The sequence below is a fragment of the Longimicrobium sp. genome, assembly GCF_036399255.1.
GTDB lineage: Bacteria > Gemmatimonadota > Gemmatimonadetes > Longimicrobiales > Longimicrobiaceae > Longimicrobium.
Genome location: NZ_DASWNM010000145.1, coordinates 1 through 57,671, shown reverse-complemented (window position 1 = coordinate 57,671; position 57,671 = coordinate 1). Strand labels below are relative to the sequence as shown.

Below are 57,671 nucleotides of genomic sequence, written 5' to 3'. Positions count from 1 at the left end.
CACGCGCAGCACGGGCGACCGCTACCAGCTGGTGCCCAGCCGCGCGGGCCAGACGTGGCTGGCCCTGGCCGAGGGAGAGCGGCTGAAGGGCGTGCTGCAGGCCCTGCGCGACTCGCCGCAGCGCGTGCCGGGCTCGTGGTACACGGAACCGGGCGTGGTCGACTTCTTCGGCGCGCACCTGGGCTTCTCGCTGACCAACCGCAAGCTGGACCTGCGCAGCGCGCTCACGGCCGCGTTCCTTTCCATCCCCGCCGGGGAGATGGTGCCGCTGGACACCTTCCTCCAGCACCACGCGCAGCGGGGGAACCCGTTCCTGGCCGGGTCGCAGCGCCTGAGCGGCGTGGGGGGGTGGAGCGGCGTGCCCCACACGCGCGAGGGGTGGGAGCGGACGTGGGCCGGGCTGCTGGTGGGCTTTCTTCTGCTGCGGCTGGTGCCGCTGGGCGGGGCGCGGCTGGGGCGGACGGGCGAGGTCAGGCTGGGGTTCGGGCTCACGGACGCCGGGCGCTTTCTGCTGGGCGCGGCGGACGACTTCAGCTACGCGCCGCCGCCGGAGGGCGAGGTGGTGGTGCAGCCGGACTTCGAGGTGGTGTTCCTGGCGCCCGCGCCGCGGGTGGAGGCGGAGCTGGGGCGGTTCGCGGAGCGCACGGGCGCCGGCGTGGGCGCGCTCTTCCGCGTCACGCGCGCGTCCGTGCTGCGCGCGGCCGAGCAGGGGCTGACGGCGGACGGGGTGCTGGGGACGCTGGAGGGCGTGTCGCGCAGCGGGGTGCCGGCCAACGTGGCGCGGCAGGTGCGCGACTGGATGAAGACGGTGCGGCGCGTGCGCATCCGCACCGCCATGCTGATGGACTGCCCCGACGCGGAAACCGCCGCGCGTGCCCTGGCGCTGGGCGGCGCACGGGCGGCCAGGGTCACGCCCACGCTGCTCCGCCTGGAGATGACGGGCAAGGACCGCACGGCGTTCGTAAAGAAGCTGCGCGAGCGGGGGATTTTCGTGGCGGAGTAGAGGGGACAGGGAATAGGGAATAGGGAATAGGGGAATAGGGAACAGGGAATAGGGAATAGGGAATAGGGAATAGGGAATAGCGGGCAACGGCGGGCCGATGCCGGTACTGCTGGCCCGAGTTCCGTGAGCAAGGGACTGCGCAGCAGGTGGGGAACTCGCACGCGGTCAACGGAGTTTTCTCGTGCCGTTTCCCCTGCTCCCAAGGTCCGAAACGCTGATCCGTGGTGAGCGGAGGCATGGCGCTCCTGTCGACGAGGCACGAGCCGGCGTGGTGCATCGGGAACGGCGGAGAGATGGAATGCGGCAGGGGGCCATGAGAATTTTTTTAGGGAGGATGCAGATCGGCCGATGATCCCGGAGGCGCAGGGGAACAGGCCGTTCGCACCACCTGATGCGCGATCTTGAGAACCCTCCGCCACGTCCACGGTCGAGGTGAACGGCCTGGGCCGCAAAACGTCCGTGCTCGCCTTGCCGCAACGGGGATGGTCCGGTAGCATGCGCAGTCGCCGCCGAACGCCCCCTGCACGCTGGATGAGTCTCATGCGCCTGCGATCCGTCTTCCTGTCGATCGTCTTCGCCGTCCTCGCGGGATGCGCGGCGCCCGCGGCCGGACCCGCGCCCGCCGCGGCGCGGGCGCTGGGGGCGGACGCGGACCCGCCGGCGCTGGAGGCGATCACCGAGGCGGAGCTGCGGCGCGACCTGTTCGCGCTGGCGTCGGACGCCATGCGCGGGCGCGAGGCGGGCGAGCTGGACGAGATGCGCGCGTCGGCGTGGGTGGCGGAGCGGGCGCGCGAGGCCGGCCTGCTCCCCGCGGGCGACGACGGGACGTACTTCCAGTTCTTTCCCGTGCGGCGCGTGCGGACGGCGGCCCACAGCACCGTCAGCCTCGGCGGCGCGCCGCTGGCGCTGGGGCGCGACGTGGTGGTCGCGGCGCCGGCGGACGCGCGCGTGGACCTGCCGGTGGTCTTCGTGGGCCAGGGGCGCGAGGCGGACGTCGCCGACGTGGACCTGCGCGGCAAGGCGGTGGCCGCGATCCTCGGCCCGCCGAACACCGTCCCGGTTTCCTGGATCAGCCTGTTCGGGCGCCGCTACACGCAGGCGGCCGTCCGCGACCGCGCCGCCTTCCTGGTGCAGCGCGGCGCCGCGGCCGTCATCCTGGTCTCCGACTCCGTGGCGGAGACGCAGTTCGAGGTCACGGGGAGCGCCATGCTGCGCGGCCGCTACACCCTGAACGACGGCACGGAGCAGCGCCCCGCCGGCCAGCCGCCCGTCTTCTGGGTGCGCCGGTCCATGCTGGACGCGGTGCGCGCGCCGGGGCAGCGGCTGGTGGCGACCGTCGCCAGCGAGAGCTTCGTCTATCCCTCGGCCAACGTGGTGGCGGTGGCGCCCGGCGCGGACCCGGCGCTGCGCGGCGAGCACGTGCTGTTCAGCGGGCACCAGGACCACGACGGCACGCGCGTGCCCGTCGGCGGCGACAGCATCTGGAACGGCGCGGACGACAACGCCACCGTCAGCGTGGCGATGCTGGCCATCGCGCGGGCGTTCCGCGAGCAGCCGGGGCGGCGCGCGGCGCTGTTCGTGTGGCACGGCGCGGAAGAGCGCGGGCTGCTGGGCTCGCGCTGGTACGTGCGGCATCCCACCGTGCCGCGCGAATCCATCGTGGCGGTGCTCAACGGCGACATGATCGGCCGCAACCACCCGGACAGCGCGGCGCTGCTGGGCTCGCGCCCGCCGCACCGAAGCTCGTCGGACCTGGTGGCGATGGCGGAGCGGGCGAACGCGGAGGTGTCGCGCTTCATCCTCGACAGCTCGTGGGACGATCCGCAGCATCCCGAGGGGTGGTTCTTTCGCAGCGACCACCTGCCCTACGCGTGCGCCAACATCCCGTCGCTCTTCTTTACCACGCTGCTGCACGACGACTACCACACGCCCGAGGACGAGGCGGACCGCATCGACACCGCCAAGCTGACCCGCGCCACGCGCTGGATGTACGCCACCGGCTGGCTTGCCGCCCAGGCCGACGCCCGCCCCCGCCTGGAGCCCGGCTTTCGCCTGGAGCGCCCGTGCACCCCGTAGCCACATCGTGCCGGAGGAGGAATCCGTCTTCCTGAGTCCAGGGGCGCTCCTAGCACTCTGCCCGGCGAAAGCAGAGTTGTCATTCCGAGGCCCGGCCACGCTGAAGCCGGACGATCACGCCGCAGGTTGCAGGGCCGAGGAATCTACCGTCCGCTCGCGCGAGGCCGGACGCGGCAGCCCGCGCCACCGCCGCGGCGGCGAAACCGCCGGACAGGGCCGGTCCGGGGTGTCGCGACAGGCCACGAGGAAACGGAAAGTAGATTCCTCGGTCGCGCGCAACCGGTTGTGCGGCTTCTGGCTGCACGTGGTGCGCTTCCTCGGAATGACAGATCGGGGCGCTGCGGTCAGTGGTTTCTATTCGCCCGAGGCGCCGTTCCGTATCCTGCCTGCGATGAGCTTGGCGCGGACCGAAGGATCTCGCCATAGCCGGGGGCGGCTCCAGCGCACCAGGACCTGCTCCGCAGCAGCGGAGAGCAGGTCCTTCGGTCGCGCGCAACCGGTTGTGCGGCTTCTAGCTGCACGTGGTGCGCTCCCTCAGAGGGTGTTGCCAAACCTCCCAGCGTGATTGACTTCCTGAGAGAGGCGCCGCCCCGCAACTCGCTTGTACGCTTCACCTTCGCGCCGACCGAAGGACCTCGCCAGCAGAACGACGGGGCGGGTCCCGTGCCCTGATCTGGCCCCCGCGCCACCGAGACGAGGTCCTTCGGTCGCGCGCAATCTGTTGTGCGGCTTCTGGCTGCACGTGGTGCGCTCCCTCAGGAAGTCATTGCGGTGAGGGTGTAGAAGACCCTCTCGATGCGAGGAGCAGCAGCATCCGTTTGCACGTCAGCAGGTACAAGGCACGGGATGTGATGGAAACCGTGCGCGCCTGACCGTCATCCCGTTCCCCACCCATCCAGCCGAGCCGCCCGTGACCGACCGCCAAACGACCATCGTCTGCCTGACCAGCTTCTTCAAGGGCGAAGAGTTCATCCGCGAGTGCAGGCGGCAGGGGTGCCGCGTGCTGCTGATCACCGTCGACAAGCTGCGCGACGCCGACTGGCCGCGCGACGCCGTCGACGAGATGCTGTACATGCCGGACCTGTTCAAGCGCGAAGACGTCATCCACGGCATCAGCTGGCTGGCGCGCACCGAGCACATCGACCGCATCGTGCCGCTGGACGAGTTCGACCTGGAGATGGCGTCGGCGCTGCGCGAGCACCTGCGCATCCCGGGGATGGGCGAAACCACGGTGCGCCACTACCGCGACAAGCTGGCGATGCGGATGCAGGCACGCGAAGCCGGCATCCTGGTCCCCGACTTCGTCCCCGTGCTGCACCACGAGCCCATCACGCACTTCCTGCGGACGGTGCCCGCGCCGTGGGTGCTCAAGCCGCGCTTCTCGGCGTCGGCCATCGGCATCCACAAGCTCAGCGATCCCGAGCAGGTGTGGCGCACCATCGAGGAGCTGGGCGACAAGCGCTCGTTCCACCTGCTGGAGCGCTTCGTCCCGGGCCGCGTGTACCACGTGGACTCGCTGGCGTGGAACCGCGAGATCGTGTTCACCGAGGCCAACGGCTACGTGAGCCCGCCCTTCGAGGTGTACCACGGCGGCGGCATGTTCTGCACGCGCACCCTGCCCCGCGACGGAGAAGAGGCGCAGGCGCTGCGGGCGCTGGACGCGCAGGTGCTGCAGGCCATGGGGATGGTGCGCGGCGCCATGCACACCGAGTTCATCCGCGCCGACGAGGACGGCCGCTTCTACTTCCTCGAGACGGCGGCGCGGGTGGGCGGCGCCAGCATCGTGGACATGGTGGAGGCGGCGACGGGCGTCAACCTGTGGCGCGAGTGGGCGCGGCTGGAGGTGGCGGACGCCCGCGGCCAGCAGTACGCCCCGCCGCAGCGCCGGGACGACTACGCCGGGCTGCTGGTGTCGCTGGCGCGGCAGGAGTGGCCCGACACGTCTGCGTACAACGATCCCGAGCTGGTGTGGCGGATGACGAAGAAGCAGCACGTGGGGATGATCGTCGCCAGCCCCAGCCACGAGCGCGTGGCGGAGCTGCTGCCGCAGTACCTGCGGCGCGTCCGCGACGACTTCTACGCCTCCATGCCCGCCGCGACCTCCGCGACGGACTAAAAAGGACGGGTTTCACACAGAGTCAGCAGAGTCAACGGAGTTGTTTCCGTTGGCTCCGCTGGCTTCTGTGCATCTACTCCCATCAAGCGCGACGTGACTTCCTGAGGGAGCGCCCGCGGGGAGCCGGCCGATTGCACCGATGCCTGCGCGCGACCGAAGGATCTCGCCGGCAGAACCGGGAGGCCGGCTTCATCGCACCAGGACCAGCCACGCGGCGGAAACGAGATCCTTCGGTCGCGCGCAATTGACACTTGTTGTGTGGCCTCCGGTTACACGTGGCGCGCTCCCCCAGGAAGTCAGGGCGGCGCGGTCTCAAGACGTCATCTCGATTGTCAGGATGGAAGATGGTCCTTCCACCCCGCCAACCTTCCATGAATCCCCGCCATCCAATCCCGCGTAACGCCTGCGTCCCTCCTCTCCAGCCGTACACGAGCCCCATGCGAATCCATGTCGCCTTTTCTCTGGCCGCCCTGATGATGTCCGCCGTCCCCGCGCCCGCGCAGGACACCACGCTCGCCGCGCGCATCCGGCGGGTGGAGAGCGGGCTGGCCACACCCGTCGTCGTGGCCGGGCGGCCGGACCTGAACGGCGTCATCACCGACCGCATGCGGGCGCACAACACGCCGGCCGTGAGCATCGCCGTCATCAACGGCGGGCGCATCGAGTGGGCGCGGGCGTACGGAACGCTGCAGGCGGGTGGATCGGTGCCGGCGGACACGGCGACGCTGTTCCAGGCCGCCTCCATCAGCAAGCCCGTCGCGACGCTGGGAATGCTGCGGCTGATGGAGCGCGGCCAGCTTTCGCTGGACGAGGACGTGAACGGCTACCTGCGCGCGTGGCGGGTGCCGGAGAACGCGTTCACCGCGCGCGAAAAGGTGACGCTGCGGCGCATCACAAGCCACAGCGCGGGGCTCACCGTCAGCGGCTTTCCCGGCTACGCGGCGGACTCGGCCATGCCCACCACGGTGCAGATCCTGGATGGACAGCGGCCGGCCAACACGGCGCCCGTGCGGGTGGACACGCTTCCCGGCTCGCGGCTTCGCTACTCCGGCGGCGGAATGACGGTGATGCAGCAGCTGCTGGTGGACCTTACTGGCCGCCCGTTCCCCCTGTTCATGCGCGAGACGGTGCTGCTGCCGCTGGGGATGGTGCACAGCAGCTATGAGCAGGACGTGACGGCGGACCGCGCGGCGCGCATCGCCCGCGCGCACGGAGGCGACGGGTCGCCGACGCCGGGCGGATGGCACCGGTACCCGGAGATGGCCGCGGCGGGGCTGTGGACCACGCCCTTGGACCTGGCGCGGTTCGCGCTGGCCGTGCAGAGCGCCTTTGGGGGCGTGGAAGGCGGGGTGGTCTCCCCCGCCCTGGCGCGGCAGATCCTCACCCAGCAGAGTGGCGGCGCGGACGGCGGGTTCGGCCTGGGGATGGAGGTGCACCCGGTCGGCGCCGGCCTCGGATTCGGGCACAGCGGCAGCAACGAGGGCTACCGCGCGCGGATGGTCGCGTTTACCGCGAAGGGCCAGGGCGCGGTGGTGATGACCAACTCCGACGCCGGCGGCGAGCTCATCATGGAGATCCTGCGCGCCCTGGCGGTGGAGTACGGCTGGCCGGAATTCCGCCCCGTCGAGAAGACCGCCGTCGCCCTGGACCGCGACGCGCCGGCGTACGCGCCCGGCCGCTACCAGGGCACGTTCCAGGGCGAAACCATCCGGTACACCATCGAGGCGGCGGACGGAGCCCTGCGCCTGGCCAATCCCAACTGGCCGGCCCCGCGGATCCTTTATCCCGCCTCCACCACCGAAGCGCGGTTCTTCGTCCGCGAGTCGGAGCGCGAGTACACCGTCGAGCGCGACGCATCGGGCCGCGCCGTGCGCATCCGCGTCTCCGGCGGCGGCGGCGCCGAGTTCGTCGCCGAGCGCATCCCGGACTGACAGAGGCCACGTACCGGGCGGAGTCCGCAAGAAAACTACGTTGGGAGTACAGAGGAACAGAGTCAGACAGAGGAAGCGAGCTGAACTATCAGCTTGGTTCCTCTGTCTGACTCTGTTCCTCTGTACGATCATTCTTTTTCAGGACGAGAGCGCGCGGACCAGGCGGTAGAGGAACTCCTGCCCCTCGTAGTACGCCTGGATGATGATGCGCTCGTCCGGGGCGTGGGCGCGCACGTCGTCCACGTCCAGGAAAATGCCGCAGACGCCGTACATGGGGATCCCCGCCTGGCGAAAGTACAGGCTGTCCGTGGCGCCGATCCCCATCACCGGGACCACGGGCACGCCGGGCCACATCTGCTCCGTGATCCCCTCCACCGCGCCCATCACCTCCGGCGTCAGCGGCGAGGGCGGGCTGGGCTTGGCGGCGATCTCCTGCCGCACCTCCACCCGGTCGTCCGCGACCAGCTCGCGCATCAGCCGCTCCATCTCCTCCGGCGTCTCGCCCGGCAGCAGGCGGCAGTTGACGATGGCGCGCGCCGACTGCGGGATGGTGTTGTTGCTCTGCCCCGCGTCCAGCCGCGTGGCCGCCCAGGTGTTGCGCGTCATCCCGTGGTACTGCGGCACGGCGGTCAGCCGCGCGATGGCGTCCGCGTCCGCCGTCCCCGCCAGCAGCGCGCGCATGTCGTCGCCCAGTGGCCCGGTGTCGATGCGCGACATCCGCTCGAAGAACGCGCGCGCCACCTCGCCCAGCTGCACGGGGAACGCGTGCGCCGCGATCCGGCCCAGCGCCGCGGCCAGGTGGTAGATGGAGTTGTCGCCCGTGGGGAGGCTGCTGTGGCCGGCGGCGCCGCGGGCGACCAGCTCCAGGTCCAGGTACACCTTTTCGCTGGCCTGCAGGTTGTTGCTGATGCGCCACCCGCCCTTCATCCGCCCGAACCCGCCCTCGTTGATCCCCATCGCCGCGTCCACCAGGTCGCGGCGCTCGTGCGTAAGCCAGCGGGCGCCGTTGTGCTCGCCGCCCTCCTCGTCCGCCGTGAGCGCCAGGATCAGGTCGCGGTCGGGCTCCACGCCCTCGCGCCGCATGCGGATGAGGTTGGCGGTCCAGATGGACGCCATGGCCTTCTGGTCCGTGGTGCCGCGGCCGTAGAAGAAGCCGTCGCGCTCCACGAAGGCGAACGGGTCCGTGGCCCACTCCGAGGGATCGGCATCCACCACGTCCAGGTGGGCCAGCATCAGCAGCGGCCCGCGCGCGCCGGTGCCGCGCATCCGCGCCACCAGGTTCATCTTGCGAGGGTGCGGGCCAGCCAGCGTCACGTCCTCGTCCGCGAACCCCGCCTCCAGCAGCCGCCGCTGTACGGCGCGCGCGGCCAAGGTGACGTCGCCGGAGCGGTCGGTGGTGTCGATCTCGATGAGCTCGCGAAAGATGTCGCGCGCAAGCTGCCGGTATTCCTCCGGCGAGGTGGGGGCGGCGGGTTCGATCAGGTTGGGCATCGATTGCGGGCTCCGGGACGGCGCGCGGCGGACGGCCGCGCGCGAAGGTGCTGAACCTACGCCCCGCGGGCGTTTCGTCCAGACGGCGGGGGCGCTAGCTTGGGCTCCCACGGCGCCGGTGATACAGGGACCGCGATGGATCCACGGGGTTCGCGCTGCGCCGGCCGGACGCCCCCTCCGGGCTCGCATTACTCGCCCACCTCCCCCAAAACTGCTGGGGGAGGTTGGGTTTGGGGCTGGCGGCGGTGCGGGGGCACAATGGCGAATCAATTCGCTGCAACAACCACACGAAGGCCGCCTGCGCGGGCTGGCGGCTCCGCGGTACGGGCACGTATCTGCCACGTGGCGGGCTGGAGGTTGCAACCAATGTATTGTGGCGGTGTCGGCTGGCTTATGCCTGGAATCTGCGGCAACACCCAACCTCCCCCAGCATTGGGGGAGGTGCGAGCCTAAGCGAGCGGAGGGGGCGCCTGCGGAACGGCACTCCGCCAGCCGGAACGCAATCGAATTCTCCCCTTTCTCCCGCTCCGCGGGGGAGAGGGGCCGGGGGAGAGGGGCCCCGTCGGACGCCAGCTCAATGCTTGTCGTCGAGCCACAACCCCGTCCCTACCCAACCTCCCCCAGCATTGGGGGAGGTGCGAGCCTAAGCGAGCGGAGGGGGCGCCCGCGCCGCGGCATCCGAAGCGGATCGAACGCTCCTCCCTCTCCACCACCACTCCCGATCCTCCGCCCATGACCGAGAACGAGAACCTCCGCGCGCACCTGGGGCGCCTGCTGGACTGGCAGGACGCGCACGCCAGCTTCGACGCCGCGGTAGAAGGCATGCCCGCTGCGATGCAGGGCGTCCGCCCCGCGGGGCTCCCCTACTCCGCCTGGGAGCTGCTGGAGCACCTGCGGTTCACCCAGTGGGACATCCTGGAGTTCTGCCGCAACCCGGCGTACGCCGAGCCCAGCTGGCCCGCCGACTACTGGCCGTCGTCCTCCACCCCGCCGCGCGCGGAGTCGTGGGACGAGAGCGCCGCCACCTTCCGCGCCGACCGCGAGGCGCTCAAGCAGCTGGCGGCGGACGACACGCTGGACCTGTTCGCCCAGATCCCGCACGGCACCGGGCAGACGTACCTGCGCGAGCTGCTGCTGGTGGCCGACCACAACGCCTACCACGTGGGCCAGCTGGTGGCCGTCCGCAAGCTGCTGGGCGTGTGGAAGTGACGGCGCCCGACGTCGAGCGCCTGCGCGCGTGGAGCTACCGCCGCCAGCGTCTGGCCGAGCCCGCGGACGACGCGATGGACGCGCTGCGCGGGGTGGTGGCCGTCTACAGCAGCCATCCCTCCGCGCCCCTGTCGCTGCTCTGCCGCACCCGCTCGTTCGGCGCAAAGTGGCTGTCGGAGGCGGAGGAGGCGCGGCGGGTGGTGCGGCTGTCCGGGCCGCGCGGCTCCATCCACCTGATGCCGGTGGATACGGCGCCGCGCATCTTTGCCGCGGTGCGGCTGCCGCTGGAGAAGTTCGCGGGGAACCTGGCGTACGCCAAGATCGAGCTGGGCGAGTACGAGTGGCTCAAGCGCCGCATGCCCGAGCTGCTGCGCGAGCCCATGACACCCGCGGAGGCGCAGGAGGCGTTCGGGATGCGCGCCAACCTGATGACGGCGCTGCGGGTGATGGCGTACGAGGGACTGGTGCTGCGCCTGGGCGGCAGCCTGCGGACGGACGTGCTGCGCTACGTTTCGACTGAAGCGTGGCTGGGGCATCCGCTGGAGGAGCCGCACCCGGAGGCGTCGCTGCGGTGGCTGGCGGCGGAGTACCTGCGCGCGTTTGGCCCGGCGCGGGTAAAGGACGTGGCGTGGTGGATGGGAAGCAGCCAGAAGCGCGCGGCCGAGGCGCTGCACGACGCGGAGGTGGTGGACGTGGGCGGCGGATACCTGCTGCCGGCGGATGATGAGGCGGCGTTCGCGTCCGTCCCGCCGATCGACGCGGACGCCGTGGCCGTGCTCCCCAAGTGGGACGCGTACACCATGGGCTACGCGCCGGACGGCCGCCAGCGCTTCGTGGCGGACGAGCACCTGCCGCTCGCCTACAGCAAGGCCGGCACGGGCGGCGCCGGCGCCACGTCGGGCGATGGGAATCCGCTGATCCTGCAGGGCGGGCGCGCCGTGGCGGCCTGGTCGCACAAGTTCACGGGGGACAAGATGACGGTCACCGTGACCCCGTTCGAGCCGCGCGCCCTCGATTCCCTTCCCCTCGACCCCCTCTTCGACGACGTCGGCCGCCTGCTCGGCGCAAAGTCGATCGATGTGACCAATCAGGATCCGTAAAAGATGATCGGCACTCGGAGGGAGCAGAGGACACAGAGACAATCTCCCCTCTGTGTCCTCTGCGGCCTCTGCGTGAGAACCATCTTTTTGCCGGGACTCGAAAGGCTCGCGCGCGGCCCCCCGCTCGACAGGCCGCACCGTTGCCGGGAAAGATTCTTCAGTCGGCGCTACGGTTGGGCGCGAGAAGAAGGCGTGGCGCGGCGCCTCCTTCAGAATGACACGGGGTCCGGCTGCATCCGCGGATGCCGAGTCCAGTCCGGGAGTTCGTGCGCAGGCCACGGATTTGCCCGGTGTGGTGTGACACGGTGGTCTGCTTGCATCCCCGGATGCCGCGCCCAGCCTGGGAGTTCGTGCGCAGGCAACGGATTTGCCCGGTGTGGTGTGGGGGGTTAGACTCCCCTCGACAGAACCGAACATCCACCGAATCCGGGCTGATGGAACGCAGACGTATATCCGTGGCACCGCCCACCGTACCGGGCTTTCGCGCGGTGCCCTTTACCGGCGTCATCTACGTGATGGCCGAGGCGTCGCGGCTGGGGTACGCGTACGGCCATCCGGACTGGTGCAACCTGGGCCAGGGAATGCCCGAGACGGGCGCCCTTCCCGGCGCGCCGCCGCGCGTGCTCGAGGCGCCCATCACTCCGGCGGACCAGGAGTACGCGCCCGTCGCCGGCATCCCGGAACTGCGCGCCGCCGTCGCCGCGCTGTACAACCACCTGTACCGGCAGGGCAAGGCGTCGCAGTACACCGCCGACAACGTGTGCATCTGCGGCGGCGGACGGCTGGGGCTCACCCGCACGGTGGCCGCGCTGGGCGAGATCAACCTGGGCCACTTCCTCCCCGACTACACCGCCTACGAGGAGCTGCTCAACATCTTTCGCGCCTTTACCGCCATCCCCATCCTGCTCGAGGGGAACGACGGCTACCGCTTCGACATGGGGCGGCTGGAGCGCGAGATCACGGGCCGCGGGCTGAGCGCGCTGCTGCTCTCCAATCCATCCAATCCCACCGGGCGCACCATCCGCGGGCTGGAGCTGGCGTCGTGGGTAGAGGCGGCGCGGCGGCTGGACTGCACGCTGCTGCTGGACGAGTTCTACTCGCACTACGCCTGGTGCGCCACGCCCGACGAGGAGGGGCTGGTGAGCGCCGCCCGCTACGTGGAGGACGTGGACATGGACCCCGTGCTCATCATGGACGGGCTCACCAAGAACTGGCGCTACCCCGGCTGGCGCACCACCTGGGTGGTGGGGCCTCGCTCGGTGATCGACGCGGTCACCAGCGCGGGGTCGTTCCTGGACGGCGGCGGCAGCCGGCCGCTGCAGCGCGCCGCCATCCCCCTGCTGGACCCGGCGCACGTCCGCGCCGAGACGGCGGCCATCCGCGCCACCTTCCTGCGCAAGCGGCGCATCATCACCGACGGGCTGCGCGCCACGGGAATGCGGCTGGACGTGGAGCCCGAGGGCACCTTCTACCTGTGGGCGGACCTGTCGGGGCTGCCGGCGCCGCTCAACGACGGGATGGAGTTCTTTCAGGCCGCGCTGGAAGAAAAGGTAATCTGCGTGCCGGGCGAGTTCTTCGACATCAACCCCGGCAAGCGCCGCAGCGGCCGCAGCTCGCGCTTTCGCACCTACGCGCGCTTCTCGTTCGGGCCCGAGGAGGCGTCGGTGGCGGAGGGGGTGCGGCGCATCGCCGAGATGGTTGAGCGGGCACGCTGAAGCATCGTTTTATCAACATCTTGCACGGTTTTACCTCACCTGGATTCGGGAGACACGATGGCGGTTCTGGATGGACTGATCGCCTGCGCCGGGACGTGGCAGGGCACCAGCACGCTGCAGGACCCCACCTCGGGGATGGCCGAAGAGTCGCCGTCCACCGCCACGGTGACTCCGGTGCTGGACGGGCGCTTCGTGCGCGTGGACTACACGTGGAGCTACGGCGACAAGCCGCAGGAGGGCTCGCTGCTGATCGGATACCAGCCCAAGGCCGAGACGGCCACGGGGCACTGGATCGACACCTTTCACAACAGCGACAAGGTGATGGCGTGCGCCGGGACGGTGGCGGAGGACGGCCCGCTCTCCGTCCGCGGCTCCTACCCGGCGCCTCCCGGACCGGACTGGGGCTGGCGCATCGACGTGCTTCCCGAGGGCGACACGCTGCGCATCGTGCACTACAACATCTGGCCCGAGGGCAAGGAAGAGCTGGCCGTGGACTCCCGCTACACGCGGGCGTAGGCGACGGGGGCCATCGCGCCTCCCTCCGCGATTGACTTCCTGAGGGAGGCGCCGCCCGCAACCTGCTGATACGCCGTAGTTTGGCGCCGACCGAAGGACCTCGCCAGCAGAACGACGGGGCTGGTCCCGTGCCCTGATCGGGCCCCTGCGCCACCGAGACGAGGTCCTTCGGTCGCGCGCAGGCGGCGGTGTGACTTCCAGTTACACGTGGTGCGCTCCCTCAGGAAGTCAGGCTCTGGTGTGACTTCCTGGACATGGCGGCACTCGCTGAAGCAGTCGCGGTCTCTCTCGCATTCAGCCTGTAGCGACTCTCAGAGCGTGGAACCGGACGCGGGGCGCGCAGGTACCAGCGCCCCGCATCCACCGGCGCCCGTCAACCCCACCCCGCGAAAGCGTGCATGCGCAACCGCTTCCCTGCCCCGGCCTGGATCGATCGCGCGCTCCTCGTTCTGATGGCGATGGCGCTCGCGGCGCCGCTGCACGGGCAGCCCGCGCGGTGGACGGCGGTCAGCGTGGGCGACGACCACGCCTGCGCGCTGGATGCGGCGGGCCGCGCCTGGTGCTGGGGCTACAACCACTCCGGCCACCTGGGCGCCCGCACGCCGGAGCACTGCGGCATCGTGAGCGAGAGCGGACATCGCGCCTGCTATCCCACCGCCAGCGAAACGGTACCGCTCCCCGCCGGCGGAGAGATGCGCTTCGCCCGCCTGGCCGCGGGGCGCTACGTCACCTGCGGCCTGGACGCCCAGGGCGCGGCGTTCTGCTGGGGCCAGCCGCTGGGGCCGCCCTCCGCGTACACGAACCGCTGCCTGGATGGCGCCTGCAGCTTTGCGCCGGTGCCGCTGGAGGCAGGAAGCCGGTTCGCCGCGCTGGACATGGGCGCGCGGTGCGCCGTGCGGCGCGAGGGCACGGCTCTCTGCTGGGGACACGACTTCCGCACGTCGGGCCGCGCGGTGAAGCCCTGGCCTGGGCAGGCGCTCGTGGAGGTGGACGGCGACCCCGAGACGTCCTCGTACTGCGCGGTCGCGGTGGACGGCCGCGCGTTCTGCCAGGGCCGGCCGGAGTTTGGCTTTCTGGGCACCGGCAGCCGCGACTCGGCGTCGCAGGGGACGGCGGTGGACCATCCCGCGCGGTTCACGCAGGTGGCGGTGCTGGGTTGGTGGGCGTGCGGGGTGGACGTGGAGGGCGCGGCGCACTGCTGGGGCGCCGCCGGCTATGACGACGCCACGCGGGACAAGCCCACGCGCGACGGCTTCGAGCGGTGCGAGCGGTGGGGCACGCAGACGTGGTGCAACACGCGCCCGGCACCGGTGGCGGGCGACCTGCGGTTCCGGTCCGTCACCGCCATGCGGCGGGGCAGCATGCCGGGGTTTGTCGAGATGGTGGGCCTCACCGCGGACGGCCGGGCGTACCTGTGGGACGGGGCCCGCGCGCCGCGGCCGTGGAACCCGGACCGCCGCTGGGCATCGGTGGCCGCGGGCGACTGGGGCCAGTGCGGTGTCACCACTGGCGGCGAGCTGTTCTGCTGGGGACGCGACCCGCACGAAGTGGTGCAGGGCCGCATTCGCCACCCGGACGCACGCTGAAGGCGGCTTGGGCTGGACGGGGTCCCTGCGGAGGTGCCAGTATAGGGGTGCAGACCGGCAAGAACCCCTGGACGTGAGGATGACGATGAAGTGTCCCGTGTGCCTGCAGCCCGACCTGGTGATGTCGGAGCGGCAGGGTATCGAGATCGACTACTGCCCCCAGTGCCGCGGCGTGTGGCTGGACCGGGGTGAGCTGGACAAGATCATCGAGCGCTCCGCCGCCGCGCCTCCCGCCGCGCCCGCGCCGCCGCAGCCGCAGCCCGGCTACAATCAGCAACCCGGCTACGCGCAGCCGCCCGCGTACGGCGGAGACCGTGGGCATCACAAGAAGTACGACGACGACTACCACGGCGGCTACAAGAAGAAGCGAAAGGGCTTTCTGGGGGACATCTTCGACTTCGACTGACCAATCGCCTCGCATGGAGTCCGCGGAGTCGACGGAGGGCCTGTCCTCCGCTGACTCCGTTGACTCTGTGTGAATTCCCCCCCTGCTGCGCAGACCCTTGCTTACGGAACTTGGGCCAGCAGTAGCGGCATCCGGCCCGCCCTTGCCAGCTATTCCCTGTTCCCTGTTCCCTATTCCCTGTCAGGCCTTCTTTTCAGGATCCAGACGCGTGTCCATCACCTTCCAGACGCGGACCGTCAACGGCGTCCCGCTCCTGCTCGCCATTCCCGGCGATGTGGATCCGCCCCTGCCGGCGGTGCTGTGGTTCCACGGCTTTGGCGTGGACAAGGAGACGCACCGCAAGGAGCTGGACCAGCTGGCGCGGGCCGGCTTCCTGGCCGTGGGGGTTGATGCGGCCGGCCACGGCGCCCGCCGCCTTGCCGACCTGGACGAACGCCAGGCCGCGCCGCACGCGCAGGCCCTGCGCACGATGATCGAGCTGGCGTCGCGGACGGCGGACGAGGTCCCCGGCGTGGTGCGGGCGCTGGTGGACGAAGGACTGGCGGACGGCGGGCGGGTGGGCGTCGTGGGCATATCCATGGGCGGATACGTGGTCTACCGCGCCGTGCTGGTGCACCCCGCCCCGCGCGCCGCCGTGGCGATCCTGGGCTCGCCGGAGTGGCCGGAGGGCGACAGCCCGCACCGGCACCTGGACGGATTCCGCCACACCGCGCTCCTCTCCATCACAGCGGAGCGGGATGAGAACGTGCCCCCCGCCGCCGCGCGCGAGCTGCACCGCCGGCTGGCGGAGACGGCGCCGGGCTCGATCCATCGCTACGTGGAGCTTTCCGGCGCCGTGCACCTGATGGGCGAGGAGCACTGGAACCAGGCGATGGAAGAAACCGTACGGTGGCTGGACCTTCACCTTCGCTGACCATGCCCAGGAAGCACCCGCGCGGCTCGCGAGCCCCCGGACGCAGGAACAACCAATTCCATCCGCCTCCCGGCGCACCCGTGGCGGACGCCCAGGAGGGCGGCTCCGGGCTCGAGGACGCCGCTACGGGCAAGGCGGCGCGCCGGCCCATCATCAGCGAAGCACTCCAGACGTATCTCTTCCTTCTCTTCGCCGGCGCGGTGATGCTCTGCCTGGGCGTGTGGGCGAGCTGGTGGACGCTCCTCTCGCTGCGCCGCGGCTGGTTCGAGGAGGGCGAGGGCGTCATCATCTACGCGAGCCAGGAGCCGGTCTGGTTCTACACCGCGACCGTCCTGCTTGCCGGGATGTCGCTGGGCAGCGCCTGGCTGGGCGCGCAGATGATGTGGTACGCGCGCGACGAAAGCCGCCTCACCGCCCGCTGGCCCAGGCTCCCGGCCAAGGGGCGGCGCGGGAGCCGGTAAGCGCAAGATTGAACACGGCACGCGAACAGGTTTGCTTTCTCACGCCCCGGACTGCCTCTTGCGGCGGCTTGTGGGCGTCCCTGAGCCGACCCCTCATCCCGGAGCATCGCCATGTCGCGTTCATCCCTCCGCCTGCCCCGTGTTCTCTCCGCCCTCACCGTGGCTGGAATGCTCGGCTTTGGCGCGCGCTCAGCGCTGGCGCGGCCGGCGCAGTCGTGTCCGCTGGTAAGCGAGGGCATGCACAATCTTACCTGCAGCGTCGGGCCGGCTGGCAACGCGTACTGCGACGGGGAGTGCAAGCGGATTCATGGCGAATATTCGGTCGGGGAATGCTTCCAGGAGAATTGTTGCCTTTGCGCCATCTGACGCGCAGCGGGATCGCGAAGCAAAGCGGCGGGCCGAGTGAATCGGCCCGCCGCTTTCTGCATTCTCAGCCCGGAAACGAAACACTTGGATAGGGTGCCGCAGACGCATACATTGGCAGTCCCTCCGTTCGTTGCCCTCCATAATGCTTCCCCCATACCGATGATGAATCCCATTCACCGCACATTCCGGAACGCCCTCTTCTACCTCATCGTCATCGCCAGCGCAACGCTGAGCTTGGCCAGCATCGTCGTTGTGATGGAGTTGAATGGAGCCGAGTCCGCACCGGCCAGCGTCTCCACGGAGAAGCTGGAAGCGTCGCTCTCCGGGCTGTACCAGGCTACCAGGCAGCGGCACAACGCTCCCCTCCCGCAAACCGACAGCATCACCCTGCGTACCGCCGCGACGGCCGCGGCGGCGGCAAACGCAACCGTTCGCACCCATACTCTGCTGGCCCTGTATCGCAGACATCAGGCGGTCGTGGCGCAGTGGGAGGCGCGCACGGCAGCCGTGATCGCTGACGTGGGACAAATGGAGACGGTTGCCAAGGCCACGTACGCAGTGGAAAGCGGCCGCCCCGGAGTTCCCGAGCGGGAACGCCGGTTTCTCGCGCTGAGTGACTGGTATCAAGGACAGACGCAAACGGCCAACGCATACCTCGACTCCGGCCGCATGGCGCTGGCTGACGTGAACATCGCGCTGGCATCGCTTCAGGACCCGCGGCCGCAAGCCGATTTCGACCGGCAGGCAGATTCGGTACGCACAAAGCTCAACACGGCATATGTGCTGGTGTCGCACCAGCCCGGGTTCAAGCCTTTCCCGGGCCGGGAACCCGTCCAGGCAGATCAGAACCGCGTTGCCGGCGGCAGGCCGTGGTATGTACGCGTGTGGAATTCGCGCCCTCGCCCAATCACGGAGCTATCCAGCTGGCTGCGGACCGAGCGGTCGCTGGAGTTGGCTTCGCTGGTCGGCATGCTGGGGTTCGGACTACTGGGCGCCGCGGCCTCTACGGTGGTGCGTCGAAAGCGGGCCGGGACAACGGCGGAAGACCCGATCAGCGACGATCTCAGCAACCTGCTGCTGAGTGGCGTGTCGGCAGCGCTCGCGACGTACCTGGCGGTGAAGGGGGGCTTGGCGGTGGTCTCATCCGAAGGCGCGCTTCCCAACGCCTACCTGCTCCTGCTGACCTGCTTTGTGGCCGCCGTATACTGGGAAGAGGCCTGGGAGCGCGTTCGGGTGCTGATCCAGGGACGGCAGGGACAGCCAGCGAATCAGCAGCAAGGGAATGGGCAGGAAGCTCCCGTAGCGCCTGCGCAGCCGAACGGTGCGCGAGCCGGCCAGCAGGCCGCTCCCAGCGAGGCAGTGGGGAAGGTCCAGGTATTCGAGGTGGTTGACAGCCCCACGCCAGCCAGCCCCGCAAACCCTGACCCCAACCCCGGAATTGCTCCCCCAGAAGGGGACAACGCACTCAATCCCGTTCTCCGGAGCGAAGCGACGACCATTCAGGAAGGGGCGGTTCCCGCCGGGGCGAACGAGGCCGCAGCACCCAAAGCGGATGGATAGGTCCGCCAGTGCGGACCCTGCCTTCGTGCAGCACTCCTGATCCGCGGAGAACATGGCGGCAACCTGTCCACGGGAAAGCGGCGGGCCGAGTGAATCGGCCCGCCGCTTTCCTTTATCCGCCCGTCACGGCATCCCGGTGAGTCCGCACAAGGCCGGTTTCATACCAAACCTGAGAGGTGTTGCTAAACCCCCAGGCTCACAGAGAAGCGATGACTTCCTGAGGGAGCGCACCACGTGTAACAAGAAGCCACACACCGCCTGCGCGCGACCGAAGGATCTCGTCCGCCTTCGCGAAGGACCGTCCTCCGGGCGCGGCAGCCGGCCCCTCGGTTCTGCCGGCGAGATCCTTCGGTCGGCGCCAAGGTCCATCGTACCCGCAGGTTGCGTAGCGGCGCCTCCCTCAGGAAGTCAATCGCAGGGCGAGGTTTGGCAACACCCTCTGGGGAAGCACCTGTCATTCCGAGGGAGCGCCCACCCCGTACGCTCGGGAAAACAGCGGAGCCAGCTGGCGCGACCGAAGAATCTCCCTCCCCTCGCGCGGAGCCCTTCCCGGGCACAGCCCGGGAGCCCCCGCGTGACGGAAAGATCCTGCCGTTCCCGACAAAGATTCTTCAGTCGGCACCACACTCCGGGGCGGGCAGAGAGCACTGCGCGGTGCCTCCCTCAGAATGACCGTTTGACTGGTTTCGTATCACACGGAGCAAGCGGAGTGGTTTTCCTCTGCTCCCTCTGCGTGAGACGATTCTTTTGCCGGAGCCGGCATCACGCGGACGTGCAGTCGTACGGGTCCGTGGCCGTGGTGATGATCGGCGAGATGCCGTCGCGGCGCGTGCCCGCCTTGACCTGCAGCACGATCCCCGTGTAGTACTTCTGCAGGATCTGCTGATAGGTGTGGCCCGCGCGCGCCATCCCCACCGCGCCCGTCTGCGCCATCCCCGCGCCGTGCCCGTTGCCGCCGCCGTACACGCGGTAGCCCGTGAGCGCGCCGGACGAGTTCGTCAGCCGCTCCACCACGAACAGGGTGCTGGGCAGCAGGGTGGGCACGCCGGAGCTGTTGATGTACGGCATCGCCGCGCGGATGGCGGTCCCCGTCTCCGTAAACGTGCCCGCGTCCGTGACGAACTGCACCTGCGTCGCGCGGCCGCTGGTGCCGCTGCGGGAGAGGACGTTGATGGCCGTGACGTTCCCCACCGGCTGGTTGGCGAAGTCGCCCACCACGCAGCTCATCTGCGCCATCGTCCAGGTGTAGTTCCAGCGATGGAAGCCGTGCCACGTGGCGTAGCCCCCCGTCCACGCGGGCGTGCGCAGGTCCGTCAGCAGCGCGCTCACGGACGGAAGCTCCTGCCCCGGCGGCGCGTCCCACACGCTGCGCAGGTACGCGTCGGTGCCGGTGAACACGTCTTCCACGTTGGACGTCTTTCCGCCGCTGGTGGCGTAGAACAGCGCGTTGATCAGGTTGCCGTTGTAGGTGGCCACGATCCCCGTCGTCGCGTTCACCGCGGCCGTGCTGATGCTGTGCTCCGCCGCCGAGCCGCCGTACACCTGGTCCTGCACGGTGGCCACCAGGTCGTAGCCGTTGTTCCAGTGCTTGCCCAGGTTGCCGGCCGCATACGTGCGCGCCGCCACGGCCTGCGCCTTCTGCGCCTCGGCCTCGGGGTACTGCACGGGCCCCAGCTCACGCGGCACCACGCCGTACAGGTACTCCTCCATGGGCACGTCGTTGATGCCGGCCAGCGTTCCCGACGCGCCGCGCATGACCTCGGCGATGCCGCGGTACTGCACGCCGCCGATCAGCACGCGCGCCGTGGACGCCACCGTGATGCGCGGCTGGGCGCGCGAGCTGGCCGACGTGCCGGTGCTCTTGGTGGTGACGTAGCGCGGCTCGTTGACAGGCGTGGTCACCGTCTTCCAGAGCGCGGCGGAGGTCGCCAGGCCGGCGTTGATCACGTTCTGCTTGTAGGTGCTCTCGGCCGCGGCGTCGATGGGGAGCGGCCGCTCACCGATGTACACGCGCCAGCAGCTGGCGCTGGACACGTACTCCCAGGCGCTGGGAAAGCCCGCCGCGTTCCCCGCCGCCACGCGCTGGTCGCGGTCGGTGGCGCTGGTGGTGCACACCACCTGCAGCCGGCGGTTGTTGGTGGGCACCGAGACGCCCGAGTTCCAGGTGACGGTCACCTGCTCGTTGGCCAGGCCGGACACGAGGTACGCGTTGGAGCCCTTCTCGCGCACGTCGTACGCGACCGTCGCGCCGATCTTGACCGACGCCGCGCCCGTCACGGTGCCGATGCGGATGCGGCCGGTGTACGGCTCCACCGCGTGCGACGGGCCCGCCGAGGGCGCGGCCGAGGGCTGCGTGGGGGTGCCGTCCGCGCAGGCGGCGGCCGCCGCCAGCAGTGCGAACAGCGCGATTCGTGAACGTGGTGAGTGCATCTGCACCGCCTCCGGGTGTGTGGGGGATGTGGGGATGAGAGAAAGGCCAGGGTTCGGCACGCGCGGTGGCATCCGCCGCGAAGGCGGATGCCGGGGGCTTCCCTTCGAATGTGCCGGTGGTGCCTCCGGTGATGCAAAAGATGCGCTCCACTCCGTCCGTATGCGAGTGCCCAGGGCCTCGCATCGAGCGGCCGGAGCCTCAAAAGATTGGCCTCACACGGAGTTAACGGAGTTTGCGGAGTTGGTGAGAAGAGCATCCTGGACTATCGCCTGAAGGGCAAATCATCGACAAAGGATGTCACCTCCAGATCAGAGTTGCACCCATCGCTGTGATGTCAGCACCTTGGCAACCGCTGTCATTCCGAGGCCCGCCCGCGCGGAACCTGCCTCTACTCCACTGGTTGCAGGGCCGAGGAATCTACCGTCGGCACGCGCGAGGGCGGTCGCGGCAGCCCGCACTATCGCCGCCGGGACACCCACAGCCGGACAGGGCCGGGTCCGGGGCGCCGCGACAAGCCACCAGGAGTCGGAAAGTAGATTCCTCAGTCGGCGCCAGAGTACTCCGTAAAGGCGGGACTCCGCGTGGTGCCTCCTTCGGAATGACAGATTGTCGCGAGGAATGAGATGAGTATCCCCGCAACCTGTCCTTATCCCGGCACCACTGTCATTCCGAGGCCCGGCCGCGCGGAACCTGCCTCCACTCCACCGGTTGCAGGGCCGAGAAATCTACCGTCGGTCTGCGTGAGGCCGGTCGCGGCAGCCCGCACCATCGCCGCCGCAACACCCACAGCCGGACAGCGCCGGGTCCAGGGCGCCGCGACGGGCCACCAGGAGCCGGAAAGTAGATTCCTCAGTCGGCGCCAGAGTACTCCGTAAGGCGAGACTCCACGTGGCGCCTCCTTCGGAATGACAGATTTCGCGAGGAATGAGATGAGTATCCCCGCAACTATCCTTATCCCGGCAACCGCTGTCATTCCGAGGCCCGCCCGCGCGGAACCTGCCTCCACTCCACCGGTTGCAGGGCCGAGGAATCTACCGTCGGCACGCGCGAGGGCGGTCGCGGCAGCCCGCACCATCGCCGCCGGGACACCCACAGCCGGACAGGGCCGGGTCCGGGGCGCCGCGACAAGCCACCAGGAGTCGGAAAGTAGATTCCTCAGTCGGCGCCTGAGTACTCCGTAAGGCGGGACTCCGCGTGGCGCCTCCTTCGGAATGACAGATTGTCGCGAGGAACGATTATCCCGGCAACCGCTGTCATTCCGAGGCCCGCCCGCGCCGAACCTGCCTCCACTCCACCGGTTGCAGGGCCGAGGAATCTACCGTCGGTCCGCGCGAGGGCGGTCGCGGCAGCCCGCACCATCGCCGCCGGAACACCCACAGCCGGACAGCGCCGGGTCCGGGACGCCGCGACAGGCCACCAGGAGCCGGAAAGTAGATTCCTCAGTCGGCGCCAGAGTACTCCGTAAAGGCGGGACTCCGCGTGGTGCCTCCTTCGGAATGACAGATTGTCGCGGGGAACGAGTATCCGGCAACCTGTCCTTATCCCGGCAACCGCTGTCATTCCGAGGCCCGCCCGCGCCGAACCTGCCTCCACTCCACCGGTTGCAGGGCCGAGGAATCTACTGTCGGCACGCGCGAGGGCGGTCGCGGCAGCCCGCACCATCGCCGCCGCAACACCTACAGCCGGACAGGGCCGGCCGGGTCCGGGACGCCGCGACAGGCCACCAGGAGCCGGAAAGTAGATTCCTCAGTCGGCGCCAGAGTACTACGTAAGGCGGGACTCCGCGTGGCGCCTCCTTCGGAATGACAGATTGTCGCGAGGAACGATTATCCCGGCAACCGCTGTCATTCCGAGGCCCGGCCACACCGAACCTGCCTTGGCTTCACCGGTTGCAGGGCCGAGGAATCTACCGTTGGTCCGCGCGAGGGCGGTCGCGGCAGCCCGCGCGATTGCTGCGGTGGCGAAACAGCGGGACAGGGCCAGTCCGGGGCGCCGCGACAAGCCACCAGGAGCCGGAAAGTAGATTCCTCAGTCGGCGCCAGAGTACTCCGTAAAGGCGGGACTCCGCGTGGCGCCTCCTTCGGAATGACAGATTGTCGCGACGAGACAGTATCCCGAAACCACTGTCCATTCGATGACCGCCCGAGGTGCAGCGCAACTTTGCCATCGACGCGCACCGATAAGAAAAAAGCACCACCGGCACAAGGCCGGTGGTGCTTTTGTTCTGCCGCTCCCTGACGCGATGGCCGCAAGGGTCATCCCGCCGACGCGGAAGATTTCGCCTAACGAATCGGCTCAGGCGCCGATGCGGCGATCGCTTGCCCGGGTCAGGTTGCAGGCAGCATTGGTCATGGACAAGAGATCACCTCCTTCAGCTCGGGTTGAACATAGGGCATGAACACCGCGAGAGCCCTCGGGCCCCCATGGTCCGCGCCGGCGTCCTTCCGAACGCCGCCGTGGCCCCCGCGCCACCGTGAGCGGCGCTGATGGAAATAAGATAAACCAGTTCCTGGATTCGCGCAACCCCTGTGTGAGGACGCGTTTAGGAGGGGTCCCGGCGGAGGGCTTCTCGCCGCTTCCGTCGCCGCCCAGTCGCTCCCCGGGAGCGACTGAACTCGCCGCAACGACAGCGGAAAGCCCCACAAACGGCGCGGGGCTGCGCGTCGGATCGTCCGTCGCGGCGGATGATCATCATCCCGATCCGAATCCCCCAGCCCGGATCCCGACGCGCGGGCAAGCTCTTTGCGCGCCGATTGGGCCCATCCAATTCGTCCCCCCGCATCCCCCGAATCAGCCATGACCACGACCATTGCCGCGAGCGTCAATCCGTTCGCCGGAATGCACCCCGTCACCGCGTCACCGCGGGAGCTGGAGGCGGTGCACCGCGCCACCGAGACGGCGCTGCGCGAGGCGCCGTACTACACCGAGCGCTTCGGGGAGCGCAGCCGGCTGTTCGGCGGCAGCGACGGCGGGTGGCTGGTGACGCTGTGCGGCGGCGACGCCGACTACGTCGAGCGGCAGGTGCTGTGGCTGGGCCGCGTGCTGTCGGCGCGCGGCGTGCCCCGCTGGCTGCTGCAGCGCTACCTGCTGATCCTGCACGACGAGCTGGCGGTCAGCGTTCCGGACGCGGGCCCTCGCTGCGCCGCGCTGCTGCACGCCGCCTCGCTGCTGCACGACCTGCAGCGCCGGCACATGGGAGAGATGGACGCGCGCACCCTTGCCGACGCCTTCGAGCTTCGCGCGGACGCCGCGTGGTCCGCGCGGCTGCCGGGGATGGGCCGCATCCTCGTCGGCGCGGTGGCGGACGAGGCGGACGGCATCACCGGCGCGGTGGGGAGCGTGACGGAGTGGGCCGCCGACCCCGCCCGCTTTCCGGCACGCTGGGTCTTTGCCGTGCACGCCACCGTCGAGGAAGCGCGCGGGCGGGTGCGCCGTAGCTTCGCGGGCTAGTCCCTTCCGCCGGGCGCCGCGGTGGTGTCGGGCGGCGGCGCGGGGCGGAACGCGGCGATGGGATCGCCGATCCAGTTCAGCATTCCCGGCGAGGCGTAGCGCAGCGCCCCGCCCCCGCGCGTCATGAGCGCGTAGCTGATGACGGCGCGCCCCGGTGGATAGTGCCGGCCCATGTAGCCGGCCAGGTCCAGCCACACGGTGTCGCCCGCCACGCGCAGGTCCTCGGCCACCGGGCGGCTCACGTAGCTGCGCCCGGACGCGTCCGCCGTGATGGCGAACAGCTCCAGTCCGTCCGGCACGGACTCGGTGGCCAGGAACGCCACCTGCCCGGCCACCTCGCCGTCCGCGGTCAGCGGGCGCAGCGTGGGCCGGTAGTGCGCGCCGCCCAGCACGTACTCGCGAAAGAGCGCCGGGTCCACGCCGCCCATGATGAGCATCCGCGGCAGCAGGGCCGATCTTCCGTCCCAGTAGCCGGGATTCACCGTGTGCAGGTAGCGGTAGCCCCCCGCCAGCGCCTCCGCGATCTCCGCCGTGTAGTGGCCAAAGGGAAAGGCGAAGTCGTACCGCGCCGACGCCTGCGCGCCCTCGCCCAGCAGCCGCGTGGAGCGCACGAGCGACGCGGCCACCTCCGTCCCCGAGCCGGGCAGGCTGCGGTGCTGCCAGCCGTGCGCCGCCACCCGGTGCCCCGCGCGCGACAGCCGCTCCAGGTCCGCCGCGTCCATGAAGCGTTCGTCGCCGCCGCCGGTGCGGGCGGGGATGATGAAGAAGATGCCGCGGAACCCGTGGCGCTCCAGGATCTCCGCCGCGCGCAGCTGGCCCCGGGTCCCGTCGTCGAAGGTCAGGATCACCTGCCGCCCGCCCCCGTCCGCCCCGATCCGCACCTCTTCCGGAAACGCCGAACGAAAGCCGTTCTCGGCCATGAACACCACCATCTCCTCGAACGCCGCGTACGACTCGGTGAGCGAGCCCGGCTCGGGCGAGACGGAATCCGCGAAGCCGTGCCACGCCAGCACGGGAACGCCCCCCGGCGTACATCCCGCGGCGCACTCCCGCATCGCCCGCGCGTCGGAGCGGGACGGCATCGCGAGCGCGCAGAGGACGATCGAGCCGAACAGGGGAAGCCAGCGCAGAGTTCTCTGGCAAAGGCTCGCGATCAGGTGCGTCTGGAGCATGGATACGGATGGAGAAGCGTTGTCGTCAGGCCGCGTGGACGGCGGCCGGTTGTCCGCAATCCTACGCCACCGTCCACACGCCGCGCCAGCAGCAGAGGGAGAACGGCAGGATGATCCGCACTGCTGCTCTGCTGCTCGACGTGGACGCCATCTTTTGCCGGATCCGGCGAAAGGCAGAAGTCTTGCTCGTCGAACCGCAGCGATGAGATCACAAGCTCGGCCGATGGGAGGAGAGGATGTCGCGTGCGTTCGTAAAGGAAGATTCGGGATTCGTGCCGCCGGGGCAGTTCGGGCTGCCCGCGCGCGACGATCCGCGCTTCGATGCGGCGGCGGCGCGTGCGCTGCTGGAAGCCGCGCGCGACGGCAACACGCCCAGCGCGGAATCCGCCACCGGCTACCGCTGGGGCGAGCCGCGCCTGCACCGCCACGTCCGCAAGCTCCTTGAGAAAGCCGAATCACTGCCGGAAGAGGAGCAGGACCTGCGCTACATCCGCGTCGCCCGGCGGTTTTTAGGATGATATGGGGATGAGCGGATGTTGATGAGCGGATGGTAGATGAGCGGATCACGGTCGAGCGGGATCGGGCGATGAGCGGGATAGCGGACGAGCGGATCGCGGACGAGCGGGATCGGGTGATGAGCGGATGAATCCGCTGCTGGGAAGGCGACAAGCCCCGTCTCGGCTCGCTCCGCTCGCCGAACGGGGCTTCAACTGCGGAAAAGGCGTTACCGCGGGGACTGGGCGCGGCGACGGGTCACGAGAATTCAGATGGTAGATTCCTCAGTCGCGCGCCGGCTTCTGCGATGCAGAGCGCATTGCGCGGCGCTCCTTCGGAATGACAGTGTGGTGTAGCCACCTGTCCATGTCCGGAGCGCGATCGAATTCTCCCCTCTCCCCGAGGAACGAGGGGGGAGGGGCCGGGGGAGGGGGCCCCCGCGGGCGCAGTGCGACGCCGTTCGCCGAGCCTCCGCCCCGCCCCACCACACTGGCGTAGGTAACCACCTCCCATCCATCCGGAGCGGGACCGAATTCTCCCCTCTCCCCGAGGAACGCCCCGAGGAACGAGGGGGAGGGGCCGGGGGAGGGGGCCCTGTCTGGCGCAGTGCGACCGCTTCGCCGCGCCCGAATCCTTCTTACACGACCTCACCGACGCCCCGTGGTCCGGCGGTTGCGCAGGGGCGCGGGCGGAGGATGCATGGCGGCGCACACAACGACGTGGAGGATGGATGGCGGACGAACAGGGCGGGGTTACCGACAACACGCAGCAGAGCCGCTTCGAGATGACCGTGGAGGGGCAGACCGCGCTGCTGCAGTACATGGAGCGAGACGGCGCGCTCTATCTGACGCACACCGAGGTGCCCACGGAGCTGGAGGGGCGCGGCATCGGCAGCCGCATCGTGAAGCACGCGCTGGAGCAGGCAAAGAGCCGCGGGATGAAGGTGGCGCCGTGGTGCGCCTTCGTGCGCGCCTACATCGACCGCCACCCCGAGTACGAGGAGCTCGTGGTCCAGGGCGAGTAGCGCGCGCTCTCCATCAGCCACTTTGCGCCGGCGGACAAGCAAATCATTGACGGACGGGAGAACGGGACCGACACTATGCGTCGTCACCCATCTCCCTTCCCGCCGTCCGGAGCTCCCATGTCCGACCTCCCCGCCCCGCCCGCGTCATCGTTCCCCCCATCCACCCCCCTCTCCGCCTCGGACACCGCCCCCCGATCCGCCCCCGAGCCCTTCGACCCGCGGCACCCGCTGGGCAAGCTGGCCCTGTCGCTTTCGGGCGGCGGCTACCGCGCGGCGGCGTTCCACCTGGGCACCCTGCGGATGCTGGACCGCGTGGGGCTGCTGCCCAGCGTGGTGGGGCTCTCGACCGTGTCGGGCGGCACCATCTGCGGCATGGCGTGGGTGGTGAGCATGATCGAGGGAAAGCCGTTCAGCGACTTCCACGGCCGCTTTTCGCGCTACCTGATGAGCAACAACGTCATCGGCGAGGCGCTGGAGGGGCTGCGGAGCGAGCGCGAAAGCGGCCAGTGGGCCAGCCTGATCCGCGCCGCGGCCGACGTGTACGCGCGCGACGACTTTCTGGGCGACCGGCGGTTCGCCGAGGTGGAGGATGCGCAGGGGCTGCAGCTGGAGGAAACCATCTTCAACTCCACCGAGTTCCACACCGGCCTGGACTTTCGCTTTCGCCGCACCGGGAACCCGCGCGGCTTCCTGGGCAGCTCCAGCTACCGGCTTCCCCGCAAGGTGGCCCGGCACATCCGCCTGGCCGACATCGTGGCGGCGTCGTCGTGCTTTCCCGGCGGATTCGAGCCGCTGGTGTTTCCGCAGCAGTTCCGCTGGCCCGCGCAGTACCCGCTACAGTCGGCGCTGGACGACCTGGGCGAAAAGTTCGCGGGCGGGCTGCCGCTGATGGACGGCGGCGTGTACGACAACCAGGGCGTCGAAAGCCTGCTGACGGCGCTGCGCGAAACGTCGGCCACCACGCTGATCGTGTCGGACGTGAGCGCGCGCAACAAGCAGATGTACGACGTGCCCAGGGTGCCCGCCAGCCGCGGCGTCATCACGCTGCAGTGGGTGTGGCGGCTGGCGCTGCTGCTGCTCGTGCTGGCCCTGGTCTCCGGCGGCGTGCTGCTGTGGCACGGCTGGGTGGCGGCGCGCGACGGTGACTGGCGGCCGCTGGACTACCTGCTGTACTGGGTGCCGGGACTGCTGTCGGCCGGGGTGGGCATTGGCCTGTGGTGGGCGCGCCGGCGGCTCAGGGAGGGCAACCGGATGCTGGAAACCAGCGTGGACGTGGAGGCATGGCCCAGCCTGCGCAGGCTGACGGTGCCGGAGTTCACGCAGATGCTGGTGCTGCGCGCCACCTCGGTGCTGGCGCTGACCTCCAGCGTGTTCATGGCCCGCATTCGCCGCATGGTCTTTGGCCTGGTGTGGAACGACCCCGCGTACGAGGGGAAGCGCGTGGCCAACCTCATCTACTCCATGGCCAAGCCGGACGCCCCGCTCTTCGAGCGGTTTCCCTGGCTGCGTCCCAACGGCGAGATGGTGAAGCTGGCGGAGACGGCCGAGGCGATGGGCACCACCCTGTGGTTCAACGAGCCCGCGGAGTTCCACATGCTTCAGCGCGCGGGCGAGGCCACCCTCTGCTTCGTGCTCCTCAAGCTCATCGTGGAACACAGGTCCGCCCGGTACGAGACGCCCGATTCGGACCTGTACGACATCTACACGCGCCTTCGCGAGCAGTGGGACGGCTTCAACGGCGCCGTGGCCGCCGCGGCCCCCGCCGCGCCGCGCGTCCCCAGGCGTTCCGGGCCCAGCATCTGGGGGACGTGAGCGGGTGAAGGGGTGAACGGGTGAAGGGGTGAAGGGGTGAGCCCTGAACCTGAATACCGGATCCTGAAAGAGAATAATCGTACAGAGGAACAGAGTCAGACAGAGAAAGCGAGCTGAAATATCAGCTTGGCTCCTCTGTCTGACTCTGTTCCTCTGTACTCCTGAAGGTGTTGTTTTCCCGGATGCGGTACCAGGAAGTCCTGTGCTTCAGAACCCGCTGCCGCCCCCGCCGCCGCTGCCTCCGCCGCTGGATCCGCCACCGCCGGAGCCGGACGAGCTGGGGCTGGACGTCATGGTGCTGGACGCCGAGCTGGTCATGGTGCTCATCCGCGACGTAAAGGTAGACGGACGGAAGGTGCCGCGGCCGGTGCCGCTGTACCAGTCCGGCGGCTCGCGATACAGGTCGTCGAACGCCTTGCTCCACCGCGCCTCCACCCCGAACGCCATGGCGTGCGGCAGGTACCGCTCGAACATCTCGGGCGAGGTGATCATCATCCGGTAGCGGTCGCTCTCCACCCGGCTCAGGAACTCGCGAAAGCCCAGCGCCGCCTCGCGTGCCCGCGCCCCGGCCGGCGTACGCGCCGGCATCACCCGCCCAAAGATGAACAACAGGACGGCGCTGATCCCCGCGCCGACGATCAGCGCCACCGGCGACGCCCACGCCGAGCCCTCGCTGAACCCCGCGCCCACCCCGCCCAGCACCAGCACCGCGATCGCCAGCCCCAGCCAGTTGCCCTTCACCTTGTCGGGCCGGTGCAGGTAGTAGCCGCGCGCCTGCAGGCTCCCGTAGATGGCGTCCTGGATGCCGGGGACGGACTTGTAGAAGCGGTTCTGCAGGTCCGCCAGCCGCACCGTCTCGGTGGGGCGCGAGCCGGCCGCCGCCAGCCGCGCCGAAACGGCCTCGCGGTCCAGCTCGCCGCCGGCCGCGTGCACCCGCCGCGCCTCGTCGAAGGTGGCGCGGACGTCGTCCCACGCCGCGCCCGACGTGCTCGCCACGCTGAACAGCGCGGTCAGGAACAATTCCTCGTGCTTCGCCAGCCCGCTCCACTCCTCGCGCGGCCTGCGCAGGTGAAACACGTACTCGGTGCTGCTGATGAGCCCCAGCAGGTGCTTCTCCTCGCGCTCCTCCACGCCCACGTAGCCGCGCACCGCCAGGTCCACCAGCGTGCTGATCACGTCGCTCATCTCGGCGTCGTGGTCGATCAGCGTTCCCAGCTCCGCGGGCGTCATCCCCTCCGGCGGCTCGTACGCCACCGTGATGGATTCCGGTTCCGGGTCACGCCCGCGGCGCCGCCACGCCCGCATCGCCAGGCCAAAGACCAGGATGGGGAGCGCCAGCGGCCACATGCGGAACGCCTCCGCGCGCCGGTGGGCCCGGAGCGCGGCCTGGTGCTGCGCCTCGGTGGGGCGCGTAGAGACGGAGCCCGGGGGCCAGCCGGCCGCCACCGTCAGCCCCTCCCCCTGTGCCAGCGGGCGCGTGGCCGTGAAGGTGACCACGCGTAGGGCCGAATCCACCCGCACCTCCGCGTCGCGCCCCGTGTCGCCCGCGTAGCCGGTGTAGGCGGCCCACCGCGAGGGGAGCACGGCCCCGGGAAGGATGATGCGCGCCTGCACCCGCTCGATGGGCATCGTCCAGTCGTTGCCCGTCACGTTCCAGTACAGCTCGTCGAAGCTGACGGACTCCTCGCCCGCGACGACGCTGTCCTTTGCGAAGTAGAAGCGGATGGCGTTGCGCACCCGGTAGCGGATCATCACCGTGCGCTCGGCGTTGTGCGCGCCGGGGATGAAGATACGCAGGCGGTGCATCCATCCCTCCGGCTCTTCCTCCATCCGCAGCGGCTGGCCGCCCCCGTCCGTGACGGAGACCACCTCCACGTCCAGCTTCTGGCGGTTGCCGTTGGCGTCGTTGTGCTGCAGCGACAGGTCGCGCAGGATGCCGTTCCACCTGCCGGTAAAGGCGAAGCGGATGGCCTCGGTGACCTCGACGCTGCCGTCGCGCTGCACCAGCAGCTCCGCGTCGAAGCCGCGGATGACGATGGTGCTGTCCTGCGCGGCCGCCGGCGCGGCCAGCGCCAGGAGCAGCGCGCCGATCAGGAAAAGTGCGCGGCGCATGGGCGTGCGGGGCATGGGAATGCGGATGGGCGGGCGCGGCGGTCCCGGCCGCGCCCGGCGTGCGTCAGAAGCGTACGCTGGGAACCTCGCGCTCGGCCGGCGCGGCCTCGAAGAACTCGCGCGGCTGAAAGCCCATGGGCCCGGCCAGCAGGTTGCTGGGAAAGGTCATGATGGCGGTGTTCAGGTCGCGCACCACGGCGTTGTAGTAGCGCCGCGCGTTCTGCACCGCCTCTTCGATGCCGCCCAGCTGCGCCTGCAGGTCGCGAAAGCCGCCGGACGCCTGCAGCTCCGGGTACGCCTCGGCCGTCACCGTCAATCCGCGCAGCGCCGACGTAAGCCCCGCCTCGGCCTCGGCGCGGGCGGCGGGTCCGGCGCCGGCGCTGGCCACCACGCGGCCGCGGGCCGCCGTCACCGCGTCCAGCGTCTCGCGCTCGTGCACGGCGTAGCCCTTGACCGTCTCGACCAGGTTGGGGACCAGGTCCGCGCGGCGCTTCAGCTGCACGTCGATGTCGGACCAGGCGTTCTGCGCGCGCAGCCGCAGACTCACCAGCCGGTTGTACAGCACGATGAGGGCGATCGCGATCAGCGCGACGACGGCGAGGACGATGATGAGCGTCATCTGCGGACTCCGGGCGGGGGTGTGGCTCGGCCCGCCGGCCGGGGGAGGGGCCGGCGGGTGGATGATCAAGCTAGACCCCCGCACCGCCAGTGTAAACGGTGGAGACGCGACGTGGCCTTCACCCGCTCAGGCTCGCACCCTCTCCCGCACGCGGGAGAGATAGACGTCGTGACAGCCCGCGGCCCCGAACACGGTGGATCCTGGCACGCCGGCGGCGAACAGCGCCCTCCGCGGCGCAATCGACCGGAGCGCGGGCAGGCTCCTGGCCGCGGAGTGCGCTCCGGTCAGCGGTGGTAGCAGATACACCCCTGGTTGCTGTAGCAATACCCGCCCACGAAGCCCTTGGCCAGGCAGCCGGCGGTGCAGACCGTATCGTTGCAGAAGGCGCCGGTAGACACCGGATCGGGGCTGGCGAACGCCTGCGCGCCCCCAAACCCCATGCAGCCCAGCACGCCGGCCGCAAAAAGCGCCTTCCGCAGGATGGACGAGTTCGACATGAATGACTCCTGGCGTAGCGGTGTGGAAGCAAGGTGCGGACAACCCGCGCGGTTCCCGCCGCAAATCACCCGCCACTGCCCCGCGCATCCGGATCCGCCCGACGTGCCGCGATCACAGGGCCATCAGATGCTGTTGCCAGACCCTCCACCCGCAATTGACTTCCTGAGTCCAGCGCCGGTCCGCGCACCTCGCGGTATGGAACAGAGACTGTCATTCCGAGGCCCGGCCACGCTGTCACTGGACGAATGCCGCACAGTTGCAGGGCCGAGGAATCTACTGTCGGCCCGCGCGAGACCAGACGCGGCAGCCCGCCCCATCACCGCGGCGGCGAATTCGATCGCGCGATCGGTTGTGTGGATTCCGGTTACCCCTGGTGCGCTCCCTCATGAAGTCAAATGCTCACGTATCCGGCACCGCTCCGCGCACCCTGCGGGAGCGCAAAGGCTCTGTCATTCCGAGGCCCGGCCACGCCGCCGCCCGATGAATGCGACACAGGTTGCAGGGACGAGGAATCTACTGTCGGCCCGCGCGAGGGCAGACGCGGCAGCCCGCGCCATCACCGCGGCCGCGAAACCGCCAGACAGGGCCGGTGTGGGGCGTCGCGACAGGTCACGAGGACACCGAAAGTAGATTCCTCGGTCGCGCGCAATCGATTGTGTAGCTTCCGGTTACCCGTGGTGCGCTCCCTCAGGAAGTCAAAGGCTCGCTTATCCGGCACCGCTCCGCGCACCCTGCGGGAGTGCAAAGGTTCTGTCATTCCGAGGCCCGGCCACGCCGCCGCCCGACGAATGCGACACAGGTTGCAGGGCCGAGGAATCTACCGTCGGCCCGCGCGAGGGCGGACGCGGCAGCCCGCGCCATCGCCGCGGCGGCGAAACCGCCAGACAGGGCCGGTGTGGGGCGTTGCGACAGGTCACGAGCAAACGGAAAGCAGGTTCCTCGGTCGCGCGCCAGCACCAGAGGAAACGGAGAGACTGGGGGTGTGCGCTCCCTCGGAATGACAGATTGGGGACGTGCGGCAAGCAAGCGTTGCGATTCAAGGAGGGCGCTAGCACGATACACTCTGGCGCCGGCCGAAGGATTTCGCCGAGCAAAACCGTGGGGCCGGCTTCACATCCTGAAGCCGGCCCCGCTGTATGGCAACCGAGGTCCTTCGGTCGCGCGCAATCGGTTGTGTAGCTTCTGGTTACCCGTGGTGCGCTCCCTCAGGAAGTCAAAGGCTCGCGTATCCGGCACCGCTCCGCGCACCCTGCGGGAGTGCAAAGGATCTGTCATTCCGAGGCCCGGCCACGCCGCCACCTGACGAATGCGACACACGTTGCAGGGCCGAGGAATCTACTGTCGGCCCGCGCGAGGGCAGACGCGGCAGCCCGCGCCATCGCCGCGGCGGCGAAACCGTCAGACAGGGCCGGTGTGGGGCCTCGCGACAGGTCCCGAGGACACCGAAAGTAGATTCCTCGGTCGCGCGCCAGCACCAGAGGAAACGGAGAGACTGGGGGTGTGCGCTCCCTGGGAATGACAGATTGGGGGCGTGCGGCCAGCGGGCTTTGCGATTCAAGGAGGACGCACACACCCCGCTCGCACGATACACGCTGGCGCCGGCCGAAGGATTTCGCCGAGCAAAACCGTGGGGCCGGCTTCACATCCTGAAGCCGGCCCCGCTGTATGGCAACCGAGGTCCTTCGGTCGCGCGCAACTGGTTGCGTAGCTTCCGGTTACCCTTGGTGCGCTCCCTCAGGAAGTCAGCGCTTCCGTGATCCGCCTGATCCGCCTGATCCGCCTGATCCGCCTGATTCGGGACCCCACACCCGCACGAGGCAAGGAATCCACCGCCCTTCTCCCCCCTCTCCCGGCGCAGTTTGGGGGGAGGGCGATGCGCGTCCGGTCAGACGGCGGCGGGCTCGTTGCGCCAGCGCACCTGGTAGCGGCAGACGGCGCCGCCGCGAGCGCGGCATTCGTCTTCCTCCACCGCCACGTTCTGCACGCCGCACAGCTCCAGCGCGCGCTTGTACCAGCCGATCACGCTCAGGCAGTCGGGCGTGCTGAAGGTTTCGGCCTCGTACGTGGTCAGCACGCCGGAGCTTTCGCCCGTCTGCTCGTAGGTGCGCCGGCCGGTCTCGTAGTAGAAGCCGTAGATCTGGGGCGCTTTGCCCAGGAACACGTGCGGGCGCCCGGGCGTCAGGAACTGCTTGTGGACGCCGCCCAGGTTCGCGTCGGCCGACGCCGCGCCCAGCCGCTCGAACACCTCGGTGCGCCCTTCGCCCAGCACGTCCACGATGGCGCGGTCCAGCCGCTCGCCCACGCCGAACGGGTACCACTTCACCGTCAGCACGGTGCGCAGCGCGTTCCGGTCTTCTTCCGGCAGCGACGCCAGCACGCGGTCCAGCCCTTCCCGCCCCCAGTGCTGCTCGACGAACGCCAGGCGGGTCTTGAGGATTGCTCCCTTGATCTGTTGCATTGGCGGTAGTGGATGAGGGGGTGTGGCGGGATGCGGAGATCGTCCGCTGATCTCGTGTCGTAAATTGCGCACTCCCCTGCCCCGAGCGCAACGGATTTCGATCTCCAGCGCCGTGGATGAAGCAGGGATTGTCATTCCGAGGCCGCCCACACTGCCGCTGGACGATTGCCCACACGTTGCAGGGACGAGGAATCTACCGTCGGCCTGCTCGAAGCCGGACGCGGCAGCCCGCGCCATACGTGCGGCGGCGAAACCGCCGGACAGGGCCAGTCCGGGGCATCGCGACGAGCCACCAGGAGACGGAAAGTAGATTCCTCGGTCGCGCGCGCGCGTTTCGTTGCACGACAAGCTGCCGGGCGTGCGCTCCCTCAGGAAGTCAGCGCTTCGTTGTGAGTTTGAGGGTTCGGCAACACCTCTCTCAGAGTGTGTGTAAGAATCCCCTACGCTCGCGCCCGTATGTCATTTCGAAGGAGGCGCCAGACCGCACCATCGGCTCGCACGAAATCCTGCGCGCCGACTGAGAAATCTACTGTCTGCTGCTGGTGCCCCGCCGCACCGCTCCGGCACTGGCCCTGTCCGCCCGTGTCATAGCCGCGAAGCAGGCACGGGCTACCGCGTCAGCCCTCCAGCAATCCGACAGTAGATTCCTCGGCCCTGCAACCTCTGGTGTGAAGGAGGGCTACGGCGTGGCCGGGCCTCGGAATGACAGCGCTGGTAGATCTGCCTGGATGTGCAGCGTCGGATTCTTAAACACTCTCAGGAAATCGCGCCGCCATCGGCCTGGAAAACCGGGATCCCGCATCCTTATTCGGTGACCAGCGCCTGCAGCTTCCTGGGGGCGATCAGGCAGTAGGACTGCACCACCTGTGAGCGCAGCTCCGCCTCGTCCACGGCATCCAGGTAGATGCCGATCCACCCCTTTACGCCCACGTACGGCGGCACGAAGTACTTCTGGGGCTCGGAGCGCACCATCAGCTCCTGGATGCCGATCGGCGCCGCGCACCACAACGAGTCGCGCCCCGCGCCGTGGTGGTTGCCGCCGCTGGCGTACATCCCGAACATCTTCTTTCGCACGCGGAACGTGGGCTCGCCCCACGCCGCCTGCTCCGTCGCCTCCGGCAGCGAAAGGCACACCCGCCGGGCCGTGTCGAGCGCGTCGCTCATCATCCCCCCGCCATTGATGGATCACGCCGCCCGCTGGCACTCATTCGCCGAGCTCGTCCTGGGCCACGGCCACCCAGCGCGGCGCGGAGTCCGTGGCCTGCCGCAGGATCAGGTTCAGCTGCGCGGTGTGGTGCTGCACGTGGCGCAGGTTGTCCAGCAGCAGGTCCGCGCGGTTCAGCTGCAGCCAGGGAAAGCCGGCCGGGAGTGCGCCCTCCTCGGCCGTAAACGCCTGGATGGTCGCGCGGCACTTGGCGCGTCCGTGGCGCAGGTACGCGCGCAGCTCGTCGCGCGTGTAGACGCGCGGCGGCAGGACGCCGGCCGGGTCGATCTCGTCCATGTTGAACGGCTCGGGCGGGACGAAGCCCTCAAGGGTGCCGGAAGAGTACAGATCCAGGAAAAACAGGGTGTGGTACGCCACGTACCAGAACTCCGGCTGTCGCGACCGATCGCCCCACAGCGTGTCCGGGCATGCGGCGATCGCGTTGTCCAGCATGTCGATCGCCGCGCCGAAATGCCGCCAGAGAACCGGCTTCCAATCCATTTCCATCATCCGTCCGCTCACAGGTTCAGGCCCTGCTCCCAGATCATGAGCCCCTCGGCGAACACGTGCAGGTCCGTGAACGTCGCCGGGGACCGCAGGTAGCGCTGCCGCATCTCCTCCGGCGTGCGGCCGTCCGCCTCGTAGTACCAGCCGCCGCGCGCCAGGGCGATGCGGTTGTACGTTTCCACGAAGCGGTCGTAGTCCCACGGCTCCTGCTTCACGTCGCGGACGGGGCCCCCGGCATCCGCGGTGGTGGAGGTGAGCACGGTTTCTTCGGCGTCGTCGCTCTGCATGGCGAAGCGGATGAGGGGGGAAGCGTGGATGCTCAGAGGTTGATGTTCTGGTCCCAGACGTAGAGCCCATCCGCGAACGTTTCCACGTCCGGAAACGCCCAGGGAAATGCATGATAGCGAGCCCTGAGCACCTCTTCCGTGTTGCCGCGCGGCTCATGGAACCATCCGCTCCGCTCTTTCGCGATGCGGTTGTAGATCTCCACGAACCGCGCGTAGTCCCATGGCTCCTGCGCTGTGGGGGCCGGGCTTCCGGTCCCGCGGCGTCATCCGTCGGCATCGTGAACCAGGCGCGGTGAGGAGGTGGATGGATGCGGCCCGCTTCAGGGCCGGCGCAGGAGCGCGATCCTGAGCCCCGCGGCGGAGTCGTCGATCAGCGTCTGCAGGCGCTTGGCGCGCGTGTCTTCGCGCTTGGCGCTCATCACCCAGTGCACCGCCGTCTTGCGGTACCCCGGCGGCTGCGACTGCCAGAAGCTCCACGCTGCGGGGACGGCCTGGAAGCGCGCCTCCGCGTCCGCATCCAGCTGCGCCGCCTCCTTCTGCTCGAACGAGTAGATGGCGGACTTCGCGGGATCGCGCACCTCGTACGCCCGCAGCCCGGCCGGCTGCATGCGCCCGTCGCGGATCAGCTCATCCGCCAGGCGCATGTTCACCGCGCTCCAGATGCTGCCCTTTTTCCGCGGTGTAAAGCGGATGGTGTAGCTCTCGTCGTCGATGGTCCTGCGCACCCCGTCGATCCACCCGAAGCACAGCGCCTCCACCACCGACTCGGGCCAGGTGATGCTGGGCCGCCCCGAGCCCTTCTTGTAGAACCCCACCAGCAGCTCGCGCTCGCTCTGGTGATGCTGCTCCAGCCACTGGCGGAACTCGGCGGGCGTGGCGAAGAAGGTCGGCTGCATTACGGTGGATGCGGGACGTGAAGCCGTGCGGCGGTCTCGGTGCGGATCGAGATTACGGATGCGGCGGCGGATGCGCCAGACAGGCGGATGGTCGGATGATGGGTACCGCGGGATCAGGGGCTCGTCGGCGGGGATCGAACTGCGTCCGAAGGGGGGGCCCCTCCCCCCTCCCCCCTCGTTCCTCGTTCCTCGCGGAGAGGGGAGAATTCGATCGCGCGGCGAACGACATCGAACTGCGCCCGCAAGCGCCCCCACCGGCTCGCTTAGGCTCGCCACCTCCCCCAAAACTGCTGGGGGAGGTTGGTGTTGCTGAGAGGCTGGGGGCTCGACGACATCCATCGAACTGCGCCCGACGGGGGCCCCTCCCCCGGCCCCTCCCCGCTCGTTCCTCGCGGAGAGGGGAGAATTCGATCCCGCTCCGGCAGGTTCGGCTCACGGTTCCGTCGACGGATCCGGCTCCGGGCTCAATCGCCTTTCGGCTGCAGCAGGTCCCAGCGGTTGCCGTACAGGTCCAGGAACACGGCGACGGTGCCGTACGCCTCGTCGCGTGGCTCTTCGACGAAGCGGACGCCGTGGGCGCGCATCCGGGCATGGTCGCGCGCGAAGTCGCCGGTGTGCAGAAAGAGGAAGACGCGCCCGCCGGCCTGGTTTCCCACGGCGGCCTCCTGCTCCGGCGTCGCGGCGCGGGCCAGCAGCAGCGCCGTTTCCGCCGCGCCGGGCGGGCGGACGAGCACCCATCGCTTGCCGCCGCCCAGGTCCGTGTCCTCGATGAGATCGAAGCCCAGCGCCTGCGTGAAGAACGCGAGCGCCTCGTCGTAGTCGCGCACCAGCAGCGCCACGTGCGCCAGCCGCTGCGTCATTCGCCTCCCCTGCTCACAGCAGCGTCCGCCCCGCCGCGTCGAACGCCTGCAGCGGCGCGGCGGCGCAGGGCGAATCCGCATACTCGCCGCGGAGCAGCGACCAGACCATCGTGTCGCGCATGGTGCCGTCCACGCCGCGGATGCGGGCGCGCAGCGTGGCGTCCAGCGTGTAGCCCAGCTTGCGCGGCACGGATGCGCTCCGCTCGTTCAGCGGATCGCAGCGAATCTCCATCCGCTCCAGGTTGTGGATCTCGAAGCCCACACGGGTGAGCGCCCCCGCCGCTTCCGTCGCGTATCCGCTGCCGATGTGCCGCGTGCTGATCCAGTAGCCGATCTCCAGCGCGCCCTCGCCGATCCGCGGGTGCATCCCCGTGCCGCCCACCACCTCGCGCTCGTCCGGGGTAAAGATGGCGTAGACGTAGTCCCGGTCGATGTCGAACGCGGCGCGAAAGCCGCGCAGCCGCTGGACCTTTGCCTCCAGCTCCTCGGGCTCGGCGTGCGCCCAAGGCATCCACGGACGCAGGTGGTCCAGGCTGGCGGTGACGGCCTCCGCCAGCAGCGGCGCGTCGGCGGGCTGCCAGCAGCGAAGGACCAGGCGGGGCGTCTGGATGCGGTACGCGGGACCGGGCACGGTGATTCGGGTGGGAGGGATGGTCAGGACGGCGGACCCCCGCGATCGACTTTCTGAGGCTGAGAGGGTGTTGCCAAACCTCCCAGCGTGACTGACTTCCTGAGGGAGGCGCCGCCCCGCAACTCGCTCGTACACTGCAGCTTGACGCCGACCGAAGGATCTCGCCAGCAGAACGACGGGGCTGGTGCCGTGCCCTGATCTGGCCCTTGCGCCACCAAGACGAGGTCCTTCGGTCGCGCGCAATCTGTAGTGTGACTTCTGGTTGGACGTGATGCGCTCCCTCAGGAAGTCACCGCTTCGTTATGGATTTGGGCTTTAGCAACACCCTCTGAGAGTGACACCATCCGCCGCACAACGGATCAGTGCTCTTTTCCGGGATTCATCAGCATCGAACTCAGATTACGCGCCCGGAGCCGCGCCGGCCGGGCGCCGCATCACCAGCACGGAGAGGCCGCGGGCGCGATACGTGGCCAGCCGCGCCTGCAGAAAGGCCGGCGCGTCGTCGTCCGCGACCACGGCGAACCCTTCCGCGCCGTAGAACTTCGTCAGGTGCGTGTAGGGGATGCAGGTGCACGCGCCGTCCAGGTCCTCGACGAACGCCCGCAGCAGCCGCGCGCCAATGCCGCGCCCCCGCCGCTCCGGCGCCACCTGCATCCCGCGCAGCATGGTGACGCCCTCCTCCACCGTGCGCCGCACGATGCCGACCAGCGCGCCGTCCTCCTCCGCCACGAACACCACGTCGGAGGGGAGCACGCCGCCGCCGTAGCCCCACGCCGCGTACGTCTCCGCCACGCGCGCGTGCTCCTCCGGCCGCGCGACGCGGATAACGATCTCGCTGGTCATGGAATCACCTTACACTCGCCGCTCACCGGCGCGACTCGTCCGCGATGCGGCGGATCTCGGCGTTCTCGATGATGCGCCCGCGCTCGCCGTCGCGCGTGGCCTGGATCATCGCGCGGCCGATGTCCTCGCCCGCCACGTACAGCCCGCGAAAGCCGCGCAGCAGGCGAAAGGCGGGGCGTAGCGCCTGGTAGAGCCGCGGCGAGTTCGCCGAGTCTTCCCCGTCGATGAACGCCGGCCGCCAGCAGACCGCGCCGGCGAGGTCGATCAGGTCGCGCTCCGTCTCCGCTTTCACGCGCGACCACATCATCCGGCTGTCCAGCCGCGTCCCCTGTCCGCTGACGAAGTGGAACGCCGCGCCCGGGCTCTGCCGCCGCAGCGTTTGCGCGGCGGCCAGCGCGTAGTCGTGGGTGATGGTGCGGTACTCCGCCTCTCCCGACACCTGCCGCACCGAGATCCCCAGGCACCACAGGCACGCGTCCACCCCCGCGAACGCCGCTTCCACCGCGCCGTAGTCCAGATAGTCGCGGTGGATGAGCACGCGCAGCTTCTCGTGCGCCAACTCCAGCGGTCGCCGCACGATCGCACGCACCTCCCGAACGTGCGGAGATGCAAGAGCGGCGCGCAGCACGCTTCCGCCCGCCGCCCCGGTCGCGCCGAAGAGGAGAATCTTGATCATCCGGAGTTAGCGGAAATCATTCGAGAAGCCAAGAGAACGGTTGGCAGCGGCGCTGTCATGACGTTTACGGTCCCCGCGGCGATACAAATAATGGTAACGCTACTTCTCGAACAAATAGACGAATACCTGAACCTTTCGCTCCTGTGGTTGATCCGCAGTAGCGAATGTATGGCCTTTGATGACGCGAACGTCAGACTCATACCCACCGCACATCGATAGCGTCCGGGCTATAATCTCGCGTTTGACAAACTCTGCTCGCAGGTCCGGAAGGGTCGTGTTATCATAGACTCGATCCTGGATCTCGATGGTCGATTCTGCCATGCGATATTCAGACGCGACATCATTCCCGGGATCAGCAGGCGGAAGCACAGCGATATGCTCGTAGAGATACTTTGAGCGCAACGTATCAGTCCACCGGCTTCGCTCTCCATCTGCATATCCACGAACGGCAATCAGTGCTCTGCTGTTACGAATGCGCGAATACCTTGTCGACATAATCCAAAGATCAACGAACGTCTCCAGCGATGTGCCAATTGTCGGACCCACCTTCGCCCCGAACTCCAGGTTCAAGTCCTTGACAATCTCTGCTACGGGGAGCCTTGAATCGAGGATGCTGTCGAGTCTCGAGCAGATAGCAGGCGTGTGGATCTTCTCCGGGTCATTCCCAATTTCGATCCAATATTCCCTGAGTCTGAAGAGATATGGTTCCCCTACCATCGTGAGGACGTAGTTCGCCGCGTAAGTAGTGTCACTCAGCTTTGGTGCGTTACCAACACTGATTCGAAAGGTCTTCATTTCTTGGGCGAGAACATTCGCAACTCTTTCCCCGTCCCGCTGGATTTGAGTCGCGTGATCAAAGCAACCAGCGCCCGTGACCACGCATACAACAAGCAGCAATAAACGGTATCTCATGATATCCCAGCAGTAGAGTCTTTAGTTCGGTGCACGAACTCCGCACATAGGCGCAGATCGGCCCTGTGCGTCGATCCACACCTATTCTTCGACGCACGAGCCTCTTCCAACCTTCGCCTACTCGTCCGCGTCCAACCCCGTCCAGCCCTGGATGTAGCGCAGGACGGTGTGGTTCTGGATGGAGCTGAACCAGCGGTCGTGGATCTCCTTGCCCTCGGGCGTATTGGTGAGCCACTCGCGGAACTGGTTGGGGCCCTGGATGTCCGTCCAGTACGCCTCGTTGGCGTACTTGGGGCGGTCGTGCACGGCCTGCGGGCGGCTGTACGTGCCCACGAAGCCGTCCATCAGCACCCACGTCTTTCGGTCCACGCAGCCAAACTGCCGCGCGGCGGTCCCCAGCTTGGCGTCGAGCCACTCCAGGAACGCGGGCTCGCTGACGCCCTTCTTTACGTCGAACAGGTGCACCACGCGGATCATCGCTTCCTCCCCATGACGAGTTGAACCAGCTTGCGCAGCGGATCGTAGTGCCTGTCCACCACCCGCTCCTTCAGGGGGATGATGGCGTTGTCGGTGATGGTGATGTGCTCGGGGCACACCTTGGTGCAGCACTTGGTGATGTTGCAGTAGCCGATGCCGTGGGCGTCCTTCAGGTCGTCGATGCGGTCCTCCACGTCCAGCGGGTGCATCTCGAGCGCGGCCGCCTGCACCAGGAAGCGCGGGCCGATGAACTCGTTGTGCTTGTGGTGGTCGCGCAGCACGTGGCACACGTCCTGGCACAGAAAGCACTCGATGCACTTGCGGAACTCCTGCACCCGGTCCACGTCGCGCTGGTCCATGCGCCAGGTGCCGTCGGGCGCGTCGGGCGCCCGCGGCTTGAAGGGCTTCAGCCGCTTCTTGACCTCGAAGTTCCACGACACGTCCGTCACCAGGTCGCGCAGCCGCGGAAACGCCCGCATGGGCTCCACCGTCACCGGCTTGTCCAGGTCCAGGTCGTTCAAGCGCGTCATGCACATCAGCTTGGGCATCCCGTTCACCTCGGCCGAGCACGAGCCGCACTTGCCCGCCTTGCAGTTCCACCGCACGGCCAGGTCGTTGGCCTGCTCCGCCTGGATCTGGTGGATGGCGTCGAGCACCACCATCCCCTCGCTGACCTCCGTGGTGTAGTCCTTCAGCGCGCCGCCGCTGGAATCGCCCCGCCAGACCCGGAAGGTGGCGCGGCGGGCGACGGACGATGCGCTGCGGTCGCTCTTGGCCGCCGCCGCCGCGCCTGCGCGCACCGAGGCCAGCCCGTCCGCCGTGGCCCGCCCCGCCGCGCTCTCGGTGGTGCTCATCGGTTCTCCTCCACGATCTGCTGCAGCTCGGGCGGCAGCGGTGGAATGGGCTCGCGCGTCATCTGCATCTCGCCGTCCGGGCCCTTGCGCAGCACCAGGTTGAAGCTGCCGTACGCCTCGTCCTTCTGGGGATGGTCGTCGCGAAAGTGGCCGCCGCGGCTCTCCTTTCGCTCCAGCGCGCTGCGGGTGACCGCCTCGCTCACCGTCAGCAGGTTGGCCAGGTCCAGCGCCGTGTGCCAGCCGGGGTTGTACTCCCGGTTGCCGCCCACCCCCACCGCCGCCGCGCGCGCCCTGAGCCCCCGCAGCCCCTCCAGCGCACGCAGCATCTCGTCCTCGCGCCGGACGATGCCCACCAGGTCCTGCATCATGTCCTGCAGGTCGTACTGCACCTGGTAGGGCCCTTCCCCGCCCGTCCCGCGGTCGAAGGGCGCCAGCGCCGCGCGCGCCGCCGCGTCCACCGCCGCCTCGTCGATGCTGCTGGGCCCGTTCTCGCGGGCAAAGCGCGCCGCGTGCTCCCCCGCGCGCTTGCCGAAGACGAGCAGGTCCGACAGCGAGTTGCCGCCCAGCCGGTTGGCACCGTGCAGCCCCGCCGCGCACTCGCCGGCCGCGAACAGGCCCGGGACGGTGGACATCTGCGTGTCGCCGTCCACGCGAATGCCGCCCATCACGTAGTGCGTCGTCGGCCCCACCTCCATGGGCTCGGTGGTGATGTCGATGTCGGCCAGCTGCTTGAACTGGTGGTACATGCTCGGCAGCTTTTTGCGGATGTGCTCCGCGGCGCCGGGGAGCTTTTCCTTGATCCAGGCGATGTCCAGGTACACGCCGCCGTGCGGCGAGCCGCGCCCCTCGCGCACCTCGCGGACGATGCAGCGCGCCACGTGGTCGCGCGTCAGCAGCTCCGGCGGGCGGCGGGCGGCCTTGTCGCCCTGCGTGTACCGCCATCCCTCTTCGGGGCTGTCCGCCGTCTGCCCCTTGTAGTTGTCGGGGATGTCGTCGAACATGAAGCGGCGCCCCTCGCTGTTCACCAGCACGCCGCCCTCGCCGCGCACCCCCTCCGTCACCAGGATGCCGCGCACGCTGGGCGGCCACACCATCCCGGTGGGATGGAACTGCACGAACTCCATGTCCATCAGCGCCGCGCCGGCCTCGTACGCCAGCGCGTGGCCGTCGCCCGTGTACTCCCACGAGTTGCTGGTGATCTTGTACGCCCGGCCGATCCCGCCCGTGGCCAGGACGACGGCCTTCGCGCGAAAGAGCCGAAAGCGGCCTCGCTCGCGCTCGTACGCCAGCGCGCCGCACACCCGGCCGCCGTCCTTGAGCAGGGTAAGGACGGTGACCTCCATGTGCACGTCGATCCCCTGGTGAATCCCGTGGTCCTGCAGGGTGCGGATCATCTCCAGCCCCGTGCGGTCGCCCACGTGCGCCAGGCGGGGATAGCGGTGCCCCCCGAAGTTGCGCTGCAGGATGCGCCCGTCCGCCGTGCGGTCGAACAGCGCGCCCCACGCCTCCAGCTCGCGGATGCGGTCCGGCGCCTCGCGGGCGTGCAGCTCCGCCATCCGCCAGTTGTTCAGGTACTGCCCGCCGCGCAGCGTGTCGGCAAAGTGCACCTTCCAGCTGTCGCGGTCGTCCACGTTGCCCATGGCGGCCGCCGCGCCGCCCTCGGCCATCACCGTGTGCGCCTTGCCCAGCAGCGACTTGCAGACGAGTCCCACCCGCACCCCGTCCGCCGCCGCGCCGATGGCCGCGCGCAACCCCGCCCCGCCCGCGCCGATCACCAGCACGTCGTGCTCTACCACATCCCAGGCGCCCATCTAGAAGATCCTCCAGTCCGTCCAGATGCCCATGGCGCACATCCGCACGTAAAGGTCGCTGAAGGCCACGCTGACGAGCGATGCCCAAGCCCACTTCATGTGGTTGCGGTTCAGCTTGCTGCACCCCTCGTAGCACTTGGACTGCACGGGATGCTTCGAGAGCTGGTCCTTGCGCCCGCCCACCAGGTGGCGCAGCGAGTGGCAGCCCAGCGTGTAGCCGCTCAGCAGGACCACGTTGGCCGTCAGCACCAGCGTCCCCACGCCGATGCCGAAGCCGTCCTCGAACTGCGTGGCCTTGATGGCGTCCCAGGCCAGGAGCAGGATGAAGATCAGCGCGACGTACAGGAAGAAGCGGTGGGCGTTCTGCAGCACCAGGGGAAGCCAGCGCTCGCCCCAGTAGCTCTTGCGCGGCTCGCCCACGGCGCAGCTCACGGGGTCCGCCCAGAACGCCTTGTAGTAGGCGCCGCGGTAGTAGTAGCAGGTAAAGCGAAAGAGCCCGGGAAAGGGCAGGATGAGCAGCGCGGGCGAGAACGGCAGCAGCGCCGGCCACCATCCCGGCTTGGGCCCGAACCACGCGTGCGGCGAGTCGCCGAACAATTCCGGCGAGTAGAACGGCGACAGGTACGGGCCAAAGGTGTAGTGCGCGTTCTGGAACGCGGCCCAGGTGGCGTAGCCGACGAAGCTGGCGAGGATGGTGAAGGTGACCGCCGGCTGCACCCACCAGGCGTCGGTGCGGGCGGTCTGGCCAAAGCGGCGCGGGGGCGCCAGGACGGGCAGGCTCCTCGTCGTCAAATCCCACGCTCCTGTGAAGCTGGGCGACAGGTGCCACGGCGGGGGCCACGCGGGGATGGGATCGGGCGCGGGCCGGTGCCGTGGAGAGAAAGGATTCCGCTAAGATGCGCCGTGCATCACGTCAGGACAAGAATTTTGAATTTTGGCTACCCGTCGCCGCAGGGCCGCGGGCGAAACCCCTGGTACCGCTGGAACTCGCCCGGGCGCACCGGCACCATCAGCATCTCTGGCTTTGCGGTGTCTCCCGCGGCCGCGTAGACCGCCACCCGCCCCAGCGTGCCGATCCGCACCAGTTCACCGGGCCCGAACCCGCGCGGCAGCCCGTACGTGACGTACCGCCAGCCATCCAGGGTGATCACCTCGTTCGCCACGTACCAGTCCGCATCGGCGGCGTAGGCGGCGCCCGCGGGCACCAGGGCCGTGTCGCGGCCCACCATCCCGCGGCGCGGCGCCGGGACGCCCAGGAGCCGCGGCCCCTCGGGAAAATAGACGTCTTCCTCTCCGAAGGCGGAGACGATCCACTCCCCGTCTTCCCGCCGCCATTCCACGAACACGGGCGAGCGCGCGGAGACGTCCGGCGGAACGAAGCGGTTGCCCCGCACGCGCCGCCAGCCGGACCGGTTCATCAGCGCCTGCATCCGCAAGTATCCTTCGAACGGGCCGTACTCTCCCTTCGGCTCGTCGAACGACATGCACGCCGGTCCCTCCGGGCCGATCACGCGCAGCGTCTCCGGTCCCGGAAAGCGCCAGACCTCGGTTCGCTCGCCGCCGCCCAGGCGGGATTGCGCCGTGCGGACCCACGTCCAGTCACCGCGCCGCGGAAAGAACGTGGCGATCTGCGCGCGCGTCCCCTCCTGCATCACGCCGAGAAACGCCTGCATTCGCGCGGCGAGCATGGTCTCGGGCGCGCCCGTCTGCGCCGCCAGCGGGACCGCGAAGGCCAGCAGCAACGCAAAGGTGATGATGCGGGTGCGCTGCATGGCGGGATGATGCATGGAAGCACCGCGATGGTGGAAATCCGTACCCACGAACGGCGGAAGGCGGACGGCTCACGATAGCGCACCCGCCGCGCCGCGCGCCAGAGCCGGCGGAGCGCGGGTGTGGAAGCACCGGACGCGCCGGATCCGTGGGCGTCATGCCGGCCGCTTGCAGCTTTCGCGGACGACGCACAGATTCGAGCACATCCGTCCCGCTCCGCATGTTTCCACGCCGCCTGCCGCACCCACCGCTACGCCGAACATGACCGGACAACCGCGCAACTGGAAAAGGCTGATCAAGACGGTCGCCTACTACTTTCTCATCTTTCTGGCGTTTCTGTACCTGAACACCTACCGCAACGCCACCGAGAACAAGGGGGCGATCATGTCCCTGTTCGTCCTCTCCCTGGTGGGCGCCTACTTTCTGGGCCGCTCGCTGAACCGCGAAAAGCAGGCGGTGGAGAGCGCGGAGGACGACCGGGAGCGGCTGGCGGGCCTGAAGCACGACACCATCCAGCTGGCGATGGAGCACGGCGGCGTGCTGACGGTGACGGACGTGGCGGCGGACCTGGAAGTGTCGCTGGAAGAGGCGGAGCGCACTCTGACCGCGCTGGACGACGGCGTCCGCGTCACCTCGACGGTCACGGAGGACGGCGTGATCGTCTACGAGTTCAAGGAAGTCATCCACCGCCAGAAGCGCCTGAACGCCGCCCCGCCCGAGCCACGCCGGGGCTGAGCCGCACCCGCCAGACGATCACTCATCCGCAAGAACAGCCGCGCGCCGGGAGCTTCCCGGCGCGCGGTTTCGTGTCTGTGGAGAGCGCCGAAGCGGCGCTACGCCAGGTCCTGCAGCATGGCGGGCGCGGCCATCAGGGTCAGCGCCGCGATGGTGAGGGTGGGGTTGGCCGTGCCCACCGTGGGAAAGACCCCGCTGCCCAGCAGGTACAGGTTGGGGTGGTCGTGCGACTTGAGCGTGGGCCCCACCACGGAGGTCGCGGGGTCGCTGCCCATGCGGTACGTGCCCATCACGTGGCCCGCGCCGTTCAGCTGGTAGCTCTGGCCATCGTACTCAAAGACGAACGGCGCTTCGAAGGGTGCCGAGGGGACCACCGTGAAGTCCCGCGCCCCCACCTGCGCGAACACCGCCTGCGCCGCCTGCCGCGCGGCCGCGAAGCCCTTCATGGTGTAGTCGTCCAGGCTGTAGGAGATCTGCGGGCGCGGGTTGCCCAGGTTGTCCCGCACGGACGAGAGCGTCACCCGGTTGGTGGTCAGCGGCTGCTGCTCCACCAGGCTGCCGAACCGGATCTGCCGGGTGACCAGGGAGTTTACCTGCTGCACCAGCTGGGTGCCGAACACCGGCGGCACCGGGGCGCCAGTCGTGGGGCTGAGCCCCGAGACGGCGGCGTTCACCGTGGTCCAGGGATCGCCCGCCGCCCAGTTCCATCCCTCGTTGCCCATCTCCATGCGGAACGGCGCGCGCTGCCTGCGGAAGTCGCCGTCGCGCAGGCTCTCGATCCCCGAGGTGGAGAGCGGGCCGCGGAAGGGGTACACGGGATCGTTCATCAGCGCCCAGCTCAGCTGCACCGGGTGGTCCATCAGGTTTCGCCCCACCATCCCGCTGCGGTTGGCCACGCCGGCGGGAAGCGCGCTGGTGGCGGAGTTCAGCAGGATCTTGGGCGTCTCGATGGCGTGTGCCGCCATCACCACCAGGGTGCCGCTCACCGTCCCGCTCGCCGTCGCCGGCCCGTCGGGCACCTGGTACTGCTTGTAGCTCACCCCGGTGACGCGGCCCGAGACGGGATCGACCGTCAGCGTGTCCACCACCGTCTGGTACCACACGGTGGCGCCCAGCTGCTGCGCCTTGTTGAGGTGCACGCTGGCGTCGTACTTGGCCTGGATGGGGCAGATGGGGATGCAGTTGGTGTTGCCGGCGCACGCCCGGCGCCCGTCGTACGGCTGGGAGTTGCGGGCCTGCGGCGTGGGGCTCACGGTGACGGGGCTGCCCTCGAAGGTCATGGTGCCGATGGCGGCCTTGAGCCGCTGGTCGGCGTAGCTCTGCGCAATCCCGGGCATGGGGTACGCCTGGCTGAACCGCAGCCCCAGGTAGCTTTGCGCCGGCACGTCGCCCGCCACGCCGATCTCCGACTCGGCCTGGCAGTACCACGGCTCCAGCTGGTCGTAGGTGAGGGGCCAGTCCACCCCCGCGCCGTAGGCGGTCTGCGTCCGGAAGTCGTTGGGCAGCAGGCGCAGCGCGGTGCCCAGCCAGTGCCAGGTGGTGCCCCCGCCCACCCGCTCGTAGGTGCTGGCGAAGGGAAGCGGGCCCGTCTGCACCAGGTACGACCCCGGGGTGGGCTGCGCCGGGTTGGTGGTCAGCGTGCCGGGGTCGTCGCTGCGCGGGCGGGGGGCGTCGGGGATGTCGGGGTACGGCGACTCGGGCACCTTGCTCATGGCCAGGTAGAAGCGCTGCATGTACTCGCCGCGGTTGGGCGGCACGGCCGGGCCGGCGTCCAGCACCAGCACGCGCTTGCCGGCCGCCGCCAGCTTGTACGCGGTCAGCGCGCCGGCGATGCCGGCGCCCACGATGACCGCGTCCCAGGGGGGTGTGCTCACGGTCACGCTCCCGTCAGGGTGGGAAGAGGCAGGATGGGCAGGGTCGACCAGTAGCCGTAGTGCAGCTCGCTGTAGCCCATGGGGTGCGCCTGGATGGCGTCCCACGCCAGGCCGCCGGTGTACGCGTTCATCGACACCACCTGGTCCTTTGGCGAGCCCCCCGGCGTGGGCGGCTCCTCGGCGTACCAGGTGCCCAGGTACCACAGGCGGATGACGCGGCGGGCCAGCGGCCCCAGCGCGGGGTCGGCCATGATCTGCTGCTGCACCAGCGGCGCCTGCAGCGACGGATCGGACTGCTGCTGGCTGATGGCGGCGTACCGGTCCAGCAGCTGCTGCACCAGGGGCTGGCCCACCTGCCGGGTGATGAAGTCCAGGAACTGCGCCGGCAGCCCGATCGGGTCCACCGCGGGCGCCACCCGCGACAGCGGAAACCCGGTGAGCACGGAGGACAGCGCGCCGAACAGGGTGAGGTTGGAAGCGGCCATGGTCAGTTCCCTCCCTGGCGGCCGGCGGCCACCACCGACTGCGCGCGCTCCAGCAGAAAGCTGAAGTCGCTGAACACGGCGTTGGTCGTGGTGGCGTTGTTGTGGCAGCCGATGCAGGTGGACGAGACGTTGGGCACCCGTCCCTGGACGTAGGTCTCCAGGGTGGTGTTGGCCAGGAACTGCGGGGCCGGGTTCCCCATGGGGTTGGGCCCGCTGAGCGAGGCGGGGGGGTTGGCGGTGGGCCACTGCGTGCTCACCAGCTCGTAGTACTGCCAGACCGAGCTGTCGTTCACGGCGCGCAGCCGCCCCTGCCACTCCGCGTTCAGCGCCATCGTCGCCGAGTCGATGGGGATCACGCGGGTAATCTGCGACGGCGTGCCCTTTACGTCGGGGTTCCAGGGCGGCGGCAGCGGCTGGTTCACCGGGCAGGTGGTGCACGCCGGGTTGTTGAAGCTGGCGCGCAGCCCGCTTCCCGGCGGCACCCGCACGTTGTCCACCTGCTCGAACGTGCTCCACAGCCACTGCGGCGCCGACTGCGTCTTGTGCGCGACGTGGAACCCCACCAGCCCCACCGTCCGCAGCACGCACGACTCCCTCACCACCGGGTCCGTGCCGGGCGCCGTGTACACCAGCACCTGCGACTTGTGAAAGCGGCCGGGCGGGTCGCCGGGGCTCAGCACCTTCCAGGCGGACTTGATGACGATGGCCCCGGTGACGCCGGTGTCGAGGTCGCCCGAGGGAAAGCGCACCGAGTCCACGCGGGTCTGTGCGTACGCGTTGTACAGCGAGTCCCGCACGATGAACTCGAAGGCGTCGCGGTTGATGTGGATGGCGTAGCGGACGTAGTTGCTGTCCTGGTCAATGAGGGGCCCGGTCTGAAACGGCTCCTGCATCACGTCCAGCACGTCCTGCGGCGCCTTGGTGAGCATGCGGAACACCGGCGTTCCCGCCGCCGCCACCCCCTGGCACGCCGCCGGGTAGCTGCGCGGCGAGCCCCACGGGTACGGCGTTACGCCGGAGGGAAGAAAGACCTCGTAGCTTTCCTTGTACGTCTCCCACACGGTGGCGTTGTCGCCGGCGGCTCCGATGGTCTGCGTGCCGTCGGCCTGGCCGCCGGCGCCCACGGGCCAGTTCAGCGCCACGAACGTCTTCCACGAGTACACGTCGAAGTCGTGCTGCAGCGCGTCGAGCGTGCTGGGGTTGTCGGGAAAGCTGGCGTCCGGGGGAACGACGGGGCTCAGCAGCGAATCGCGGGGCGCGGTGGATGGGGTGTCGCGCGGCGGGCCTGCCTGGGCGGTTTCGCCCCGGCCGTCGCCGCACCCCGCCAGCGCCAGCGCGCACAGAAGCGCGCCGTGCAGTGCCTGCCGGGTTGGATGCATGGAAGGAATCCTTCTGAAGATGGAAGGGATGGGGAGGACGTGAAGATGGGCGCTGCTGGTGCTGCGGCCGGCGGCTGTGTCGGAGGGAGGTGGTGGAAGGAGAGGCGGGCGAGCCCGGGCGGCAGGCGGAGCGATTCGCCCTGTGTACGCGGCGTCGCAAACGGCTCGTTCCAGGTTAGTGCGCGCTCCGCCGCAACACAAGGATTCTGTTGCCAGATGGCGTGGCAGCTCACGCGATCCCATCCATGGCCCCCGGGGCTCGTTCGCGGACGGCATGGCGCGCCGGTCGACGAGGCACGAGCCGGCGGGGACCCACGGGAACGGGAGAGAGGTGGAATGCGGCAGGGAGCCATGAGAATTTTTGGGGGGGCATGCCGATCGCCCGATGCTCTCCACCGTGAGCGGAAGCAAGCCGTCCGCACCACCTGATGCGCGATCTTGCGAACCATGCACCCCCTCCACGATCCGGGGTGCACTGCTCGACACCGTGTAACGCCGAAACCGGGAAAACAACACCTTCATGCGTACAGAGGAACAGAGTCAGACAGAGGAACTAGGATCACATCCTGGCTCGCTTTCTCTGTCTGACTCTGTATCCTCTGTACGATTATTCTTTTTCAGGATCTGGTCTGAATGAGACAGCCTGTGGGGAATGCACAATCGGGCTGAGAATCGGGTATCAGAGGAACCAGAGGAAGCAGTAGAAGCAGAGAAACCACTCCGCTCCTCCGCTTCCTCTGCGTGAACCATTCTTGTGTGGATTCGGAGATCCGCTGTCAGTCCTCGGCGCGGCCCTGCAGCAGCGGCTCCATCTCGACGTCGCGCGGGCCGCCTTCGTCGCAGACGGCGTAGGTGCCGCCGGGGTACATGGTGACGCCGGCGTGCTCGCCGCGGGCGTTCAGCACGTAGAACTGGATGCCGAAGCTGGGGGTGCCGCGGCTGTTCAGCAGCCGGCGCTCCACCGTGTTCTGCACGATGCGCCGCAGCCCCTCCATCCCCGCGTCCTTCGGAGACATCCCCCGCCGCAGGTTCTCGACGATCAGGTACGAGGTCAGGTTGTACAGGTTGGCCTCACCGCGCCCCGTCGATCCGGCCGCGCCCACCGCGTTGTCCACGTACAGCCCCGCGCCCAGGATCGGCGAGTCGCCCACGCGGCCGGGGATCTTCCACGCCAGCCCGCTGGTCGTCGTGGCGCCGCAGACGTCGCCGCGGGCGTTGACCGCGTTGCAGTTGATGGTGCCGTAGTAGTGCAGCGGATCGATCAATCCCTCGCGCACCATCTGCAGACCCGCCTCGTGCCCGGCCTGCGCGCGGCGCTCGGGGTCCAGGAAGCGCGCGGGGTCCGTGCGGCGCTTCCACTCCAGCCACAGGCGGCGGGAGAGCGGCGTGTTCAGGTCGTCCTCGACCGTGAAGCCCATCTGCCGCGCGAACCGCTGCGCATCCTGCCCCACCAGCAGGTGGTGGTCGGTGTTCTCCATCACCGCCCTGGCGACCAGCGAGGGCGTGCGGATGCCCTCCAGCGCGGCCACGGCGCCGGCGCGCTTGCGGGGCCCGTGCATCACCGACGCGTCCAGCGTGACCACGCCCTCGGCGTTGGGCAGCCCGCCGAATCCCACGCTGGCGTCCCCGGGGTCCAGCTCGTTCAGGTTGATGCCGGCGATGATGGCGTCCAGCACGTCGGCGCCGGCCGTCATGCGGGTGAACGCCGTCTCTACCGCGGCCATGGGGCCGCCGTTTCGGTACTGGTTGCCGTTCCCCGACGCGATGACCACCGGCCGCGCGGCGCCGCGCAGGATGACGGCGGGGGCGCCGGCCAGCGGCGCGGGGAGCGCGGCGGCCACCCCGGCCGCGGCGCCGGTGCGTACGAAGTCACGGCGGGTGATGGGGTTGCTCATCGATCGGCACGCGGGTGAGGGGAACGCGGCAGGACGGGACCGGTCCCCAGCCTACACGCCCGTCCGCATCGCGGCAAGCGGCGCGGAGGGCGCGGCAAACAAAAGGCTTGTTCCCGGACGGCGGTTGAATCATTTTGCCCGCCGCCTCGTATATCCCGCCCGTTTGTCCGTTTCACCGTCCACTCACAACCGGAAAGGCCGCATGCATCACAGACACATTGCCCTGGCCGCCGCCGCGCTGGCGCTGGCCGCCGCACAGCCCGCCACCGCGCAGGGCGGCGGGTTCGGCACCGCGGGCGAGGTGCCGTTCGCGCTGCAGGGCCGCGTGTACTTCATTCCCGAAGAAACCGAGCAGCTGCCGGACTTTTCGCGGCTGCGGCCGCAGGGCACCATCAGCACCACGGTGCTCAACATCCAGCCGCAGAGCTTTACGGTGGGCTTTCCCGGGGTGACGGACCGCTTCGAGTGGTTCGCCATCGACTACAACGGCCGCATCATGCTGCCGCAGGCGGGGACGTACACCTTTCGCCTGACGTCGGACGACGGGAGCAAGCTGTTCATCGACGGGGAGCTGGTGGTGGACAACGACGGTGTCCACGGGCCGGGATCCATCGACGGCGAGGCGACGCTGGCGGCGGGGCTGCACGACGTGCGCGTGCAGTACTTTCAGGGCCCGCGTGAGGAGGTGGCGCTGATGCTGGAGTGGGGGCCCGACGCCGAGAACCTGCGTCCGCTGGACTTTGCCGCGCTGGCGCCGGGAATGTACCGCCGCGAGGGCAACCGCCTGCGCGCCGACATGGCGGGCGCCGCGCTGTTCGCCACCAACAGCGCCGACCTGCAGCCGCAGGCGCTGGTGCTGCTGGCCGAGATCAAGCGGACGATGATCGATGCGCATCCCGGCGCGCGCATCAGCGTGGACGGCCACACCGACGACGTGGGCTCCGACACCGACAACCAGGCGCTCTCGGAGCGCCGCGCGCGGTCCGTCGTCAGCTGGCTGACGCAGCACGGCGTGGACGCGTCGCGCATCACGGCCACCGGCCACGGCGAGGCACAGCCCAAGGTGCCCAACAACTCCGACCGCAACCGCGCCCAGAACCGGCGCATCGAGATCACCGTCACCCTGCCCTGAGAGGGGTGCTGGAGGACCTCCGGAGTCGCAGGAGATTGACTTCCTGAGGGAGCGCACCACGTGTAACCAGCACCCGCACAACCGGTTGCGCGCGACCGAATGACCTCCTCTCCGACCGCGGAGGAGCAGGCTGGCCGGCAGAGGTCCAGCCCCGCGGTTCTGCCGGCAAGGTCCTTCGGTCGGCGCCAGAGTCCATCGTGTGAGCAGGAAACCGGGCGGCGCCTCCCTGGATAGAACGGGACTGTCATTCCGAGGCTCGGCCACACTGCCGCTGGACGATTGCGCCACAGGCTGCAGGGCCGAGGAATCTACCGTCGGTTCGTGCGAGGCCGGACGCGGCAGCCCGCGCAATTCGTGCGGCGGCGAAACCGCCAGACAGGGCCGGTCCGGGGCGTCACGACGGACCACGAGGAGACGGAAAGTAGATTCCTCGGTCGCGCGCCGGATGCGGCGATGCGGACGGGTTCGCGCGGCGCTCCCTCGGAATGACAGATCGGGTGTGCGCGGTGACTTCCTGAGAGGGTGTTGCTAAACCCCAGACCTCACAAAGAAGCGATGACTTCCTGAGGGAGCGCACCACGTGTAACCAGCACCCGCACAACCGGTTGCGCGCGACCGAAGGACCTCCTCTCCGACCGCGGAGGGGCAGGCTTGGCGGCAGAGGTCCAGCCCCGTGGTTCTGCCGGCGAGGTCCTTCGGTCGGCACCAGAGTCCATCGTAGGAGCAGGTACCGGGCGGCGCCTCCCTCAGGAAGTCAATTGCGGGCAGGGTTGGCGAGACCCTCCGGGTTACCGCCAGGAGCAGACCGGCCTCACACGAAGCTGACGTGTGAGGCCGGTCTTGTTCGGGATCCGGCACACGCCGGCCGTGAGCGCCCGCCGCCCGGCACCGATGCCGGGCGGCCGCGTTGCGCTTACGGGCGGGGGCTGCGGCTGGGTGCCGGCGGCGCGCCCGGCGCCACCGTGATGCTGCGCAGCGGCGAGCCGTGGCCCACCTGCCCCACCGCCGTCACCTGCCCGTTGCGCAGGTTCACCGTGTACAGCCGCGAGGGGCCCGTCGCCGCGCCCGCCGGGGTCAGCGTGGCGTAGGCGAAGTCCGTGTCGCCCGCGATGTCGAAGCCCACGTCGTCGCTGGTGTCGAAGCCCAGGCTGCCGACGGTGGTGATCTGGCCGTCGTTGGGGGCGTTCAGCCGCCCCAGCACGTCACGCCCCGCGTCGATGACGAAGAGCTCCGTGGAGGTGGGCGCCGGCCGCACGCTCAGCGTGTACGCCGTGCCGGCGATGCGCGGGTCCTGCCCCGCGTTCACGTCGCCCGCCGCGTACGCCAGCGGCGCGTCCACGATGGTCACCAGCGGGTCCGCCGTCTGGTTTACGCGCAGGTTCTGCTCGCTGCTGGTGTGAATGCGCAGCCGGTCGGGGACGGGGTTGAATCCCACGCCGAAGGTGGTGCCGGTGATGGCCGGGGTGATGGTGCCGCCGCCCACCGGCGTGGCCAGCCCGGTGCCCGTGTCCAGCGTGTACAGCCGGCTGGTGCTGCTGACGGCGTACAGCCGGTCGTCCGAGGGGCGAAAGTCGATGCCCACCAGCGTTTCGCCCGCGGCCAGGCCGTTGACGTTCACCAGCCCCACCCGCGTTCCCGGCGTCAGCGCGCCAAAGGTGATCAGCGTGTTGTTCGTGTCGATGGCGTAGATGGTCCGGCCCGAGAAGTTGTTTCCCGGCGCGCCCGGAGTTCCCGGCGTGCCCGGCGCTCCCGGCTGGCCCGGGGCTCCGGGCGTTCCCGGCGTGCCGCCCGGCCCGGCGGGGCCGATGGGTCCCGCGGGCCCGGAGGGGCCGGTGGGCCCGCGTTCTCCCTCGCACGCGGCCAGCGTCACCACGGCCGCAAACAGCGCCGTCCACGTCGTTCCTCGCCTGCCCTGCATCATGCGCCCCTCCTCCAGGTCCCGCTTGGATGATTGTCCGGCCGGCGGGCACGCGTGAGCCGCGCCCGTCCCCGGTGCCATGAACCGGATACGTGGCCGGTTTCCGGGGCGGATTCATCGGCAAACTTTGATCCATAATTGCACATACCTTGTGCATTCGAGCCCGTGCGCGCGCCCTCCATCGGCGGGCACGGCCACGTATCTACCAATACGACAAGGAGATGGGCGGATTCGCAACGAACATGAAGAAAAGAGGGGCGCGTCCCCGGTCCTGTACCAGATGCACCTCAGCCTGTGCGCCGGCCGAAGCCGGATGGGCGCATCGTCGCGTCGGCCACGCCGGGTCCGGCGCGAGGGGCCACCCGTTTCCGAAGGAGATTCTTCGGCCGGCGCACAGGGCTGCTGCGCGTTCCGACGGCCCGGGGTGGCGCCTTCCTCAGAATGACAGTGATCGTCCTTGCGGATTCGGGATCAGCATCACACCTGCGGCGCGAACAGGCGCACCTGAGAGCAGCCGGGGCAGCGCCAGGCGTAGACGGTCAGCTTGCGGCGGCCCTTGATCTTCATGCTCCCCCAGAAGCTCTTTTCCGGCGGACCCTCGACCCAGCTGACCGCCTCCTGGGTGGCGTTGTTGTTGTCCAGCAGAAAGCCGCCTTCCATGGGGCGCTGGCACTCGGTGCAGAATGGCTGGGCCATCGGGGGATTTGCGTACGGGTGAACGGGAGGCGCTGTCCCCCGCAACGTTGCTCGCGCACCCGCCGCGCGCCAGCCTCGGAGCACCGCACGCGGGACGTGCGCATCCCCCGAAAGCACGGCCGCGCGCCGGAAAGGCTCCCGGCGCGCGGCGTTGGGGTGGATGATGCGGATCAGAAGCTGATCCCGAAGCCGATCCCCGTATAGCTGCCGGTGGTGAGCGCCGCGCGCAGCGTGCCGCCCATGGGCAGGTCCACGTCCACGCCCCAATCCACCACCGCCCGCGCGTGCAGACCCTGCATGCCGCCCCCGCCGGCGTACGGCCGGAACGGCTCGGAGTGGTACTCCAGCACCACGCGCGGCGTCATGTACGGCCGCACGCGCCCGCCGTCGTAGCCAATGCTGATGCCCAGCGGCGCGCTGACGACGGTGGACGCGTTGACGCCCACCCCCAGCCCCGTGACCAGCGAGGCGCGCACCGGGCCGCCCGCGTCCGGCGAAAGCGGGACGGAGTAGTCCATTCCCGCCATGTACGCCACCGCCCGCGGCCGTCCCAGGCGTACGTCGTCGGTGTGCATGGCGCCCACGCCCACGCCGTCCATGATGCCGGCCCGCAGGCGCAGGTCCGGCACCCGCGCGAACGGCCGCGCCGCCGCGGCAATGCCAAAGCCGGCTCCGTTCGCGTCGAAGGTAAGGATCTCGAACTTCGGCTGCTGCAGCGGCGAGCTGAACAGTGGTCCGCCCCACTGCTGCGCGTGGGCCGGCGCCGCGGCCAGTGCGGCGACGAGCGCCGCGGTTGCCAGACGAGACAGTTGCATGGGCATGGCTCCGTGAAAAGGTGTTTGCCGAACGGGACCCGTCAGCTACACGCCCCGGCTTTGCGCGGTTCCATGACAATCATGACACACATTGCGCATCGACATGACACAGTGGGACGTTTCGAAACAGAGATGCTGGATGAGCCGGTTCCCCTGCATCCCTGCCGGTTTCTGGCGTCTCGTCGCACGGATCTTTTCCGGAGAGTCAATCCTACTCGTTCATGTAAATGCGATGGATTCTTTTCGACACGGCGAACTTCATCCGCAGAGACGGAAAACCATCACGCGGAGGACGTGGAGGATTGGAGAGAGAACGCGAATGATACCGAATCCGGGAAAACAACACCTTCATTTCATCCTGCCTTATTCACCCCAAACGCAATCCATGAGTCATAGATAGAAAAAACCCATGTCGCATCTTCTTGGGTTGCAGTAAGATGGGTGGTGTCGAAGCAACCATCCGTCCACAAGCCCGTGAATCTACGACATGGGTG

The 57,671-nt window shown here is 69.2% G+C and carries 49 protein-coding genes (1 of these 49 running past the window's edge); 20 read left to right on the top strand and 29 right to left on the bottom strand.

Annotated features, from left to right (window positions below; all coding sequences use genetic code 11):
- The 4 genes from VGC13_RS27990 to VGC13_RS27975 form a co-directional block, all read left to right on the top strand.
- Nucleotides 1–1,003, top strand: the 3' portion of a protein-coding gene (locus tag VGC13_RS27990; RefSeq protein WP_331128625.1) for a helicase-associated domain-containing protein. The gene continues 1,037 nt to the left of window position 1, outside the view; 1,003 of the gene's 2,040 nt are visible here — the last part of the coding sequence; its start codon lies off the left edge, out of view; it ends in the stop codon at nt 1,001–1,003.
- Between the two features lie 540 nt (nt 1,004–1,543).
- Nucleotides 1,544–3,079, top strand: coding sequence for a M28 family peptidase (locus VGC13_RS27985; protein ID WP_331128624.1), 1,536 nt, complete (start codon nt 1,544–1,546; stop codon nt 3,077–3,079).
- A gap of 910 nt (nt 3,080–3,989) precedes the next feature.
- On the top strand, nt 3,990–5,195 hold the full coding sequence (locus VGC13_RS27980) for a hypothetical protein (protein ID WP_331128623.1): 1,206 nt from the start codon (nt 3,990–3,992) through the stop codon (nt 5,193–5,195).
- Nucleotides 5,196–5,632: 437 nt separating this feature from the next.
- Complete coding sequence (locus VGC13_RS27975) at nt 5,633–7,126, top strand: serine hydrolase domain-containing protein (RefSeq protein WP_331128622.1); 1,494 nt, start codon at nt 5,633–5,635, stop codon at nt 7,124–7,126.
- A 138-nt stretch (nt 7,127–7,264) separates the two neighbouring features.
- Here the strand turns inward: VGC13_RS27975 and VGC13_RS27970 are convergent, their stop codons facing one another.
- Nucleotides 7,265–8,617, bottom strand: coding sequence for a M20/M25/M40 family metallo-hydrolase (locus tag VGC13_RS27970; RefSeq protein WP_331128621.1), 1,353 nt, complete (start codon nt 8,615–8,617; stop codon nt 7,265–7,267).
- A gap of 732 nt (nt 8,618–9,349) precedes the next feature.
- On the opposite strand from VGC13_RS27970, the gene VGC13_RS27965 reads away from it, so the two are divergent.
- From VGC13_RS27965 to VGC13_RS27925, 9 genes are all read left to right on the top strand, one after another.
- Entirely contained in the window at nt 9,350–9,826 is a 477-nt protein-coding gene (locus VGC13_RS27965; RefSeq protein WP_331128620.1) for a DinB family protein, read from the top strand.
- Nucleotides 9,817–10,926, top strand: a complete 1,110-nt coding sequence (locus VGC13_RS27960; RefSeq protein ID WP_331128619.1) for a DNA glycosylase AlkZ-like family protein — start codon at nt 9,817–9,819, stop codon at nt 10,924–10,926. The genes VGC13_RS27965 and VGC13_RS27960 overlap by 10 nt, the downstream gene beginning before the upstream one ends.
- Before the next feature lie 434 nt (nt 10,927–11,360).
- A complete protein-coding gene (locus VGC13_RS27955; protein WP_349264260.1) occupies nt 11,361–12,641 on the top strand; it encodes a pyridoxal phosphate-dependent aminotransferase in 1,281 nt (426 codons plus the stop codon).
- A gap of 57 nt (nt 12,642–12,698) precedes the next feature.
- Nucleotides 12,699–13,157, top strand: a complete 459-nt coding sequence (locus VGC13_RS27950; protein WP_331128617.1) for a DUF1579 family protein — start codon at nt 12,699–12,701, stop codon at nt 13,155–13,157.
- 398 nt (nt 13,158–13,555) lie between these two features.
- Entirely contained in the window at nt 13,556–14,743 is a 1,188-nt protein-coding gene (locus VGC13_RS27945) for a hypothetical protein (RefSeq protein ID WP_331128616.1), read from the top strand.
- An 85-nt stretch (nt 14,744–14,828) separates the two neighbouring features.
- Nucleotides 14,829–15,149, top strand: coding sequence for a zf-TFIIB domain-containing protein (locus VGC13_RS27940; RefSeq protein WP_331128615.1), 321 nt, complete (start codon nt 14,829–14,831; stop codon nt 15,147–15,149).
- Nucleotides 15,150–15,357: 208 nt separating this feature from the next.
- Nucleotides 15,358–16,062, top strand: coding sequence for an alpha/beta hydrolase family protein (locus VGC13_RS27935; protein ID WP_331128614.1), 705 nt, complete (start codon nt 15,358–15,360; stop codon nt 16,060–16,062).
- 80 nt (nt 16,063–16,142) lie between these two features.
- Nucleotides 16,143–16,523 carry a hypothetical protein gene (locus tag VGC13_RS27930; RefSeq protein WP_331128613.1) on the top strand — a complete coding sequence of 127 codons (381 nt, stop codon included), beginning with the start codon at nt 16,143–16,145 and terminating at the stop codon, nt 16,521–16,523.
- A gap of 528 nt (nt 16,524–17,051) precedes the next feature.
- Nucleotides 17,052–18,449, top strand: coding sequence for a hypothetical protein (locus VGC13_RS27925; RefSeq protein ID WP_331128612.1), 1,398 nt, complete (start codon nt 17,052–17,054; stop codon nt 18,447–18,449).
- 762 nt (nt 18,450–19,211) lie between these two features.
- Here the strand turns inward: VGC13_RS27925 and VGC13_RS27920 are convergent.
- Nucleotides 19,212–20,879, bottom strand: a complete 1,668-nt coding sequence (locus VGC13_RS27920; protein WP_331128611.1) for a SpoIID/LytB domain-containing protein — start codon at nt 20,877–20,879, stop codon at nt 19,212–19,214.
- A 2,797-nt stretch (nt 20,880–23,676) separates the two neighbouring features.
- Between VGC13_RS27920 and VGC13_RS27915 the strand changes: the two genes are divergently transcribed.
- Nucleotides 23,677–24,330, top strand: a complete 654-nt coding sequence (locus VGC13_RS27915; RefSeq protein WP_331128610.1) for a hypothetical protein — start codon at nt 23,677–23,679, stop codon at nt 24,328–24,330.
- Here the strand turns inward: VGC13_RS27915 and VGC13_RS27910 are convergent.
- Entirely contained in the window at nt 24,327–25,502 is a 1,176-nt protein-coding gene (locus VGC13_RS27910) for a polysaccharide deacetylase family protein (RefSeq protein WP_331128609.1), read from the bottom strand. The genes VGC13_RS27915 and VGC13_RS27910 overlap by 4 nt on opposite strands.
- 8 nt (nt 25,503–25,510) lie before the next feature.
- Between VGC13_RS27910 and VGC13_RS27905 the strand changes: the two genes are divergently transcribed.
- The 4 genes from VGC13_RS27905 to VGC13_RS27890 all read left to right on the top strand — a co-directional run bounded on the left by VGC13_RS27905 (nt 25,511) and on the right by VGC13_RS27890 (nt 28,833).
- On the top strand, nt 25,511–25,708 hold the full coding sequence (locus tag VGC13_RS27905) for a hypothetical protein (protein ID WP_331128608.1): 198 nt from the start codon (nt 25,511–25,513) through the stop codon (nt 25,706–25,708).
- Nucleotides 25,709–25,738: 30 nt separating this feature from the next.
- Nucleotides 25,739–26,020 carry a hypothetical protein gene (locus VGC13_RS27900; protein ID WP_331128607.1) on the top strand — a complete coding sequence of 94 codons (282 nt, stop codon included), beginning with the start codon at nt 25,739–25,741 and terminating at the stop codon, nt 26,018–26,020.
- A gap of 707 nt (nt 26,021–26,727) precedes the next feature.
- Nucleotides 26,728–27,021: a GNAT family N-acetyltransferase gene (locus VGC13_RS27895; RefSeq protein ID WP_331128606.1), complete on the top strand. Its 294-nt coding sequence runs from the start codon at nt 26,728–26,730 to the stop codon at nt 27,019–27,021.
- Between the two features lie 117 nt (nt 27,022–27,138).
- Nucleotides 27,139–28,833, top strand: a complete 1,695-nt coding sequence (locus VGC13_RS27890) for a patatin-like phospholipase family protein (RefSeq protein WP_331128605.1) — start codon at nt 27,139–27,141, stop codon at nt 28,831–28,833.
- 207 nt (nt 28,834–29,040) lie between these two features.
- Here VGC13_RS27890 and VGC13_RS27885 read toward each other — a convergent pair whose 3' ends face one another.
- The 19 genes from VGC13_RS27885 to VGC13_RS27795 form a co-directional block, all read right to left on the bottom strand.
- On the bottom strand, nt 29,041–30,960 hold the full coding sequence (locus VGC13_RS27885) for a DUF2207 domain-containing protein (RefSeq protein ID WP_331128604.1): 1,920 nt from the start codon (nt 30,958–30,960) through the stop codon (nt 29,041–29,043).
- Nucleotides 30,961–31,009: 49 nt separating this feature from the next.
- Nucleotides 31,010–31,564, bottom strand: coding sequence for a LemA family protein (locus VGC13_RS27880; protein ID WP_331128603.1), 555 nt, complete (start codon nt 31,562–31,564; stop codon nt 31,010–31,012).
- Between the two features lie 284 nt (nt 31,565–31,848).
- Nucleotides 31,849–32,061, bottom strand: a complete 213-nt coding sequence (locus VGC13_RS27875; RefSeq protein ID WP_331128602.1) for a hypothetical protein — start codon at nt 32,059–32,061, stop codon at nt 31,849–31,851.
- A 1,886-nt stretch (nt 32,062–33,947) separates the two neighbouring features.
- Nucleotides 33,948–34,520: a hypothetical protein gene (locus VGC13_RS27870; protein WP_331128601.1), complete on the bottom strand. Its 573-nt coding sequence runs from the start codon at nt 34,518–34,520 to the stop codon at nt 33,948–33,950.
- An 804-nt stretch (nt 34,521–35,324) separates the two neighbouring features.
- Nucleotides 35,325–35,684, bottom strand: a complete 360-nt coding sequence (locus VGC13_RS27865) for an MmcQ/YjbR family DNA-binding protein (RefSeq protein WP_331128600.1) — start codon at nt 35,682–35,684, stop codon at nt 35,325–35,327.
- Between the two features lie 40 nt (nt 35,685–35,724).
- A complete protein-coding gene (locus tag VGC13_RS27860) occupies nt 35,725–36,234 on the bottom strand; it encodes a DinB family protein (RefSeq protein ID WP_331128599.1) in 510 nt (169 codons plus the stop codon).
- Between the two features lie 8 nt (nt 36,235–36,242).
- Nucleotides 36,243–36,518 carry a hypothetical protein gene (locus tag VGC13_RS27855; RefSeq protein WP_331128598.1) on the bottom strand — a complete coding sequence of 92 codons (276 nt, stop codon included), beginning with the start codon at nt 36,516–36,518 and terminating at the stop codon, nt 36,243–36,245.
- A gap of 32 nt (nt 36,519–36,550) precedes the next feature.
- On the bottom strand, nt 36,551–36,721 hold the full coding sequence (locus VGC13_RS27850) for a hypothetical protein (protein WP_331128597.1): 171 nt from the start codon (nt 36,719–36,721) through the stop codon (nt 36,551–36,553).
- Between the two features lie 117 nt (nt 36,722–36,838).
- The gene (locus VGC13_RS27845) at nt 36,839–37,414 is read right to left on the bottom strand and encodes a YdeI/OmpD-associated family protein (protein ID WP_331128596.1); all 576 of its coding nucleotides are present in this window, start codon (nt 37,412–37,414) and stop codon (nt 36,839–36,841) included.
- 464 nt (nt 37,415–37,878) lie between these two features.
- Nucleotides 37,879–38,274, bottom strand: coding sequence for a VOC family protein (locus tag VGC13_RS27840; protein ID WP_331128595.1), 396 nt, complete (start codon nt 38,272–38,274; stop codon nt 37,879–37,881).
- Nucleotides 38,275–38,287: 13 nt separating this feature from the next.
- Nucleotides 38,288–38,905: a GNAT family protein gene (locus tag VGC13_RS27835; protein ID WP_331128594.1), complete on the bottom strand. Its 618-nt coding sequence runs from the start codon at nt 38,903–38,905 to the stop codon at nt 38,288–38,290.
- Between the two features lie 399 nt (nt 38,906–39,304).
- Nucleotides 39,305–39,748, bottom strand: coding sequence for a GNAT family N-acetyltransferase (locus VGC13_RS27830; protein ID WP_331128593.1), 444 nt, complete (start codon nt 39,746–39,748; stop codon nt 39,305–39,307).
- Between the two features lie 22 nt (nt 39,749–39,770).
- Nucleotides 39,771–40,424 carry an NAD(P)H-binding protein gene (locus VGC13_RS27825; RefSeq protein WP_331128592.1) on the bottom strand — a complete coding sequence of 218 codons (654 nt, stop codon included), beginning with the start codon at nt 40,422–40,424 and terminating at the stop codon, nt 39,771–39,773.
- A gap of 99 nt (nt 40,425–40,523) precedes the next feature.
- Entirely contained in the window at nt 40,524–41,219 is a 696-nt protein-coding gene (locus VGC13_RS27820; protein WP_331128591.1) for a hypothetical protein, read from the bottom strand.
- A 234-nt stretch (nt 41,220–41,453) separates the two neighbouring features.
- Nucleotides 41,454–41,813, bottom strand: coding sequence for a hypothetical protein (locus VGC13_RS27815; RefSeq protein ID WP_331128590.1), 360 nt, complete (start codon nt 41,811–41,813; stop codon nt 41,454–41,456).
- On the bottom strand, nt 41,810–42,667 hold the full coding sequence (locus VGC13_RS27810; protein ID WP_331128589.1) for a succinate dehydrogenase/fumarate reductase iron-sulfur subunit: 858 nt from the start codon (nt 42,665–42,667) through the stop codon (nt 41,810–41,812). Before VGC13_RS27810 ends, VGC13_RS27815 begins: the two co-directional genes overlap by 4 nt.
- Complete coding sequence (locus VGC13_RS27805; protein ID WP_331128588.1) at nt 42,664–44,478, bottom strand: fumarate reductase/succinate dehydrogenase flavoprotein subunit; 1,815 nt, start codon at nt 44,476–44,478, stop codon at nt 42,664–42,666. Before VGC13_RS27805 ends, VGC13_RS27810 begins: the two co-directional genes overlap by 4 nt.
- Nucleotides 44,479–45,270 (bottom strand): hypothetical protein, encoded by a 792-nt coding sequence (locus tag VGC13_RS27800; protein ID WP_331128587.1) that lies wholly within the window; start codon nt 45,268–45,270, stop codon nt 44,479–44,481.
- A gap of 146 nt (nt 45,271–45,416) precedes the next feature.
- Nucleotides 45,417–46,265 (bottom strand): hypothetical protein, encoded by an 849-nt coding sequence (locus tag VGC13_RS27795; protein ID WP_331128586.1) that lies wholly within the window; start codon nt 46,263–46,265, stop codon nt 45,417–45,419.
- 244 nt (nt 46,266–46,509) lie between these two features.
- On the opposite strand from VGC13_RS27795, the gene VGC13_RS27790 reads away from it, so the two are divergent.
- Nucleotides 46,510–46,983: a hypothetical protein gene (locus VGC13_RS27790; protein ID WP_331128585.1), complete on the top strand. Its 474-nt coding sequence runs from the start codon at nt 46,510–46,512 to the stop codon at nt 46,981–46,983.
- Nucleotides 46,984–47,081: 98 nt separating this feature from the next.
- On the opposite strand, the gene VGC13_RS27785 is transcribed toward VGC13_RS27790, so the two are convergent.
- From VGC13_RS27785 to VGC13_RS27770, 4 genes are all read right to left on the bottom strand, one after another.
- Nucleotides 47,082–48,857, bottom strand: a complete 1,776-nt coding sequence (locus tag VGC13_RS27785; RefSeq protein WP_331128584.1) for a GMC family oxidoreductase — start codon at nt 48,855–48,857, stop codon at nt 47,082–47,084.
- A gap of 2 nt (nt 48,858–48,859) precedes the next feature.
- On the bottom strand, nt 48,860–49,342 hold the full coding sequence (locus VGC13_RS27780) for a hypothetical protein (protein WP_331128583.1): 483 nt from the start codon (nt 49,340–49,342) through the stop codon (nt 48,860–48,862).
- Nucleotides 49,343–49,344: 2 nt separating this feature from the next.
- Nucleotides 49,345–50,721, bottom strand: coding sequence for a hypothetical protein (locus tag VGC13_RS27775; protein WP_331128582.1), 1,377 nt, complete (start codon nt 50,719–50,721; stop codon nt 49,345–49,347).
- Between the two features lie 776 nt (nt 50,722–51,497).
- Nucleotides 51,498–52,616 carry a N(4)-(beta-N-acetylglucosaminyl)-L-asparaginase gene (locus tag VGC13_RS27770; protein ID WP_331128581.1) on the bottom strand — a complete coding sequence of 373 codons (1,119 nt, stop codon included), beginning with the start codon at nt 52,614–52,616 and terminating at the stop codon, nt 51,498–51,500.
- A gap of 202 nt (nt 52,617–52,818) precedes the next feature.
- Between VGC13_RS27770 and VGC13_RS27765 the strand changes: the two genes are divergently transcribed.
- Nucleotides 52,819–53,748 (top strand): OmpA family protein, encoded by a 930-nt coding sequence (locus VGC13_RS27765; protein WP_331128580.1) that lies wholly within the window; start codon nt 52,819–52,821, stop codon nt 53,746–53,748.
- Between the two features lie 913 nt (nt 53,749–54,661).
- Here the strand turns inward: VGC13_RS27765 and VGC13_RS27760 are convergent.
- From VGC13_RS27760 to VGC13_RS27750, 3 genes are all read right to left on the bottom strand, one after another.
- Entirely contained in the window at nt 54,662–55,669 is a 1,008-nt protein-coding gene (locus VGC13_RS27760) for a DUF4394 domain-containing protein (RefSeq protein ID WP_331128579.1), read from the bottom strand.
- Between the two features lie 474 nt (nt 55,670–56,143).
- Nucleotides 56,144–56,362, bottom strand: a complete 219-nt coding sequence (locus VGC13_RS27755) for a hypothetical protein (protein ID WP_331128578.1) — start codon at nt 56,360–56,362, stop codon at nt 56,144–56,146.
- Between the two features lie 170 nt (nt 56,363–56,532).
- Entirely contained in the window at nt 56,533–57,177 is a 645-nt protein-coding gene (locus VGC13_RS27750; RefSeq protein WP_331128577.1) for a hypothetical protein, read from the bottom strand.
- Nucleotides 57,178–57,671: the final 494 nt, after the last annotated feature.

Excerpts from the sequence above, each read along its gene's own strand:
- VGC13_RS27830 (WP_331128593.1), bottom strand. The coding sequence starts at position 39,748 with ATGACCAGCGAGATCGTTATCCGCGTCGCGCGGCCGGAGGAGCACGCG.
- VGC13_RS27920 (WP_331128611.1), bottom strand. The coding sequence starts at position 20,879 with ATGCACTCACCACGTTCACGAATCGCGCTGTTCGCACTGCTGGCGGCG.
- VGC13_RS27790 (WP_331128585.1), top strand. The coding sequence starts at position 46,510 with ATGACCGGACAACCGCGCAACTGGAAAAGGCTGATCAAGACGGTCGCC.
- VGC13_RS27815 (WP_331128590.1), bottom strand. The coding sequence starts at position 41,813 with ATGATCCGCGTGGTGCACCTGTTCGACGTAAAGAAGGGCGTCAGCGAG.
- VGC13_RS27880 (WP_331128603.1), bottom strand. The coding sequence starts at position 31,564 with ATGACGCTCATCATCGTCCTCGCCGTCGTCGCGCTGATCGCGATCGCC.
- VGC13_RS27905 (WP_331128608.1), top strand. The coding sequence starts at position 25,511 with ATGGAGAAGCGTTGTCGTCAGGCCGCGTGGACGGCGGCCGGTTGTCCG.
- VGC13_RS27975 (WP_331128622.1), top strand. The coding sequence starts at position 5,633 with ATGCGAATCCATGTCGCCTTTTCTCTGGCCGCCCTGATGATGTCCGCC.
- VGC13_RS27765 (WP_331128580.1), top strand. The coding sequence starts at position 52,819 with ATGCATCACAGACACATTGCCCTGGCCGCCGCCGCGCTGGCGCTGGCC.
- VGC13_RS27915 (WP_331128610.1), top strand. The coding sequence starts at position 23,677 with ATGACCACGACCATTGCCGCGAGCGTCAATCCGTTCGCCGGAATGCAC.
- VGC13_RS27870 (WP_331128601.1), bottom strand. The coding sequence starts at position 34,520 with ATGCAACAGATCAAGGGAGCAATCCTCAAGACCCGCCTGGCGTTCGTC.
- VGC13_RS27840 (WP_331128595.1), bottom strand. The coding sequence starts at position 38,274 with ATGACGCAGCGGCTGGCGCACGTGGCGCTGCTGGTGCGCGACTACGAC.
- VGC13_RS27865 (WP_331128600.1), bottom strand. The coding sequence starts at position 35,684 with ATGAGCGACGCGCTCGACACGGCCCGGCGGGTGTGCCTTTCGCTGCCG.
- VGC13_RS27855 (WP_331128598.1), bottom strand. The coding sequence starts at position 36,518 with ATGCAGAGCGACGACGCCGAAGAAACCGTGCTCACCTCCACCACCGCG.
- VGC13_RS27890 (WP_331128605.1), top strand. The coding sequence starts at position 27,139 with ATGTCCGACCTCCCCGCCCCGCCCGCGTCATCGTTCCCCCCATCCACC.
- VGC13_RS27895 (WP_331128606.1), top strand. The coding sequence starts at position 26,728 with ATGGCGGACGAACAGGGCGGGGTTACCGACAACACGCAGCAGAGCCGC.
- VGC13_RS27875 (WP_331128602.1), bottom strand. The coding sequence starts at position 32,061 with ATGTCGAACTCGTCCATCCTGCGGAAGGCGCTTTTTGCGGCCGGCGTG.
- VGC13_RS27945 (WP_331128616.1), top strand. The coding sequence starts at position 13,556 with ATGCGCAACCGCTTCCCTGCCCCGGCCTGGATCGATCGCGCGCTCCTC.
- VGC13_RS27805 (WP_331128588.1), bottom strand. The coding sequence starts at position 44,478 with ATGGGCGCCTGGGATGTGGTAGAGCACGACGTGCTGGTGATCGGCGCG.
- VGC13_RS27825 (WP_331128592.1), bottom strand. The coding sequence starts at position 40,424 with ATGATCAAGATTCTCCTCTTCGGCGCGACCGGGGCGGCGGGCGGAAGC.
- VGC13_RS27860 (WP_331128599.1), bottom strand. The coding sequence starts at position 36,234 with ATGATGGAAATGGATTGGAAGCCGGTTCTCTGGCGGCATTTCGGCGCG.
- VGC13_RS27885 (WP_331128604.1), bottom strand. The coding sequence starts at position 30,960 with ATGCCCCGCACGCCCATGCGCCGCGCACTTTTCCTGATCGGCGCGCTG.
- VGC13_RS27775 (WP_331128582.1), bottom strand. The coding sequence starts at position 50,721 with ATGCATCCAACCCGGCAGGCACTGCACGGCGCGCTTCTGTGCGCGCTG.
- VGC13_RS27750 (WP_331128577.1), bottom strand. The coding sequence starts at position 57,177 with ATGCAACTGTCTCGTCTGGCAACCGCGGCGCTCGTCGCCGCACTGGCC.
- VGC13_RS27900 (WP_331128607.1), top strand. The coding sequence starts at position 25,739 with ATGTCGCGTGCGTTCGTAAAGGAAGATTCGGGATTCGTGCCGCCGGGG.
- VGC13_RS27940 (WP_331128615.1), top strand. The coding sequence starts at position 14,829 with ATGAAGTGTCCCGTGTGCCTGCAGCCCGACCTGGTGATGTCGGAGCGG.
- VGC13_RS27760 (WP_331128579.1), bottom strand. The coding sequence starts at position 55,669 with ATGATGCAGGGCAGGCGAGGAACGACGTGGACGGCGCTGTTTGCGGCC.
- VGC13_RS27770 (WP_331128581.1), bottom strand. The coding sequence starts at position 52,616 with ATGAGCAACCCCATCACCCGCCGTGACTTCGTACGCACCGGCGCCGCG.
- VGC13_RS27820 (WP_331128591.1), bottom strand. The coding sequence starts at position 41,219 with ATGAAGACCTTTCGAATCAGTGTTGGTAACGCACCAAAGCTGAGTGAC.
- VGC13_RS27955 (WP_349264260.1), top strand. The coding sequence starts at position 11,361 with ATGGAACGCAGACGTATATCCGTGGCACCGCCCACCGTACCGGGCTTT.
- VGC13_RS27950 (WP_331128617.1), top strand. The coding sequence starts at position 12,699 with ATGGCGGTTCTGGATGGACTGATCGCCTGCGCCGGGACGTGGCAGGGC.
- VGC13_RS27845 (WP_331128596.1), bottom strand. The coding sequence starts at position 37,414 with ATGCAGCCGACCTTCTTCGCCACGCCCGCCGAGTTCCGCCAGTGGCTG.
- VGC13_RS27965 (WP_331128620.1), top strand. The coding sequence starts at position 9,350 with ATGACCGAGAACGAGAACCTCCGCGCGCACCTGGGGCGCCTGCTGGAC.
- VGC13_RS27810 (WP_331128589.1), bottom strand. The coding sequence starts at position 42,667 with ATGAGCACCACCGAGAGCGCGGCGGGGCGGGCCACGGCGGACGGGCTG.
- VGC13_RS27795 (WP_331128586.1), bottom strand. The coding sequence starts at position 46,265 with ATGCATCATCCCGCCATGCAGCGCACCCGCATCATCACCTTTGCGTTG.
- VGC13_RS27755 (WP_331128578.1), bottom strand. The coding sequence starts at position 56,362 with ATGGCCCAGCCATTCTGCACCGAGTGCCAGCGCCCCATGGAAGGCGGC.
- VGC13_RS27985 (WP_331128624.1), top strand. The coding sequence starts at position 1,544 with ATGCGCCTGCGATCCGTCTTCCTGTCGATCGTCTTCGCCGTCCTCGCG.
- VGC13_RS27925 (WP_331128612.1), top strand. The coding sequence starts at position 17,052 with ATGAATCCCATTCACCGCACATTCCGGAACGCCCTCTTCTACCTCATC.
- VGC13_RS27970 (WP_331128621.1), bottom strand. The coding sequence starts at position 8,617 with ATGCCCAACCTGATCGAACCCGCCGCCCCCACCTCGCCGGAGGAATAC.
- VGC13_RS27910 (WP_331128609.1), bottom strand. The coding sequence starts at position 25,502 with ATGCTCCAGACGCACCTGATCGCGAGCCTTTGCCAGAGAACTCTGCGC.
- VGC13_RS27780 (WP_331128583.1), bottom strand. The coding sequence starts at position 49,342 with ATGGCCGCTTCCAACCTCACCCTGTTCGGCGCGCTGTCCTCCGTGCTC.